The 57,671-nt window shown below is 62.9% G+C and carries 45 protein-coding genes and 1 tRNA gene (2 of these 46 cut by a window edge); 23 read left to right on the top strand and 23 right to left on the bottom strand.

What is annotated here, in order from left to right; translation table 11 throughout:
• Nucleotides 1-356, top strand: partial view of a phosphate/phosphite/phosphonate ABC transporter substrate-binding protein gene (locus Y88_RS01675; protein WP_008065626.1) — the final stretch only. The gene continues 448 nt to the left of window position 1, outside the view; only the last 356 of its 804 coding nucleotides appear in the window; the start codon falls outside the window, past its left edge; it ends in the stop codon at nucleotides 354-356.
• Nucleotides 357-398: 42 nt separating this feature from the next.
• Complete coding sequence (locus tag Y88_RS01670) at nucleotides 399-968, top strand: flavin reductase family protein (RefSeq protein WP_008065624.1); 570 nt, start codon at nucleotides 399-401, stop codon at nucleotides 966-968.
• Here Y88_RS01670 and Y88_RS01665 read toward each other — a convergent pair whose 3' ends face one another.
• Nucleotides 969-4,487, bottom strand: coding sequence for a PAS domain S-box protein (locus Y88_RS01665; RefSeq protein WP_008065622.1), 3,519 nt, complete (start codon nucleotides 4,485-4,487; stop codon nucleotides 969-971).
• Between the two features lie 70 nt (nucleotides 4,488-4,557).
• Complete coding sequence (locus Y88_RS01660; RefSeq protein ID WP_232280880.1) at nucleotides 4,558-6,000, bottom strand: sigma-54-dependent transcriptional regulator; 1,443 nt, start codon at nucleotides 5,998-6,000, stop codon at nucleotides 4,558-4,560.
• 130 nt (nucleotides 6,001-6,130) lie between these two features.
• On the opposite strand from Y88_RS01660, the gene Y88_RS01655 reads away from it, so the two are divergent.
• From Y88_RS01655 to Y88_RS01645, 3 genes are read left to right on the top strand one after another with little or no spacing between them, the layout of a single operon-like run.
• The gene (locus tag Y88_RS01655; RefSeq protein WP_008065618.1) at nucleotides 6,131-7,414 is read left to right on the top strand and encodes a polysaccharide biosynthesis/export family protein; all 1,284 of its coding nucleotides are present in this window, start codon (nucleotides 6,131-6,133) and stop codon (nucleotides 7,412-7,414) included.
• Nucleotides 7,411-8,829: a GumC family protein gene (locus tag Y88_RS01650; protein WP_008065610.1), complete on the top strand. Its 1,419-nt coding sequence runs from the start codon at nucleotides 7,411-7,413 to the stop codon at nucleotides 8,827-8,829. Before Y88_RS01655 ends, Y88_RS01650 begins: the two co-directional genes overlap by 4 nt.
• Nucleotides 8,784-10,082, top strand: coding sequence for an O-antigen ligase family protein (locus Y88_RS01645; protein ID WP_008065609.1), 1,299 nt, complete (start codon nucleotides 8,784-8,786; stop codon nucleotides 10,080-10,082). Before Y88_RS01650 ends, Y88_RS01645 begins: the two co-directional genes overlap by 46 nt.
• Here Y88_RS01645 and Y88_RS01640 read toward each other — a convergent pair.
• Genes Y88_RS01640 through Y88_RS01630 form a run of 3 tightly spaced genes read right to left on the bottom strand, consistent with a single transcriptional unit; the run spans nucleotide 10,054 to nucleotide 13,027 of the window.
• Nucleotides 10,054-11,076, bottom strand: coding sequence for a glycosyltransferase family 4 protein (locus tag Y88_RS01640; protein ID WP_008065608.1), 1,023 nt, complete (start codon nucleotides 11,074-11,076; stop codon nucleotides 10,054-10,056). The two genes, Y88_RS01645 and Y88_RS01640, sit on opposite strands and share 29 nt — an antisense overlap.
• Entirely contained in the window at nucleotides 11,073-12,095 is a 1,023-nt protein-coding gene (locus Y88_RS01635) for a glycosyltransferase family 2 protein (protein ID WP_081458623.1), read from the bottom strand. Before Y88_RS01635 ends, Y88_RS01640 begins: the two co-directional genes overlap by 4 nt.
• Nucleotides 12,096-12,106: 11 nt before the next feature.
• Nucleotides 12,107-13,027, bottom strand: coding sequence for a glycosyltransferase family 2 protein (locus Y88_RS01630; RefSeq protein ID WP_008065606.1), 921 nt, complete (start codon nucleotides 13,025-13,027; stop codon nucleotides 12,107-12,109).
• A gap of 283 nt (nucleotides 13,028-13,310) precedes the next feature.
• Between Y88_RS01630 and Y88_RS01625 the strand changes: the two genes are divergently transcribed.
• Together Y88_RS01625 and Y88_RS01620 are read left to right on the top strand one after the other, a co-directional pair.
• Nucleotides 13,311-14,714 carry a WecB/TagA/CpsF family glycosyltransferase gene (locus Y88_RS01625; protein ID WP_008065599.1) on the top strand — a complete coding sequence of 468 codons (1,404 nt, stop codon included), beginning with the start codon at nucleotides 13,311-13,313 and terminating at the stop codon, nucleotides 14,712-14,714.
• 75 nt (nucleotides 14,715-14,789) lie between these two features.
• Nucleotides 14,790-16,178, top strand: a complete 1,389-nt coding sequence (locus tag Y88_RS01620) for an oligosaccharide flippase family protein (RefSeq protein WP_232280879.1) — start codon at nucleotides 14,790-14,792, stop codon at nucleotides 16,176-16,178.
• Here Y88_RS01620 and Y88_RS01615 read toward each other — a convergent pair.
• Nucleotides 16,078-17,340 (bottom strand): NAD(P)/FAD-dependent oxidoreductase, encoded by a 1,263-nt coding sequence (locus Y88_RS01615; RefSeq protein ID WP_050805605.1) that lies wholly within the window; start codon nucleotides 17,338-17,340, stop codon nucleotides 16,078-16,080. The two genes, Y88_RS01620 and Y88_RS01615, sit on opposite strands and share 101 nt — an antisense overlap.
• A 330-nt stretch (nucleotides 17,341-17,670) precedes the next feature.
• Between Y88_RS01615 and Y88_RS01610 the strand changes: the two genes are divergently transcribed.
• Complete coding sequence (locus Y88_RS01610; protein ID WP_008065587.1) at nucleotides 17,671-18,594, top strand: dihydrodipicolinate synthase family protein; 924 nt, start codon at nucleotides 17,671-17,673, stop codon at nucleotides 18,592-18,594.
• 11 nt (nucleotides 18,595-18,605) lie between these two features.
• Entirely contained in the window at nucleotides 18,606-19,604 is a 999-nt protein-coding gene (locus Y88_RS01605; RefSeq protein WP_008065585.1) for a 4-hydroxyproline epimerase, read from the top strand.
• A gap of 74 nt (nucleotides 19,605-19,678) precedes the next feature.
• Here the strand turns inward: Y88_RS01605 and Y88_RS01600 are convergent, their stop codons facing one another.
• A complete protein-coding gene (locus Y88_RS01600; RefSeq protein WP_018075266.1) occupies nucleotides 19,679-20,326 on the bottom strand; it encodes a GntR family transcriptional regulator in 648 nt (215 codons plus the stop codon).
• A gap of 497 nt (nucleotides 20,327-20,823) precedes the next feature.
• Between Y88_RS01600 and Y88_RS01595 the strand changes: the two genes are divergently transcribed.
• The 7 genes from Y88_RS01595 to Y88_RS01565 all read left to right on the top strand — a co-directional run bounded on the left by Y88_RS01595 (nucleotide 20,824) and on the right by Y88_RS01565 (nucleotide 33,603).
• Nucleotides 20,824-23,154, top strand: a complete 2,331-nt coding sequence (locus Y88_RS01595; protein WP_232280878.1) for a TonB-dependent receptor — start codon at nucleotides 20,824-20,826, stop codon at nucleotides 23,152-23,154.
• Nucleotides 23,155-23,361: 207 nt separating this feature from the next.
• A complete protein-coding gene (locus Y88_RS01590; RefSeq protein ID WP_008065569.1) occupies nucleotides 23,362-24,915 on the top strand; it encodes an aldehyde dehydrogenase (NADP(+)) in 1,554 nt (517 codons plus the stop codon).
• A gap of 344 nt (nucleotides 24,916-25,259) precedes the next feature.
• Complete coding sequence (locus Y88_RS01585) at nucleotides 25,260-27,080, top strand: type I restriction-modification system subunit M (protein ID WP_026166775.1); 1,821 nt, start codon at nucleotides 25,260-25,262, stop codon at nucleotides 27,078-27,080.
• Nucleotides 27,077-28,468 carry a restriction endonuclease subunit S gene (locus tag Y88_RS01580; RefSeq protein ID WP_018075268.1) on the top strand — a complete coding sequence of 464 codons (1,392 nt, stop codon included), beginning with the start codon at nucleotides 27,077-27,079 and terminating at the stop codon, nucleotides 28,466-28,468. Before Y88_RS01585 ends, Y88_RS01580 begins: the two co-directional genes overlap by 4 nt.
• Nucleotides 28,465-29,385 carry a GIY-YIG nuclease family protein gene (locus Y88_RS01575; protein ID WP_008065563.1) on the top strand — a complete coding sequence of 307 codons (921 nt, stop codon included), beginning with the start codon at nucleotides 28,465-28,467 and terminating at the stop codon, nucleotides 29,383-29,385. Before Y88_RS01580 ends, Y88_RS01575 begins: the two co-directional genes overlap by 4 nt.
• Nucleotides 29,385-30,479 carry a DUF4268 domain-containing protein gene (locus Y88_RS01570; protein WP_008065562.1) on the top strand — a complete coding sequence of 365 codons (1,095 nt, stop codon included), beginning with the start codon at nucleotides 29,385-29,387 and terminating at the stop codon, nucleotides 30,477-30,479. Before Y88_RS01575 ends, Y88_RS01570 begins: the two co-directional genes overlap by 1 nt.
• Before the next feature lie 13 nt (nucleotides 30,480-30,492).
• Entirely contained in the window at nucleotides 30,493-33,603 is a 3,111-nt protein-coding gene (locus Y88_RS01565) for a type I restriction endonuclease subunit R (protein WP_008065560.1), read from the top strand.
• A gap of 314 nt (nucleotides 33,604-33,917) precedes the next feature.
• On the opposite strand, the gene Y88_RS01560 is transcribed toward Y88_RS01565, so the two are convergent.
• Nucleotides 33,918-34,008 (bottom strand) — tRNA-Ser (locus Y88_RS01560).
• A gap of 77 nt (nucleotides 34,009-34,085) precedes the next feature.
• Here Y88_RS01560 and Y88_RS01555 point away from each other — a divergent pair.
• On the top strand, nucleotides 34,086-35,051 hold the full coding sequence (locus Y88_RS01555) for a peptidylprolyl isomerase (protein ID WP_008065557.1): 966 nt from the start codon (nucleotides 34,086-34,088) through the stop codon (nucleotides 35,049-35,051).
• The gene (locus tag Y88_RS01550; RefSeq protein WP_008065556.1) at nucleotides 35,048-35,365 is read left to right on the top strand and encodes a DUF1905 domain-containing protein; all 318 of its coding nucleotides are present in this window, start codon (nucleotides 35,048-35,050) and stop codon (nucleotides 35,363-35,365) included. Before Y88_RS01555 ends, Y88_RS01550 begins: the two co-directional genes overlap by 4 nt.
• 23 nt (nucleotides 35,366-35,388) lie before the next feature.
• Here Y88_RS01550 and Y88_RS01545 read toward each other — a convergent pair whose 3' ends face one another.
• A complete protein-coding gene (locus Y88_RS01545) occupies nucleotides 35,389-37,482 on the bottom strand; it encodes a RelA/SpoT family protein (protein ID WP_008065555.1) in 2,094 nt (697 codons plus the stop codon).
• A gap of 117 nt (nucleotides 37,483-37,599) precedes the next feature.
• Here Y88_RS01545 and Y88_RS01540 point away from each other — a divergent pair, with 117 nt between their 5' ends.
• Complete coding sequence (locus Y88_RS01540) at nucleotides 37,600-38,835, top strand: glycosyltransferase family 87 protein (RefSeq protein WP_232280877.1); 1,236 nt, start codon at nucleotides 37,600-37,602, stop codon at nucleotides 38,833-38,835.
• Here the strand turns inward: Y88_RS01540 and Y88_RS01535 are convergent.
• Together Y88_RS01535 and hemF are read right to left on the bottom strand one after the other, a co-directional pair.
• Nucleotides 38,814-39,452 (bottom strand): GNAT family N-acetyltransferase, encoded by a 639-nt coding sequence (locus Y88_RS01535; RefSeq protein WP_008065552.1) that lies wholly within the window; start codon nucleotides 39,450-39,452, stop codon nucleotides 38,814-38,816. The genes Y88_RS01540 and Y88_RS01535 overlap by 22 nt on opposite strands.
• A gap of 11 nt (nucleotides 39,453-39,463) precedes the next feature.
• The gene (gene hemF, locus Y88_RS01530) at nucleotides 39,464-40,345 is read right to left on the bottom strand and encodes an oxygen-dependent coproporphyrinogen oxidase (RefSeq protein ID WP_008065551.1); all 882 of its coding nucleotides are present in this window, start codon (nucleotides 40,343-40,345) and stop codon (nucleotides 39,464-39,466) included.
• 61 nt (nucleotides 40,346-40,406) lie between these two features.
• On the opposite strand from hemF, the gene pdeM reads away from it, so the two are divergent.
• The 4 genes from pdeM to Y88_RS19470 all read left to right on the top strand — a co-directional run bounded on the left by pdeM (nucleotide 40,407) and on the right by Y88_RS19470 (nucleotide 44,220).
• Complete coding sequence (pdeM, locus tag Y88_RS01525) at nucleotides 40,407-41,126, top strand: ligase-associated DNA damage response endonuclease PdeM (protein ID WP_026166777.1); 720 nt, start codon at nucleotides 40,407-40,409, stop codon at nucleotides 41,124-41,126.
• Between the two features lie 180 nt (nucleotides 41,127-41,306).
• Complete coding sequence (infC, locus tag Y88_RS01520; RefSeq protein WP_026166778.1) at nucleotides 41,307-41,828, top strand: translation initiation factor IF-3; 522 nt, start codon at nucleotides 41,307-41,309, stop codon at nucleotides 41,826-41,828.
• Nucleotides 41,829-42,030: 202 nt separating this feature from the next.
• The gene (locus tag Y88_RS01515; protein WP_008065546.1) at nucleotides 42,031-43,170 is read left to right on the top strand and encodes a potassium channel family protein; all 1,140 of its coding nucleotides are present in this window, start codon (nucleotides 42,031-42,033) and stop codon (nucleotides 43,168-43,170) included.
• Between the two features lie 390 nt (nucleotides 43,171-43,560).
• Entirely contained in the window at nucleotides 43,561-44,220 is a 660-nt protein-coding gene (locus tag Y88_RS19470) for a class I SAM-dependent methyltransferase (RefSeq protein ID WP_232280876.1), read from the top strand.
• 48 nt (nucleotides 44,221-44,268) lie between these two features.
• Here Y88_RS19470 and sthA read toward each other — a convergent pair whose 3' ends face one another.
• The 12 genes from sthA to ccoN all read right to left on the bottom strand — a co-directional run.
• On the bottom strand, nucleotides 44,269-45,660 hold the full coding sequence (gene sthA, locus Y88_RS01505; RefSeq protein ID WP_008065542.1) for a Si-specific NAD(P)(+) transhydrogenase: 1,392 nt from the start codon (nucleotides 45,658-45,660) through the stop codon (nucleotides 44,269-44,271).
• Between the two features lie 180 nt (nucleotides 45,661-45,840).
• On the bottom strand, nucleotides 45,841-48,624 hold the full coding sequence (locus tag Y88_RS01500; protein WP_008065540.1) for a phosphoenolpyruvate carboxylase: 2,784 nt from the start codon (nucleotides 48,622-48,624) through the stop codon (nucleotides 45,841-45,843).
• Between the two features lie 99 nt (nucleotides 48,625-48,723).
• Entirely contained in the window at nucleotides 48,724-49,338 is a 615-nt protein-coding gene (eda, locus tag Y88_RS01495; protein ID WP_008065529.1) for a bifunctional 4-hydroxy-2-oxoglutarate aldolase/2-dehydro-3-deoxy-phosphogluconate aldolase, read from the bottom strand.
• 205 nt (nucleotides 49,339-49,543) lie between these two features.
• Complete coding sequence (gene hemN, locus Y88_RS01490) at nucleotides 49,544-50,875, bottom strand: oxygen-independent coproporphyrinogen III oxidase (protein ID WP_008065527.1); 1,332 nt, start codon at nucleotides 50,873-50,875, stop codon at nucleotides 49,544-49,546.
• A 108-nt stretch (nucleotides 50,876-50,983) separates the two neighbouring features.
• Nucleotides 50,984-51,181, bottom strand: coding sequence for a cbb3-type cytochrome oxidase assembly protein CcoS (gene ccoS, locus Y88_RS01485; protein ID WP_008065526.1), 198 nt, complete (start codon nucleotides 51,179-51,181; stop codon nucleotides 50,984-50,986).
• Nucleotides 51,178-53,388: a heavy metal translocating P-type ATPase gene (locus Y88_RS01480; RefSeq protein ID WP_008065525.1), complete on the bottom strand. Its 2,211-nt coding sequence runs from the start codon at nucleotides 53,386-53,388 to the stop codon at nucleotides 51,178-51,180. The genes ccoS and Y88_RS01480 overlap by 4 nt, the downstream gene beginning before the upstream one ends.
• Nucleotides 53,388-53,912, bottom strand: coding sequence for a FixH family protein (locus Y88_RS01475; RefSeq protein ID WP_008065524.1), 525 nt, complete (start codon nucleotides 53,910-53,912; stop codon nucleotides 53,388-53,390). Before Y88_RS01475 ends, Y88_RS01480 begins: the two co-directional genes overlap by 1 nt.
• Nucleotides 53,909-55,393, bottom strand: coding sequence for a cytochrome c oxidase accessory protein CcoG (gene ccoG / locus Y88_RS01470; protein WP_008065523.1), 1,485 nt, complete (start codon nucleotides 55,391-55,393; stop codon nucleotides 53,909-53,911). Before ccoG ends, Y88_RS01475 begins: the two co-directional genes overlap by 4 nt.
• A 67-nt stretch (nucleotides 55,394-55,460) precedes the next feature.
• Nucleotides 55,461-56,420 (bottom strand): cytochrome-c oxidase, cbb3-type subunit III, encoded by a 960-nt coding sequence (gene ccoP, locus Y88_RS01465; RefSeq protein WP_008065522.1) that lies wholly within the window; start codon nucleotides 56,418-56,420, stop codon nucleotides 55,461-55,463.
• A complete protein-coding gene (locus Y88_RS01460) occupies nucleotides 56,410-56,583 on the bottom strand; it encodes a cbb3-type cytochrome c oxidase subunit 3 (protein WP_008065521.1) in 174 nt (57 codons plus the stop codon). Before Y88_RS01460 ends, ccoP begins: the two co-directional genes overlap by 11 nt.
• The gene (gene ccoO / locus Y88_RS01455; RefSeq protein WP_008065519.1) at nucleotides 56,580-57,332 is read right to left on the bottom strand and encodes a cytochrome-c oxidase, cbb3-type subunit II; all 753 of its coding nucleotides are present in this window, start codon (nucleotides 57,330-57,332) and stop codon (nucleotides 56,580-56,582) included. The genes Y88_RS01460 and ccoO overlap by 4 nt, the downstream gene beginning before the upstream one ends.
• Nucleotides 57,333-57,362: 30 nt before the next feature.
• A protein-coding gene (gene ccoN / locus Y88_RS01450) for a cytochrome-c oxidase, cbb3-type subunit I (RefSeq protein WP_026166779.1) crosses the window boundary here: on the bottom strand, nucleotides 57,363-57,671 show its end. 1,350 nt of this gene lie beyond the right edge of the window; the window shows 309 of its 1,659 coding nt (coding positions 1,351-1,659); its start codon lies off the right edge, out of view; the stop codon is at nucleotides 57,363-57,365.

Genomic DNA, 57,671 nt, shown 5'->3' with positions numbered 1-57,671 from the left:
CCCACGCCCGCAGCCTTGCCGCCGTGATCGCGGGCAAGGCCGATGTCGCGTCGATCGATGCCGTGACGTTCGCACTGCTGCGCGACCGATTTCCGGGCGTCGACCGACGCGTGCGTATTCTTGCTCGCACACCTGTCACACCGGGGTTGCCGCTGGTGACGGCGTCCTCAACGCCCGCCGGCACCGTGGCGGCCTTGCGCCGCGCCCTTGGCGACCTGATTGACGATCCCGCGCTGGCCCCAACCTTGCGCGCCTTGCGCCTCACCGGTTTCGCAATCCTCGACCGCCGGGATTACGAGGCGGTCACCGATCTTGAAAAGTCCGCATTTCTCGCCGGTTATCCGACACTTTGCTGATCGCGTCGAAGCGCCTATCCTTAATGACACAAGGAGATCGCCATGGAGGAATTCCAGTTGGCCCCATTCCCGCTCGACAAGGCCTTCACGCTGATCGAACCGGGGCCGGTCGTGCTGCTCACCACCCACGACGGGCGACGCAACAACATCATGACCATTACCTGGACCATGGTGCTAGACTTTGCGGCCTCTTTCGCGATCACGACCGGCCCATGGAACCATTCCTTTGCCGCGCTCACCCAAACGCGCGAATGTGTCCTATCGATCCCAACCGTCGACATGATCGATACCGCAGTCGGCATCGGCACCTGTTCGGGCAGCGACATCGACAAGTTCACGCGTTTCGGCCTGACAGCGATCAAAGGCCGCCACATCCGTGCGCCTTTGATCCGCGAATGCCTTGCCAATATCGAATGCCGCCTCGTCGACACGATCGACCGGCACAGCATTCTTGTTCTCGAAGGTGTCGCGGCATGGATCGACCCGGCTCGCACCGAACGACGAATGATCCATGCCGTGGGCGACGGCACCTTCATCGCCGATGGCGAATGCATCGACCGCAAGACGATGATGCGCTCCAAGCTGCCCCCATCCGTCCTGCCCCCGCCGTGATCAACCCGAGAATTCCCGGACATGCTTCTCCAGCAGGCCTAGCGCATCGTCGAGCGCATGGATAACCACGCCAAGCACCTGGGGTGAGGCCGTGCCCTGCTCTTCCACTCTCTGTTCGACGAACCGGCAGGAAAGCGCGAGATCCTGCAGGCCAAAAGTGCCCGAAACCCCTTTCACCTGATGAATGACGCGGTCGCGTACGCCCGCATCGGGGTTCGCGCGCAAGGCCTTGGCCATGACGGTCAGGTCCGCCCGGGCGCTTTCGAGAACCTCTCCACGCATGGCCTCGGGGAAGGAATCGAGAAACCGCTCGAATTCCTCCGAGCCAGCAGCCTTGTCGCCACCGCACGAAGGTGTGGCGATCGCGCGGGCAATCGCATCGCGGATCGTCGCACGCGTGAACGGCTTGACGATCACGTCACCGCCCCCCGCCTCGACCAGTTCGCGTTGCTTGTCGGAATTGGAATAGGCGGTAAATCCCAGGATCGGGATACGTCCAAGACGCCCCGGCAGGCGCCGGATCAACCGGATCGTTTCCGCCCCGCTCAATCCCGGCATGGAACTGTCGATCAGGACCACGGCGAAGTCTTCTGCCTCATCCCCTTCGACGAGACGGGCAAGCGCATCGGCGCCGGAAATCGCCCCGGTCGTCCGGCATCCCGCGCCGTCGAGATGAACTTGCGCGGCAAGGCGCGTGGTCTCGGTATCGTCGGTCACAAGGACGCGAGTGCCTTCGGGAATGGAGAGGTCCGCCTCGACGGGGGCGACCACCTTGTCCCCTGTGTCTTCGACAGATTGCGCCGAAAGCGGGAGGCGGACCGTGAACGTGCTGCCGCGTGAAGGCACACTGTCCAGCGTCAACTCCCCGCCCATCGAGGTCACCAGACTGCGCACGATCGCCAGCCCCAGTCCGGTGCCGCCAAAGCGCCTGCTGGTGGTCGTATCAGCCTGGGCAAAAGGTTCGAATATCCGGTCGAGTGCATCAGCCGCGATCCCGATGCCGGTATCGCTGACGCAGACTTCATAGAATGCCCCGTCGAGTTGCTCGCAGGATGCACTGACCTTGCCCTGCGAGGTGAACTTGATGGCATTGCTCAACAGGTTGGAAACGATCTGGTGGAAACGCGCGGGATCGCCGACCACGTCGGGCATCGCCTCGGCATGGCATTCGAGCGCGATCCCCTTAGCTGCGGCCTGCCCCCGGAACAGGTCCACGGCCCCGGCCAGAGCCTCGCCAGGATTGAAAGCGACCAATTCGAGATCGAGTTTCCCTGCTTCTCCCTTGGCCTGATCCAGCACGTCGTCGAGAATGGACATGAGCGTCTTGGCATGGGCCTGTGTCGCGGAAATCAGCCTCGGAATATCGGGCTGCGGCCAGGGAATGTCGTTGCCGTACTGGGCCAGCAGCTCATAGGTCGCCAGTACGCCGGTCATCGGCGTGCGGATCTCGTGGCTCATCACCGCCAGATAGCGCGCGCGTTCCTCTGCTGCGGCTTCGGCCCGGTCGCGCGCGCGGGACAGTTCCTGCTGCACCTCCAATTCGACGGTAATATCCTGACACACTCCGAAAATTCCCGCGAGGTTCCCGTGCGCATCGATTTCGCCCTGCCCCTGCACTTCGACCGTCCGGATCTGTCCGTCGGGGCGGACGATCCGGGTGGCACGACGGAACGCGCGCCCGGTCCGCATGGCATCCTCGAACACGTCCCTGACCGAGGCGCGCTGCTCGGGGACGATCGTCGCGAAATAGGCTTCGATATTGGGCACCCGGTCCGGCATCAGACCGTGGATGTCCATAAAGCTGGGTGACCAGTCGCTGGCGCCGCCGACCAGATCGTAATGCCAATGGCCGAATTCGGCGAGATTTTCGGCAAGGCTCATCAACCGGTTGGTCTCGCGCAGGCGAGCGTTCTTTTCGAGGATCTCGGCCTCGGCCATTTGCCGCTCGGAAATGTCACGGATGGTGGCGACGAGCGGCCCCGGCGTTGCGCCTTCGCCCGACGCTCCGAACGAGGCCTCGACCCAGAGACGTTCGCCATCGGGCAAGACCCAGCGGAACCCGCAAGTCTCTCCATGCCGCCCCGAGGACGAGTCCGCGAACGTCTGGCGGACATGTTCGACATCATCCCCGTCGACAAACGAGAGGAGATCCCGTCCGACAAGATCACGCGCCGAACACCCGAGCATCCGCTCGGTCGCCGCCGAAGCATAGAGGATCACCCCCGAGGGACCAAAACTACAGATCACATCGCCGGAATTGTCGGCAAGCAGGCGCAACTCCCGCTCGCTCTGCGCCAGTCGCTGTTCCGACCGGCGCAGCTGAGTGACATCCATTACCGTGCCGATCCACCCCAGCAGACGACGTTGTTCATCGAGCCTTGGCGCAAAGCGGGTCTGGAACCAGCGTTGCCCGTCACCGTCACGGGCCAGAGCAAAGCTGACCTCGGCAAAGTCGGTCTCGCTGGTGCAGGATTCCAATGTCTGGTCGAGCGTTCTGGCCAGATCCTCGCCAAGATTCTCGCCGACTTTCTCGGTGCAAAGCTGTTCGGCGCTGCGCCCCGCGATCCTCGCCATCTCGGGGTTGGCATAGGTGATCGCGTGGTCGAGCCCGATCGTGACGATGCCGATCGGCGCCGACTGGGACAGTTCCCGGAAACGCCGCTCATTCGCTGACAAGGCATGAACAAGGCGATTGCGTTCCCCCAACACCGCAGCGATCGGAAGAACAGTCAGAGCGCAGCAGCCGATGAAGCCCTGAACCAGCATGATCCTGAGCGCGAGATCCCCGGTGTTCGCGGCGATCGGCCCGGATCCCCATCCGGTAAAGAGCGTGGCAACGAGCCAGACGATGACGGTCGACAGGCCTGCCCCCAGAAATCCGGCCCGGAACGTGAACAGGCAGATATAGGGTATGATCATGTAAAGCAGGGGATGAGGCTGGGCGAAGATAATGCCCCCCAGCACAAACAGCGCCACCGAATGGAAACCGATGTGGGCAAGGTCGGACCCGGCCATGCCGCCGATCAGCACGATCCTGTTATAGGCCGCCAGAATGAAGGGGACGAGAACGATCAGCCCCAGCGCATGGGACAAGTGCCACTCAGCCGCAGCCTCCAGCGTCGGGATGCCCCCCTGCCACCGTGTGTGAATGGTCCAAAGAATCGCCGAAATCATCGGAGCCGGACCGCCACAAGTCACGAGGAACTGGACGAGTTGCCGCAGATTACCGAGATCGGTCGCGAAAATCGCGCCCTGCTCGATCAGCGAAACCGCGACGAAGATCTCCAGCATGTTGACGGCCGCAAAGAACGCGGCGCCCTGCCAAGCCATACCCGACGTCAGGCCGCCGACCATGATTGCCAGCGCCCCCGTGACCGCGACCTCCATCCGGCGCTCGGTCGGACTAAGGAGCAGCGCCGCCAGCACTCCGGCATTAGCCACCCACAGCGCACCGGTCCGGGTATCGATCGCGGTGAGCTTCAGACTGGCCCAGCAGACAAAGGCCACGCCCGCGAACACCGTCGGCAACCATACCGCCCGCCTCCAAGGCGAGGAATGCGCAGAGCTGAACAGTCCATCCATGCTGTGCCTATCCCGCTTTCGATGGCGCCTCCCCGTCGGCCTTGCCTTCCCATCGTTCCCGCTTGCGATAGAGCGTGGAGGAATTCACGCCGAGTTTGCGGGCCGCCAGGGGAAGATTGCCGTCGGCATCCTTGATAGCCCGCTCGATCGCCAGCCGTTCGACTTCCTCGAGCGTGAGACCTGCGATGTCGAGCACGGCCCCGTTTTCCCTGACAGACGAGCCGGCGGACGGGTTGGCGAAGGGGTGATCCACCGGAGCGGGACGCCCGTCACGCATGCTCGCGGCCACTTGTCCGTGCGACTGCAAGGGGTAGACCGGCCCGGGATTGAGAACGACCGCGCGTCGCACCGCATTTTGCAGTTCCCGGACATTGCCGGGCCAGTCGTACTTCCGCAAAAAGGCAAGCGCGGCATCGTCGAAGCGTCCCGCGGGCTTCCCCTCTTCCTTCGTAAAACGCCGCAGGAACGCACGCGCGATCATTTCGACGTCGTCCCCCCGTTCGCGCAAGGGCGGAAGATGCAGGGGAATGACCGCCAGACGATAGAACAGGTCTTCGCGGAAGCGGCCTTCGACCACTTCCCGCATCGGGTCCCGGTTGGTGGCGCAAACGACTCTGACATCGACCGGCTGGGGCGTGCTCGCGCCGACCGGCTGGACAAGCCCCGTCTGCAAGAAGCGCAGGAGCTTGACCTGCAACTTGATGTCCATTTCGCAGATTTCGTCGAGGAACAGAGTGCCCCCGTCTGCCGACCGCGCCGCGCCCGCATGATTGTCGATGGCCCCGGTGAAGGCCCCCTTGCGATGGCCGAAGAGTTCCGATTCCAGCAAAGCTTCGGGAATGGCACCGCAATTGACCGCAATGAACGGCTTGTCCCGGCGAGGGCCTGACAAATGGATGGCCTCTGCCGCGACTTCCTTGCCGGTCCCGCTTTCCCCGGTGATGAACACCGTCGCGCGCGATTGCGCCACGCTTTCGATCGAGCGGTAGACCGCCCTCATGCAAGGCGATCCCCCGACGAAACCGTGAAAGGTATCGCGTTCGTTTTCGCGCCGGACCTGTTCCATGCTCCGCGCCAGCGCCATGTGGTCGATGGCATTGCGCACTGTCGTCAACAGGCGGTCGGACTTGATCGGTTTGACCAGAAAGTCATAGGCACCGAGCTTGGTCGCCTGAACCGCGCGGTCGATCGAGCCGTCGGAAGTGACGACGATGACTTTGGTCCGCTCGGTCATTCCGACCATCCCGGAGAGCAGTTCGAGACCATCGCAATCGGGCAGTTGCAAATCGAGAAGCACCGCGTCGAAAGTGCCGCCCGACATGATCAGGCCGCGCATGGCCGCACCGTTGTCGGCGACCTGTACTTCGTATCCGGCATGTTCGAGTTGTCGTGCGTAAACCAGCGCCAGCGATGGTGTATCCTCGACAACCAATATTCGGCCTGAGCCCATGTTCACACCGCTGCTGGACAGAATCCCCGAGAATCCGGGATATCCAAGAGCAGTATCTGCCTACAGAGTTAAAGGTTTGCTAAGTGTAATCCCATAAATACGAAGAAAATTCTTGTGGGTGTCCTGGATTATGAAGACAGTCGATACGCCCTCCGGGTCAAAGCGGGCTTTCTTTTCCTGGCAAAAGAACACGCCCAGGACCGCGACACTGATCGTCAGCATCCTTGCCTCCAGTCTCACCCTCAGCCTTGTCGGCTGCACCACCGGTTCGACTCCACGCAATGTCGCCAATGCACGATGGACGCATGAAGAGGCTCCGACCGTCATTCCCTCCGGACTTAGCGCCGACCGATGCCGTTTCAACGCGCCCCCGCCGCCCGAACTTGCCCCCGACCGCGAAACCCGGCGCGAGGATCTGGGCGGAAACCATCTCCTGATCAGCCCGGGAGATCGCCTGCGTATCATCCTGTCGGGAGATTCGAGCCTGGTCTCGGGCGTCTATGTCGTGGGTTCGGACGGGACCATCGGCTTGCCGGTGGTCGGCTCCATCCCACTCGAAGGTCTCGACGAGGCCAGTGCGCAGCGCGCCGTTCTCGCGACGCTCAGCCGCCAGCGCATTGCCCTGCCCGACGCATCCTTCCTCGACGTTCGCGTGATCGAAAGCACTGGCGTGTCGGTCGGCGTCAGCGGCGCAGTCTTCGATCCCGGCCTTGTCCGCGCCGGAGACCGCCAGGCCGAATCGCGGATCGGGCAAAAGGAAGGCGTGACCTTTGGCGACGCCAATCCGGGGCGTACCGTTTCGTCCGCATTGCGGGCAGCGGGCGGGCTGCGCCCGGATGCCGACGTCCGCAATGTCTATCTGCAACGACAGGGACGCTGGGTGCGGCTCGATTACCTTCCGCTCGCATCCGGGGCGGGCGGAAGCGACATGATCCTGCAATCGGGCGACCGCATCATCGTGCCCAGCACGGGATGTTTCGACACGCGCCTTGCCCGCCCGACTGCCGTCACGCCTCCGGGCATCCGGGTCTTCATGTCCAACCTGACGCGCCCGGCGGCCAGCAATGCGTCCTCGGCGATCGGCAAGGAAACGACCAGCCTGCCCTATGGCACACGCATGTTGCAGGGACTGGTCGGCATGAACTGCGTCGGCGGATCGGCGATCAATTCGCGACGCAGCGCGGTGCTGATCTCGCGCAATCCGATGAACGGGAAAAGCGTCGTGATCCGCCGCGCGATCGAACGCCTCGTGCGCGATGCCGATCGGGACGACTATGATCCCTATCTCATGCCCGGTGACGCCCTCGCCTGTTACGACAGCGCCCTTTCGAACTTTCAGGATGTCGTCTCGCTCGTCGGCTCTGCCGCCGGGGTGGCGACAACGGCCATCGTCGTCAATCAGGCGGTGCGATGACGACCGGCGCCCCCGCAACACCCTCTCCCCGGCGCCTGGTCCGGGCCTGGATCGTGGTTCGCGACGGCCTGCCCAGTTTCGGGCGGTATCGGCGCTATGTGACCTCGATGGCCTTGCCGGTGCTGGCGCTGTGGGTTCTGACCGCCATTTATCTGGTCGCCGCGCCGGTCAGCTATACGAGCAAGATGACGCTGATCCTGCCGGGCAGCGGCGTCGGCGGCAGTATCAACGTCGACCAGATCGGCCAGGCCTCGACCGTGACGTCATCGGCCTTTGCGAGTGCGACGCTCAGCCCGACCGTCAATTACAAGCGCCTGCTGATGACCGACATGACCGTGCGCCATGCCGCGGCCAGGCTCGGGATGAAGCCCTCGGCATTTCCCCAGCCTGACATCAAGCTCACCGACCAGACCAACCTGATCGAGGTATCGGTCAAGGGCCCAACGCCCAAGGCCGCGCACGACCGGCTCGAAGCCCTTCGCGACACCTTTCTCGAAAACCTCGAGCAACTGCGCGCCGACGAAGCGGCCAAGCGCGAGGAAGTGGACCGCTCGGCGATCGCCCGCCTGCAGCAAAAGGCCCATGAAACGCAGCAGCGCCTGCTCGATTTCCAGAGCCACAGCGGGCTTGTGTCCGAGGAACAGTTCCGCAATCGCATTGCCGCGCTCGACGCCCTGAAGGACCGCTACCGCCAGACGATCGCCGAACTTCGCCAGCAAAATGCGCAGACCGGTCGCCTCTCCCAGTCGCTGAACGCCGGGGTCGTCGACGCGCGGGTCGCCATGGTGCTCAAGGCCGACCAGCCGTTCCAGTCGCTGCTGGGACGCTATGCCCAGATCAACACCGGCCTTGCCGAAAAGGCCGCGACGCTGGGCGATCGCCACGGCCTTGTCCGCGAACTGTCCGCGCAGGACCGCGAATTGCGCGATCAGCTGGCCGCACGGGGCTCTGCCCTCACCGGCCTGTCGCGCGACCGCGTGCTGAAGCTCATCGATCTTTCAGTGAGCGACGGTCGCTCGGCGCTGATGCAAAATCTCGTCAGTTTCGACAGCCAGGCGAGCGGCACGCGCGCCGGGGCTGAGGAAATCGCGCGCCAGATCTCCGACCAGACCATGAAGTCCCGGCAACTGGTCGCCGAGGCCTCGCAACTGGCCGATCTCGACCGCGATCTCAAAGTGGCGGACGCCGTGCTGTCGTCGGCGCTTGCCCGGCTCGACACCAACAAGGCCGACCCCTTTGCGTCCTATCCGCTGGTCCAGACGCTCGAAGCCCCGTCCTTGCCCGAGCGCAAGACATCGCCTTCCCCACTCCTTGCCCTGGCCGGGGCCCTGGCAGGTACCGTCTTCATTTTCATAGGGTTCGGCCTCGTATGGATTCGCCAGCCGATCATCCAGATGATCTTGCGGAAGTTCTGATCTCCCGCACGATCCAGTGCACCTGGATCTTCTATGCGGTGGGCGCCCTCTACATGGTCGGCCCCGCGCTCGGGTGGACGCTGGCGGCGATGGCGGCCTGGCGCCTCTATATCGCTCCGGCCCTGCCCGTCGCACAGCGCCCGCAACCGGTGCCGATGGCGGTGAAACTGTGGCTTGGCGGCATGACCGGAATGCTGGTCGTCCTGATCGTCGGGCACAGTCTCAACACGCTGGGCGCGGCCCAGACGATCAAGTCGGCCACCGGCTGGGCCAAAGGCTGGGCGCTGCTCGGCCTCTACCCCTTTGCGGGAGCGGTCCTCGATATTCGGGCATCGGTCATCTATCGCGCGATCTGCCGCCTGGGACTGCAGACGATCTGCCTGATGCCACTCTTCATGATTGCGCCGCTCGCGGGACTGCCGGGGCTTCTCTACGTCTCGCCGCTCAGCGTGCTGGGGGGATCGGGGCCTGAATTCTTTGCCGTGACGCTTTACATCATCGACCCTGAAAACGGCGCGTCACGCTGGCAATTCTATGCACCGTGGGCCCCTGCTGCCGGGATGGTTGCAGTCGTCCACATGATCTGCGCGCTACAGGAACGGCGCCCCGGCTGGAAAGTCGTCGGACTGCTCGCCAACGTCATGATTTCCTATTTCTCGCAATCGCGCATGGCGATCCTTGCGACCGCGATCATCTGGCCGGTTGCCATTCTGGTGGCCCGGCTCAACCGCCCGCGCGTATGGTTCGCACTTGCCCCGATCGTTCTGGCGATCGGCGTGTTCGGCAACACGATCAACGACATGATCGACAAGGCCGTGCAGGATTTTCAGGGCGCGCGAGCCGACTCTTCCCGCGTCCGCGCCGCTCTTGGCCGCATCGCGGTACAGCGGTGGCGGGACGAGGCGCCATGGTTTGGCCACGGCATTGTCGAACGCGGCCCGCACATGGTCGAATTCATGCCCATCGGCAGCCACCACAGCTGGTATGGCCTGCTCTTCGTCAAGGGGCTGCTCGGCGTGATCTGCCTTGCCGTTCCCTTGATCGCATCGACCGCATCGATCGCCTTGCAATCGATGCGGTCGCGCGATGCTCGCACCGCGTTCGCCATGCTGCTGGTTCTCTTGTTCTACAGCTTTGGCGAGAACCTCGAAGTGCTCGGTTATCTGATCTGGCCCGGACTGCTGATCATCGGGATCGGCAGCCAGAGCCGGGATCGGATCTCGTCTATGCCGCCAGCACCTGCGGAAAGCTGACGGCGACGGCCTTCGCCTGTATAAGGTCGAGCCATGCCGCGACCCGTTCGCGACGGACATCGGCCATGGCCGCCCGGTTGCGCGCGCCGACCGCGACAAGATCGGATGCATCGATCCGGGCGATGGCCGCCGCCAGACCTTCGGGCGACGAGCAATCCGCGATCCAGTCAGGCGTGATCATCTGTTCTGGCATCCCGTCGACATCGGCGACCAGAACCGGACGTCCAGCCATCTTGGCTTCGGCAACGACCTGACCGAACGCCTCCCAGCGCGAGGGGACGACCACCACGTCGCACGCGTCGAGGAAAGCCGCGACATCGCCGACCCTGCCGAAGAAGCGAACGTTGGAAAGACCGGCAGCCTGATCGCGCAGGCGATCGTCCCACGGACCGAACCCGCCCAGATCAAGCTCATAATCCTGCGACGGCAACAGCGACATGGCGGCGATGAGGATGTCGAACCCCTTCTGTTCGGCAAAGCGGCCATAAGCGGCAAGACGCAGCGGGCGCCCTTTGCGCGGGGTCGGCAGCGGCAGTTCACGGCAACCCTGGCACCCGCCCCAAGGCTCGATGACGCGCGGGGCCACCGCCAGTCCAAGGAAGTCCTGCAACCAGGCCGCCTGTCCGTGCGAAACCGCAACCAGTTCATCACAACCCTTGCGCCACAGACGCAGCATCGTGCGGAACCGGCTAAGGTTCGGAACATGCAAGGCCGTCCACGCCCGGGTATAGCTGTGTTCGACATGCACGATCCGTGCGCCGGGATTGCGCAGGCGCAGCGATGCCAGAAAAGGCAGGGCATTCCAGCGCGGCGTGAAATGCATGAGGATGAGATCGGCATCGAAACGAGGGGCGATCCGCTGCGCCGGATCGATTTCAACCACCTGGCCGGTCATCACGGCTGCGAGTTCGGGTTCGGCAAAGACCGCAAGCCCGCGCGTCACGCCGCCGAACGAGAGGTCATCGAGAAGATGGACAGTGCGGAGCTTGGTCATGCCGCAACTCCCAGGCCCGTGTAAGGCGCGCGCAGGCGATCGATGATCGCGGTGGGCAGGAAACGGACCGCCAGGGCCCCCAACAGAGTCTGCGTGGTCTTCATCGGTTCGTGCGCGGCAATGCTCGGGCTGCTGCGCAGCGCCTGCCCCAGCAGGGCCAGCGCGAAAGGCCCGTCGCCCAGCTGGACCGCCCGACGCGAGAGATAGCGCAGCTGAAAGGCGCGCGCCTGCGGCAGGTAGCGATCCATGAAGTCCGGCGCATCGGCCGCCAGTCCTTCCATGGCTCGCCACCACGCTTCGTACTGCTGGGGGATGCGTGCCGACAGGCCGCCGCCGATGATGCGGTAATCGACCAGCAAGCCTTCGATCCCCTCGAACATGCAGTCATGCCGCAGCGCCATGCGCAGCCACATCTCGATGTCTTCCGACTGACGAAAGCTTTCGTCGAACCAGCACTGGCGACCAGCGTCCTCAGGATGGGCGAACCTGACGCGATCGAGTGCAGTGCGACGGATCACCGGGGCCGACCCGTTGCCGACCGGATTGCGCAGGAGAATGTCGGCGGGCGAGACCTGCGTCAGCTTGGGCCGCATGGCGACGCGCAGCGGATTGCCCTGCGCATCGATCAGCCGCGATCCCGAATAGCTGACATCGACGCGCGGATTGGCGTTGAGATGGATGACATGCATCATCAGCTTGGACGGAACCCAGCGATCGTCGGAATCGAGCAGAGCAACCAGATGACCGCGCGAAGCGGCAATGCCGGTGTTGCGTGCCCCTGCCAGCCCGCGATTGGCCTGCGTCACGATGCGGATGCGGGGATCGGAATAAGCACGGCAGATTTCCATGCTGCGATCGTTGCCGCCATCATCGACGATGATCAGCTCAAAGTCGCTGAACTGCTGGGCAAGGACGGAATCGATCGCTTCGCCGACATAGGCCTCGACATTGTAGACCGGCATGACGACGGAAACGATGGGTGACGGGGCGGCGATTTGCGTGAGGGAAGACGGGAACATGGCAAGACCTCTCAAGCGAAGATACGGGTGCGAACGACGGGGGGAAGCATGGGGGCGAGCAAGGCGCCGAGCGCCGTGCACAGTCCGCGACGGGGATCCGACAGGAACGCGCCGGCATCGAGATGCAGACCGCGCAGCGTGTATTTCAGAGCCTGTCCGGCGGCATTCGACAGGCGCAGCGCGCGGCGGGCCAGATAGCGACAATAGACCGCCTCGCACTGACGGGTGACTTCCGAAGAGGCATAGTCGCCCGCAAAGGCGCGCCAGCCGTCGTACATCTTTTCCAGATCGGACGAGAGCCCGCCGTCATTGGTGCGATAGGCAACGAGTTCTTCGTCGATGCCCATGATCCGCGCGCCGTTGAACACCATCCGCGCCAGCCATTCCTGATCCTCGGAATGGGTGAGGCTTTCGCGGAACGGACCGAAGCGGCGAAAGCTGTCCGCCCGCACGACCGCGTTCGACATCGTGCAGACCGGATTTTCACGCAGGACCTGCACGATTGACAAGAGCCCCTGCGGCACGCTCGAACGGGTCAGCGGCTCGTGGCCATCCTTGGCCATGAAAGCGATCTGCGCGAACGAAGCGTCGAGTTCCGGGCGAGCGGCATGGAGCGCATGGTGCGCCGCAAGCTTGCCCGGATGCCACCAGTCGTCAGCGTCGAGGAAGGCGATCAGGCGCCCTTTCGCAAAGGCAACGGCGCGATTGCGGGTCGCTGCCGCCCCTGCGTTGCGCTGGGACACGACCAGGATGCGGTCGTCGTTGTGGGCCAAGGCCTGGGCAAGGCCGAGAGTCTTGTCCGACGAACCGTCGTCGACCAGCAGGATCTCGACATCAGTGAAAGTCTGGGCCTGCACGCTGCGCACGCTGCGGATCAGCGTCATTTCGCAGTTGTAGCAGGGGATCACGACGGAAAAGGCGGGAGCGTACATGGTAAGCGGTCCTTGACGGAATGCCTTCCGACCAATTCAGGCCGGGTTGCCACACTCCCATCAAGTTCCGTGCCAACTACGTATTTCCGCCAATAATGCCGTTTACGTCTATTTCGCATTCCGCAAAATCACCTGCGTTCTGCAAAATCTTTTGCGTATCGCGCATGACTGGTTTTCATTCATACTTAATGAATGTTTAAAATCATTATTATTCATCACCACAAAGTTAATGGCACGGTCATTGCTACTCCTCGGTCACAACCATTTCTGTCGAGGCAGCACCATGTACATCGACCATACCGAAAACCTGAGCCGCACTTACAACGCTCGCCACGCATGTCTCCAAACGACCCGCCTGTTCGGCTTCAACCTCGTCCGCTCGACCCGTCCGAACATGGCCGACCTGCTGGTCAACGCAGCCCGCGACGGGCAGCGTCTTCATGTCAATTTCCTCAACGCCCATTGCGTGAACCTGGCCGCCAACGACGACCATTATCGCGCGATCCTCCAGGATTCGGACATGCTGCTGCCCGACGGCTCGGGCCTCGCGCTTGCCGCCCGCATGGCGCGCCAGCCGATGGGCGACAACCTGAACGGAACGGACCTGTTTCCCGATTTGTGCGAACGCGCATCGGTTCTGGGCGTGTCGATCTATCTGATCGGCGGACAGCCTGGCATTGCCGAAGCCGCCGCCCGCACGATGCAGGCGAAGTACCCCGCCTTGCGCATCGCCGGATACCGTGACGGCTTTTTCTCTCCCGACCAGACCGACGCGGTCGTCGATGCCATCAACGCCTCGGGCGCAGGCATGGTTTTCGTCGGCATGGGCGTCCCGCTTCAGGAAAAGTGGATCGCCCGCAATTCAGCCCGGCTCCACGCCCCGGTCCTGCTGGGTGTCGGCGGATTGTTCGATTACTATTCGGGCCGCATTCCCCGCGCCCCGATGGCGTTCCGCGCCGTCGGCTGCGAATGGGTGTGGCGCCTGATGATGGAACCGCGCCGCCTCGCCCGTCGCTACATTCTGGGCAACCTGCTGTTCATGGCCCGCGCGTGGTTCTATGCCGCATCGAACCATGGCGGGGGCTGGTCGACCAGCTCGCGCAAGCGGCTGCTGGACCTGTTCGGCGGTATTGCCGCGCTCATGCTGCTGCTGCCGCTGATGCTCTTTGTCGCCATTGCCATCGCCATCGAGACGCGCGGTCCGATCCTGTTCCGCCAGATCCGCATCGGCGAAAACGGCCGCCCCTTCGTCATGTGGAAATTCCGCAGCATGGTGGTCGATGCCCATGCGCGGCGCAGCGAGATCGCGGCTCTCAACGAACGCGATTCGATCTGCTTCAAAATCCGGCGCGACCCCCGCGTCACCCGCGTCGGCGCCTTCATCCGCCGCACGTCGATCGATGAACTGCCGCAGATCATCAACGTGCTCCGGGGCGAAATGTCGATCGTCGGCCCGCGTCCGGCCCTGCCCGAGGAAGTGCTCGCCTATCAGGGGCAGGCATGGAAGCGGCTCCACGGAAAGCCCGGCCTGACCTGCATCTGGCAGACCTCCGGCCGCGCCGAAATCCGCTTCGAGGAACAGGTCGAAATGGATCTCCACTATCTCCGCAACAGCTCCATCGCCCAGGATCTCGCCCTGATTGGACGGACCATCCCCGCCGTGATGAAAGCCAAGGGGGCTTATTGATCCCCCGAGGCCCGATGACCTTCCCGCATCGGGCCTGCCCCTCCTCCCGCCCCGCTGCCCCAGGAGTTCCCCCTCATGCTGCCCCGCCCGTTCCGTTCCGCTTCGTTCAGACCTGGCCCGCAGATGAAGCAACTGGCGCGGGGAATGGCCGCCTATGGCAGCGCCGAGATGGCCGGTCGGGTCATCCGGTTGGCAACCACCATCGTCATTGCCCGCCATCTCACCCCGACCATCGTCGGCGAGGCAGCTCTCGCCCTCACCGTCTTCGAACTGGTCCGCGTGCTCGAACGGGTCGGCACCGGCCAGCAGATCGTCATTGCCGAAGAGCGGGACCTCCCTTCCGTCTGCCACACCGTCCGTCAGGTCTACTGGGTCTGGACCCTGCTCCTCATGGTGCTGCAGGCCGGGATCGCCTTCGTTCTCGCTCACTATTTCGGCCATGGTGTCGCGGGAACGATGCTTGCGGCGCTGTGCCCGGTCTTCCTGTTCATGGCCGGTGGGCACGTCTCCTATTTCCTCGCCATGCGGGCGGGTAAAGTCGGCGCACTGGCGCGGGTGAACGCCGTCCAGACGATCTCGGACCAGCTCTTGACCATGGTCCTGATGCTGCTTTTTCCGGGGCCCTGGGCCATCGTCCTGCCCAAGGTTCTGGTTGCCCCGATCTGGCTCATCGCCTCGCTTCGCGCTCATCCCTATCACGCCGAACCGGGCGTGCGCGGCATGCCCTTGCGGCAGATCCTGGGATCGAGCGGCTCGATCCTGGCGGCCGATGTCCTGAGCGCCCTGCGCACGCAGGGGGACAACCTGATCGTCGCCACCATGCTTGGGACCACCATGCTCGGAACTTATTACTTCGCGTTCAATGCGGGGCTCGGCATCGTTTCCTCACTGGTCGGCGCCTTCGGCTCGGTCGCCTTTCCGATGCTGGCGCGCTCGGAAACCTTCGACGCGCGTCGCGCGGCTCTGGGCAAGCTCGGCATCGGCGCCGCTGCGATCTTCGGCCCGCTGGTGCTGATCCAGTCACTTGCCGCGCCCTATTACGTGCCGATCATCTTCGGCGCGCGGTGGACCGAGGCTGCCAGCCTGGTCTCGGTAATGTGCCTGGGCGGCCTTACGCTCGCAGCCAACCAGCTCGTTTCGGCGTGGCTGCGAGCGAACGGACAGATGGCAAAGGACGCAGCCAACAGCCTGCTCAACTGTGCGGCAACTCTCGGCGGCCTGACCTGCGGTGCGCTTTTCGGCAACCTCATGATGGCGGCGGCTGGCCTTGTCGGCGGCAGCTTCCTTGCCACCGCATGGATTCTCGCCCGCCACGCGCTACCTCTGATCGCCCGCCGCACCGGGCCTCCCCCGGCCCCGGCGATCAGCTCGTGCCCGACCTTTCAAAGCGCGCCAGATCGAAAGGCGACAGATCCAGCGATGGCCGCGTTCCCCGCACAAGATCCCGCACCAGCCCGGCCGTGACAGGGCCGAGCGTCAGGCCGAGATGCTGATGACCGAACGCATAGACGAGATTGGGCGCACGACGGCTCCGGCCGATCGCGGGCAAATAGTCGGGCAATGTCGGACGCGCGCCCATCCACTCGCGGTGATCGCGATCGAAGGGCAGGTTCAGCTCGGCGACATGGCGGCGCAAGGCATCCCAGCGGGAACGATCGGCAGGCCGCTCGACCGGCGCCAGTTCCAGAAAGCTCGACGCCCGCACCCCATCGGCAAAGCGCGTGACGATCATCGAGCGATCCTCGAATACCACCGGTGGCAGATGCTCCGGCCAGTGCGCCCCCGCCCCATGCAGATGATAGCCGCGCTCGGGCACCATCGGCACGACATGCCCCAGCCGCTCGGCCAAAGCGCGCGAGAAGATCCCGGCAGCCAGCACGACCGTGTCGAACGGCGCCTCGCCGAGGACCCGGACTTGCCCATCCCCGCCTCGCGCCAGCTCGACCGCACGCGGGCACCATGAGCCGCCCGCCGCATCGATGGCCGTGCGCAAGCCTTGGCGCAGGCGGGCATGACTGGAAATGCGGGCCGTGCCGAGACAACGGACCGCCCCGGCCAGACGGCTTCCTGTCAACGCGGTCAACGCGCGCAATTCGTCTTCGTCGGCAGGGCGATAGGCCGCTGTCGGCAGATCGGTGCTGCACGCCGCCCGCATCCCTCGTTCTGCAGTCCGGGCACTTTCCCAGACGATGAAATGCCCTTCGGCCCTGATCAGGTCGGGCTGGCCCAATCGTTGGGCCAACCGCTGCCACGCAGGCAGAGCATCCCCCATCAAGGTCGAGAGCGCCGCCTTGCCATGCGCAAAACGACGCGGAGAGGCCGCCCGGACAAGGCTCAGCCCGAACGGAAGCCATGTCCGCATCTCGGTCGGCGGCAAGGCCAGTGCGCCATTGCGCCCCCACAGGCGTGAAGGAAGCTCCGCCAGCGTTGCAAGCGAGGCCAGAGGCTCGACCTGCTCGACCGCGATGTGCCCGGCATTGCCCCACGACGCGGCGCAGCCCAGTACATCGGGATCGAAAACCGTGACGTCGCAACCCGCGTCGAGCAGCGCGAGCGCGATCGAACTGCCCAGAATGCCACCGCCGACAACCGCAACCCTGCCCCCGGCAGGCCGAACCTTGTCCATGCTTCACCGCACATGCTGAAAACGGGATTTCCCGAAGGACAGGAAACAACGCCCCCGGGCCGCGATCGCCGTTGGCACACCGCAGTGCCCCCGTGCATGGCGATGGCGGCATTCAGTGTCAAATATATTATATTATCTACCTGTGAGCACCCAAAGACTATCACTCCAGCCGCACCCCAGACTCTTCCGCCCCGTGCCCGGTGGCCGCATATCCTCTCACCGCCCCCACGATACCTATGGAAAGGCGCAATCCCGCCCTTGATCACAATCCCCCTTGCCTTCCCCAAAAGATCGTATACCAAAAATGCACGATCCAAGGAGACGATTCCGATGACTGCTTCCAAGACGCTGTGGAAGGGCGTCTATCCCGCCGCAACGACCCAATTCGCGACCGACCTGTCGATCGATTACGAAGCCACCCAGAAAGTCCAGTCGGCGCTGGTGGACGATGGCGTGAACGGCCTCATCCTGCTCGGCACCTGCGGCGAGAACAACTCGCTCGAAGCCGATGAAAAGCGCAAGGTTCTGGCCGCCGGCGTCGAAGCGGTGAACGGCCGCGTTCCGCTCGTTGCGGGCGTGTCCGAATTCACGACTGCACGCGCTATCGACTATGCCCGCGACGCCGAAAAGATCGGGGTCGACGCGCTGATGCTGCTGCCCGCAATGGTCTATGTGCCCAAGGCCGAGGAATTGCAGGCCCACTTCCGCGCCGTCGCCGAAGCAACCTCGCTGCCGATCATGCTCTACAACAATCCGCCCGCCTATCGCGTGAATGTGGACTTCGCGACGCTCGAGGCCATTCGCGACGTACCCAACATCGTCGCGATCAAGGAAAGCGCGCCCGACACCCGCCGCATCACCGACGTCATCAACCGCTTCGGCGATCGCTATACGGTCATGGCCGGTTTGGACGACGTGGCGCTCGAAGGCCTTCTGCTCGGCGCCTCGGGGTGGGTCTCGGGCCTGACCAGCGCGTTCCCCGAGGAATCGGTGCGTCTCGTCGCAGCGCTCGACGAAGGCAATCTCGAGGAAGCTCTGGCGATCTATCGCTGGTTCATGCCCCTCTTGCACCTCGACGCCGAACACGACCTCGTCCAGTCGATCAAGCTGGCCGAAGCGATCATGGGACGCGGCAGCGAACGCGTCCGCATGCCGCGCATGCCGCTCTCCGGCGAGCGCCGCAAGGAAGTGACCGCGTGGGTCGAGCAGTGCGCGGCAACGCGTCCTTGCGCCAAGACGCCCGTGGCAGCCTGACGGCCCCCGCGATGCGCCATCACTTCTTTTGCGTCGATGGCCACACGGCCGGTAACCCCGTTCGCCTCGTGGCGGGCGGGGCACCCCTGCTGAAAGGGGCCAGCATGATCGAGCGGCGCCAGGACTTCCTGGAACGCTTCGACTGGATCCGGACCGGACTGTGCTTCGAACCGCGCGGTCACGACATGATGTCGGGCGGTTTCCTCTACCCGCCGACCCGCGACGACACCGATTGCGGCATCCTGTTCATCGAAACCTCGGGCTGCCTGCCCATGTGCGGGCACGGCACCATTGGGCTGGTGACCTTCGGCCTCGAACACGGGCTGATCACGCCGCGCGAACCGGGCTTCCTCCGCATCGAAGTCCCCGCGGGCACTATCGAGATCGCCTATGGTACAGAAGGCGATCGCGTGCGCTGGGTCCGCATCCGCAATGTCCCCGCCTATGTCGCCGCGACCGACATCGCCATCGACGTGCCCGGCTTTGGCCCCCTTACCGTCGACGTTGCCTATGGCGGCAATTTCTACGCGATCATAGAACCCCAGGGGCCCTACACCGGGCTCGACGATCTGGGCGCGTCCCGCATTGTCGAACTGAGCCGGACGATCCGCGAAATCATGCAGACCCGGATCACACCGGTGCACCCGCTCGACAACCGAATCAAGGGCGTCACGCACGTCCTGTGGGCGGACAAGCCCAAAGGCGAAGGGGCCGACGGACGCAATGCGGTGTTCTATGGCGAACGCGCCATCGACCGCAGCCCTTGCGGCACAGGCACCTCGGCCCGCATGGCCCACCTCGTCCACAAGGGCGTGCTCAAGCCGGGCGATCGCTTTGTCCATGAAAGCTATATCGGCAGCCGTTTCATCGGCAAAGTCGAGGAACTGGTCGATCTCGATGGCACCCCCGCGATCCTGCCCTCGATCGAGGGCTCTGCGGTCGCGACCGGCTTCAACACCATCTGGATCGATCGCAACGACCCGTTCTGGGCCGGTTTCTCGGTGACCTGAACACCGGCCACGCCCCGATACGCATCGACACTTCAAAAAGGGGCGACACCATCGAGTGCCGCCCCTTTTTCCGTTCAGTCGATTTCGAGCTGTCGGCGCAAATCGGTCAAGGTCCCGATGATGTGCGCCTTCGTCAGTTCCTCCGCCCGCTTGCCGTTACGGGCAAGCCACGCCTTCAGCAGCACCGTGTGTTCAAGATGGGCACGGTCCCCGCGCCCTGCCGGTTCAAGATGCTTGTAGATATAGCGTTCCGCCATGATCTGCAGCCGCTCGATCATCTGCATCGTCAATTCCCGCCGACAGGGCCGCGTCAGCGCCAGATGGAATTCGCGATTGCGTGCAGCCACCAGTTCGAGGTGGTCGTTGGCCGCATCGTCGAGCGCCTCGAGCGCGGCGATCGCATGGGCCCGCTCTTCGTCATTGGCCGCAAGAGCCGCCATACCGACCGCAGTGGGCTCGAGCGCAAGACGCAGATCGTAGATCTCCTCGGCTTCATTGGCCGTCATCGGCCGAACGAAATACCCCCGGTTGGGATGGGAAATCAGCAGGCTCTCCTGCTCCAGTCGAGCAAGAGCCTCACGCAAGGGAATCTTGCTCACCCCCAGCTCGGATGCAAGCGCATCCTGCCGAATGGATTGCCCGCCTGTCAGTTCGCCCGAAACGATCTTTTCCCGGACGATGTTGAAAATCTGCTCGGACAGCGTGCGGACAACGAGACTCATTGCGAAATTGAACTCCCCCAAAGGTTTGCGAGCGACATTCAGGCGCGGCGCGCCCGCCACCTCGTCTAACTTTTATAGATGATATACGTTTTTAGGTTGCCATGCGCAACCTGCCTCCCAGGCAGCCGTCGACCGCCCCCGAAACCGCCGAAAACCGCCCGCATGACGCTCGATCGGATGTGATACGTGCCATTTCGTTGCGTAATATGGTGTATCCTATTTAGCGTGAATTTTTCGACACAAGCCCGCAAAACCCCTCACTCGACCCTCGCGGTATCAATATTTATCTTTATATTTCAATATTATAAGTCGTACTTAAGGAGGCCAAGAGATCATGTAATACAGCCGTCATTTAGGATACGATCCATATGGTCAACGTGCCCCATTTCCCGTACGATCACGAAAGCGACAAAGGGAGTCGCTGGCAAAATGAGGGGTAATCGATGGTCCGGATGAAGCGGACAAGCAGACAAACTTCCTACGCCGTCCTTGCGGCGTTGAGCTTGCTTCCCACCGTAGCAGCAGCCGAAACGGCAGCAGCTCCAGCAGCGGACCCGGCACAGGCGAGCCAGGCTCCGGCACCAGACGAAGGCGGCGTGACGATCACCGTGCTCGGCAAGAAAGCCGTTCACGCCACCAAGGTTCCCATCGGCCGTCCCCTGATCGACGACTTGCCCGCGGGTGCCAACCCGATGGCCGCGATCGCGATCTCTCCGGGCGTCAATTTCCAGTCGACCGACCCCCAGGGCATCAGCACCTGGAGCAACCAGATCTTCATCCATGGTTTCGATCAGCGCGCTGTCGGCATGACGCTGGACGAAATGCCGCTGGGTGAAATGACCTACCGCAACTACAATGGGCTCAGCCCGATGCAGGCACTGACGTCCGAAAACGTCGCCGGTGTCGACATGTTCCAGTCTGCGGGCGCGGAATCCGTCGCTGCAACGAACAACCTGGGCGGTGCACTCGCCTACACCAGCGTCGATCCGAGCCACCAGATGGGCGCCAGCGTCACCCAGGGCTTCGGCAGCTATTCGAACTTCCACACGTTCGTGCGGCTCGAAAGCGGCGACCTGAACGATACCGGCACGCGCTTCTACGTGTCCTACATGCGCAACACGCAGGACAAGTGGAAGGGCTACGGCGGCTCGTTCTATCAGCAGGTGAACGCCAAGCTGGTCCAGCCGATCGGTTCGGACAGCTCGCTGACCGCCTACTTCAACTGGAGCGACCTTCACGAGCTCGTCTATCAGGACATGTCGCCTGATATTCTCAACACGCTCGGCAAGAACGTCGACTACTACTACGACGGCAAGGCAAGCGGCTATATCGCCGGCTACAACGCCGCTCAGGGCAGCTATCCTGCCGGTTTCAGCAACCTTCAGGATCCGCTGGACGCCTCGTACTATGACGGTGCGTCGAACCAGAGCGACCTGATGGGCTACCTCAAGGCCGACATCGCGGTGACCGACCGCCTGCGCTGGGTCACGACCGCTTACGGTCACGGCGAAGAATCGCAGACGACCTGGACCTCGCCCTATTTCGGCTCGCCCAACGGTTCGCCGCTCAGCGAACTGGTGAAGGAACCCTCGATCCGTCGCTTTGGCGTGGTGTCGCGCATCACTTATGATGTCGCGCGCAACCACATCGGTCTCGGCGTCTGGTACGAAAACAACTATTATCGTTCGCCGATGAACGCCTATTCGCTGCCGACGGTCGTCGATGGCGTCATTCAGGGCGGTGTTCTCAATCCTCTGGATCAGTTCACCAATCCGTTCGCGCAGATCTTTAACCAGACCTACAAGACGAACACCTTCACCGCCTTCGTCCAGGACGACTACAAGCCGTTCAACAACCTGACGCTGCACTTCGGCTTCAAGTCGATCCTCAGCACCACCAGCGTCGGCGACGGCTACCTGAACACGAGCTATTACGGAAACATCGGGAACATCACCAGCGGCGTCAGCCTGACCACCGCCAAGGCATTCCTGCCGCACATCGGCATCGACTGGACGTTCGCGCATCACCACGAACTCTTCGTCGACATCTCCGAAAACGCCCGCACTTATGCCCAGTCGGGCTTCAAGCTGTCCTCTTCGCCGTTTGCAGTGACGCAGGCCGCGTTCGACCAGATGAAGGGCTCGATCAAGCCCGAAACCGACTGGACCTATGCGATCGGCTATCGTTACGGCGACAAGGTGCTCGACGCCTCGCTCTATGCCTACCGGACGAACTTCTCGAACCGGTTGCAGCAGATCACGTCGGGTTCGGCAATCAACCCGGTCTCGACCGTCGCCAACGTCGGCGGCGTGACCATGAACGGCGTCGAAGCGCTGCTGACCGTCCGTCCGGTCACGGGCCTCTCGGTCACGAACAGCATCAGCTACAACCACGGCGTCTATGACAACGACATCGTGGACAGCAACGGCGTTCACCCGATCAAGGGCAAGCAGATCGTCAACTACCCGCGCCTGATGTACAAGGCGCGCGTCGGTTATGACATCAAGCGTGTCAGCTTCTACGTCGATGAAAACTACACCGGCTGGCGCAACTACGACTACCAGGGCGAATATCGCGTCCCGGGTTACTGGATGACCAACATCGGCATTCAGTGGCACGTCCACAAGCCGTCGGACGGCGAAAACCTGGCCCACGCAATCAAGGGCCTGACGCTCTCGTTCAACCTGAACAACGTCACCAACAAGACCTACATCGCAACGATGGGCGAAACCGGAAACCCGATGAACGGGGCTTCGGCCTATACCTATCAGTCGATGATCCTGGGCATGCCGCGCTCGGCCTTCGGGACGATCAAGGCAGACTTCTGAGGAACCCCTTCCTCCAGGAACAGACCTGACAACGACGATCCCCGGTCGCCCACGCGGCCGGGGATCGTTCTGTCAGGTTGAGACAAAACACCACTATCCGGCTTGGCGAAGTTCCCCACGGGCAAGCGCCCCGCCCTGCGATCCTGTATCACGCCGGTCACGCTTGTGACGCATGGCACCCAAGACATCTTCCAAGGAGGCACGAATATGGACGGCTCATATCTGATCGGCGGACAGCGCAGGACATCCGCGCAGACCTTTCAGGGGATCGAGGCCGCCACGGGCCAGGCCTTGCCCGGCGATTTCGCAGTCACCACGCCCGAGGATCTCGCGCTGGCATGCACCCTGGCGGAACAGGCCTTCGACCATTTCCGCGAAACCGCGCCCGAAACGCGTGCGACCTTTCTGGAAACCATCGCCACCGCGCTCGAAAAGCGCAGCGAGGCGATCGTTGCCCGCGCCATGCTGGAAAGCGGCCTGCCCCAAGGCCGCCTGAACGGCGAACTGGGACGGACGACCGGCCAGTTGCGGCTGTTCGCCAGCGTCGTGCGCGAAGGCGACTGGGCCGGCGTCGTGATCGACAAGGCCCTGCCCGAACGCGCGCCACTGCCCCGCCCCGACTTGCGCAGCCGCCAGATCCCCGTGGGCCCGGTCGCCGTCTTCGGCGCGTCCAACTTCCCCCTGGCTTTCAGCGTGGCGGGCGGCGACACCGCTTCGGCCCTTGCCGCCGGATGCCCCGTCGTGGTCAAGGCACACCCCGCCCACCCCGGCACATCGCTTCTGGTCGGGCAAGCCATTGCCGAAGCCGTCGAGCAATGCAGCCTTCCCTCCGGCACGTTCAGCCTCATTCAGGAACCGGGTTACGCGATGGGCTCCGCGCTGGTCGCACACCCCGCGATCAAGGCCGTGGGCTTCACCGGCTCGCGCAGCGGCGGCCTTGCCCTGATGGCGGTGGCCGCAGCCCGCGCCGAACCCATCCCCGTCTATGCGGAAATGAGCAGCATCAACCCCGTCGTGCTGCTGCCTGCCGCCCTTGCCGCACGGGCGCCGGAACTGGGTCGCGCCTATGTGGCATCGCTCAGCCTCTTTGCCGGGCAATTCTGCACCAATCCCGGCATCCTGATCGCCCAGACCGGCCCCGACCTCGACCGCTTCCTCGCGGCTGCCTGTGAAGCATTGAACGCCGTACCCCCGCAAGTCATGCTCACCCCCGGCATCGCCAGCGCCTATGACCGCGGCATCGCCTCGCTGACCGAGAACGAAGGCGTGCAAGTGCTGGCCGCCGGAGCCGACGGCACGGCCACATGCGGAGGCGCACGCCTGCTCGTCACCGACGGCAACGACTTCCTTGCCGACCCGTCGCTCACCCACGAAGTCTTCGGCCCTTCGTCCCTGATCGTGCGCGTCCGCGACACTGCCCAGATCGCGCAGATCCTCGAAAGCCTGCAGGGCCAGCTCACCGCCACCCTGCATCTCGACGAGGCCGACTACCCGCTGGCAGCCAGCCTCCTGCCGATTCTGGAACGAAAGGCCGGTCGCATCCTCGCCAACGGCTGGCCCACCGGCGTCGAAGTCAGCCGCTCGATGGTCCACGGCGGCCCCTTCCCCGCCACCAGCGACCCGCGCACCACTTCCGTCGGCGCCATGGCCATCCACCGCTTCCTGCGCCCCGTCTGCTACCAGGCCATCCCCGACGCCATCCTCCCGCCCGCCCTCAAGGCCTCAAACCCCCAAAACCTCCCCCGCCGCGAATTCGACTGACCCCAATGCCCCGAAGCTCCCCCGGCTTCGGGGCCACACACGCACAAGCACCACCGCGCCGCTCGAACAATGGCGGCGAATGACGTGATGGAAAGTGTCGGAAAAACAGAGCGGTGGAGCGGAGCACAGTCAAAACACCGCAGATTTCCGAGGCTTTCCGACTTATCGGGCGTCTATCGCACCACGCTTCCCACCACATCGTTTGAGTAGCGACGTGAAGCTGTTCAAGTAAGCGAAGAACTCGCGGCTGCAACACATCAGCATATGGCGTGCACGCCACCGGCAAACATCGTTGAACTCCCACGGCTCATCGGGCACTACCCCTCCCAACGGAGGCCGATCCCTTGAACCACCAATCTCTTTCCAATTTCATCTGGTCCGTGGCGGACCTCCTTCGCGGTGATTACAGGCAGTCCGAATACGGCCGCGTCATCCTGCCCTTTACGGTTCTGCGCCGCCTCGACTGCGTTCTGGCGCCCACCAAGGACGCCGTGCTGAAAGAGGCCGAGGCTGGCCGCCCCGATCCCTTCCTGATCCGCGCGGCCGGCATGCAGTTCTTCAACCGCAGCCCGCTCGATCTCGCCAAGCTCATCGGCGATCAGGACAACATCGGCACAAACCTGCTGTCCTACATCCAAGGCTTCTCGGCCGAGGTGCGCGACATCTTCGAACAGTTCGAGTTCGCCGCCCAGATCGACCGGCTGGCAAAAAACGGCCTGCTTTATCAAGTCACAGAACGTTTTGCCGGCATCGACCTTCATCCCGCTCGCGTCGACAACGCCCAGATGGGCCTCGCTTTCGAAGAACTCATCCGCAAGTTCGCGGAAATCAGCAACGAGACGGCCGGTGAGCACTTCACCCCGCGCGAGGTCATCCGCCTCATGGTCAACCTGATCTTCGTCGAGGATGACGAGGTGCTGACCAAGCCCAGCGTCGTGCGCTCCATCTATGATCCCACGGCAGGCACCGGCGGCATGCTCTCTATCGCCGAGGAATATCTGCGCGAGCACAACCCCACCGCCCAGCTCACCATGTGGGGGCAGGAACTCAACCCCGAGTCCTACGCCATCTGCAAGGCCGACATGCTGATCAAGGGGCAGGACATCACCAAGATCGTGCAGGGCAATACCCTGTCCAACGACGGCCACCCCACCGCCCGCTTTGACTACATGCTCTCCAACCCGCCCTTTGGCGTGGAATGGAAGAAAGTGCAGAAAGAGGTGCAGGACGAGCACCTGCGGCAAGGCTTCAATGGTCGCTTTGGCCCCGGTCTGCCGCGTGTGTCGGATGGCTCCTTGCTGTTCCTCATGCACCTGCTCTCCAAAATGCGCCCATGGACCGAAGGCGGCTGCCGCTTTGGCATCGTCCTCAACGGCTCGCCGCTCTTCACCGGCGGCGCGGGCAGCGGCGAGAGCGAGATCCGCCGCTATGTGCTGGAAAACGATCTGGTCGAGGCGATCATCGCCCTGCCCACCGATATGTTCTACAACACCGGCATTGCCACCTATGTCTGGATCCTGTCGAACAAGAAGCCGCAGGCCCGCACCGGCAAGGTCCAACTGATCGACGCCAGCAGCTTTTGGCAAAAGATGCGCAAGTCCCTCGGCTCCAAGCGCAAGGAAATGGGCGAAGCGCATATCGAGGACGTGACGCGCCTGTTCGGCAGCTTTGTCGAGGCGCAACTGGCCACCGTGCTGGACGCCAGCGGCAAGGAGGTCTCGCGCCAAATCGTCATCGCGGGCGAGGCCGCGCCGGAGGCGCCCGAGGGCGGCAAGGTGAAACTCGCGCCCCTCTCACGCATCTTCCCCACGCAAGCCTTTGGCTATCGCACCATCACCGTTGAACGCCCCCTGCGCGACGAGGCGGGCAAGCCGGTGCTGGGCCAAAAGGGCAAGGCCAAGGGCAAGATGCAGCCCGACAGCGCCCTGCGCGACACCGAGAACGTACCTCTGTCCGAGGACATCGAGACCTATTTCGAGCGCGAGGTGAAGCCCCATGCGCCCGATGCGTGGATCGACGAGACCAAGACCAAGGTCGGCTACGAGATCCCCTTCAACCGCCATTTCTATGTCTTTGAGCCGCCCCGGCGGCTCTCCGAGATCGACGCCGAACTGGCAGGCGTGACCGCGCGCATTCAGGTGATGCTGGCGGAGTTGGCCGCGTGAGCTTCCCCCCTTATGCCGAATACAAGGACAGCGGCGTGGCATGGCTGGGCGCGGTGCCGCGGCATTGGGAGGTCGCGGCTATTAAATGGATGGTCGATGACAATCGACCAATCACTTACGGCATCGTGCAGGCAGGGCCAGATACGCCTAATGGCATACCATACGTTCGACCGGCAGACATGACAGCGGAAAACGGCGTAGCGGACATGTCAACAATTTTGCGCACCACGCCTGAAATCGCAGCTCCCTACCAGCGAAGCGTTATTCGAACTGGTGATCTGATTTGCTCCATTGGCCCAAGCTTCGGCAAGGTGATGGTTGTTCCTAATGAGCTGGATGGCGGGAACCTAACGCAGGGCACTGCACGTATTGCCCCAAAGTCAGGGATCGAGCGGAGATTCCTCTTTTGGTTATTGCGCTCACGCGAAAGCGTGGCGCAGTGGGAAAGCTCAATCGGCGGGGCGACGTTTCGCGCCCTCAATCTGGAACCATTGGCAAATACCCTTGGATGCCTTCCCCCCTTTGCCGAGCAGGAGGCGATTGCGGGGTTTCTGGATCGGGAGGTGGGCAAGATTGATCGCTTGGCGGCAGAGCAGGAGCGCTTGATCGCGCTCTTGAAGGAAAAGCGCCAAGCGGTCATCTCCCACGCCGTCACCAAAGGCCTCAACCCCAATGCCCCCCTGAAAGACAGCGGCATCGAATGGCTCTGCCAAATTCCAGCCCATTGGGAGGTGGTTCGCATCAAGCACGTCGTTGTAACGATCGAACAGGGCTGGAGCCCTCAGTGCGATGCGACGCCAGCTGATGGCCCAGAACAATGGGGTGTACTGAAGGTCGGCTGCGTGAATGGGGACCGTTTCAACGCCTCTGAAAATAAAGCGCTTCCCGACGACCTTGAGCCTCTACCAGAGTTGAGCTTGCGCGCAGGCGACCTTCTTATCTCGCGTGCCAACACGCGCGAACTGGTCGGAAGTGCAGCTCTGGTGGAGCAGGATCACGACCACTTGTTGCTCTGCGACAAGCTGTATCGCTTGCGCTTGCAGACATCGGTCGCGTCACCAGAGTTTCTGACACTATTCCTCCGCAGCAGCATGGTCAGGGGCCAAATTGAGATCGCGGCATCGGGTGCAAGCAGTTCCATGCTGAACATCGGGCAATCGGTCATTCTTGAAATGGCCCTACCGCTGCCCCCGCTGGGCGAACAGGGTGAAATTGCCACATGGATTTTGAAATGTCGCGAGCAAATCGAAGCTTTGATCAATGACGCCCAATCCGCCATCACCTTGCTGCAAGAACGCCGCGCCGCGCTGATCTCGGCCGCCGTCACCGGCAAGATCGACGTCCGCGCCGCCGCCGCCAACACCACCGTCGAAATGGAACCCGCATGACCCGCGCCGCTGGCCGCAGCCTGGAACTGTATTACATCGATGGTCGCCCCGACGGGATGCTGACCGCCGAGATGTTCAACTGGACGGGGCATGTCCTGATGACCCCGCGCACCCAGATCGCCGCCGCTTTGGCGCGGCCAGAGGCAAGCTATGCGGGCATCTACCTCTTGCTGGGCGAGCAGGAGGGCGAACCGCTGGCCTATATCGGCGAGGGCGAGGACATCTCGGCCCGCATCCGCAGCCATGACGTGAAAAAGGATTGGTGGACCAGCGCCATCCTGATCACGGCGGCGGCCAACAAACTGAACAAGGCCCATGTGCGCTATCTGGAAGCCCGCCTGATCGCCGAGGCAAAGAGCATCGGCCGCATGCCGCTGGAAAACAGCGTGGCGCCCGGCTTGCCGGGCCTGAGCGAGGCCGATCAGGGCAAGATGGAAGCCTTCCTTGAAAACCTGTTGGTGGTGTTGCCAGCCGTGCGCGTGGACATGTTTATCCAACGGGCAAGGTCTGCGCCCAAGCCTGCCGTGGCGGCGCCTGCGACCGTGTTGGCTGAGCCGGAGGCCCGGTTTGTGCTTGAGGCAAAGCGGGCGGGACTGGTGGCTCATGCCACGCTGCAAGGGGGTGAGTTCATCGTCGAGAAGGGATCCATGGCCCGCCTGAACTGGGAAGGCTCATGGATTACTGGATATGCCCAGTTGCACGCTGAGTTGAAACGTGCCGGTGTGATGGAAGAGGCGGATGGGCATTGCCTCTTCGCTCAGAGTTACGCCTTCCAAAGCCCCAGCGCGGCGGCTGCCGTAGTCGTGGGGCGGCAGGCCAATGGCACCACCGAATGGAAGCACGAGGCGACCGGCGTCACTTATCGCGATTGGGAGGCCAGCCGTATCGAAGCCGCGCAAGCAACGGAGCCTGCCTGATGCCCGTCTATGAGCTTCTCGATGGGCGCTTGGCTCCTGCGAACCAAACGCTGTTTCAGGCCGAGGGCCTGAAGGAGCGACAGGACATCCAGCGCATGCTGCGCGAGCAAATCGCGGTGCTGGGCGACGACCTGTTCGTGCTGGCCGAGGAATATGGCGGCTGGGTGGACAGCAACCGCCGCATCGACCTCCTCTGCCTCGACAGTGACGCCAATCTGGTCGTCGTCGAACTGAAGCGCGACGATGCAGGACACATGGAACTGCAGGCCCTGCGTTATGCCGCCATGGTGGCGCGCATGACCTTTGCCGAGGCGGTCGCTGCCCATGCCGAGTTTCGCCGTCGCAATGGCCTGGATGGCGATGGTGCAGAGGCCGCCATTCTCGCCTTCCTGCGCTGGCAAGAGGAGACGGAGGAGAATTTCGCGCAATCGGTTCGGATCGTGCTCGCCTCTGCCGATTTCGGAAAAGAGCTGACCACTGCCGTTTTGTGGCTGCGCGATCAGGGGATCGACATCACCTGCATCCGCCTCAGCCCCTGCAAGCTGTCGGACGGACGACTTCTGCTCGATGTGCAGCAGATCATTCCGTTACCAGAGGCGGCGACTTTCCAGACCCAGATCGGGTTGAAACGGCAAGCCGAGCGCAAGGATCTGAGCGAACGCCATGAGCGTCGGCAGGCCTTCTGGACAGAATTGATCGCGCAGCCCGACGCCGGGCGATACAAGGGCAAGCCCGCTCCTGTCGGTGGCTGGATTGGGGGCAAGACAGCCCTGCGCGGCATCAACCTCAATTTGGCGATCCGCAGAGCCGACTGCCAAGCAGAGGTCTACATCGACAAAGGCAGGGATGCTGAAGCGGAAAATAACGCCATCTTTGATCGGCTGTTCAGCCACCGGGCAGAGATTGAAGCGCAATTCGGCGGCCCGCTGCTATGGCAGCGGCTGGAAAACGCCCGCGCTTGCCGGATAGCCGCGCCATGTGAGGGAGGCTGGTTGGCTCCTGAAAGCCAATGGTCGGCAATGCAGCAATCGCTGCTAGCTACTGCCCAGCGGCTCCACGATGCGGTTATGCCCTTTCTCGATGCCCAGAATTGATTGGTAATCGCCCATGAGCCTGCACAAGGAAAACCGCTTCGAGGACGAAATCTGCGCCGAACTGGCAGCGGCGGGCTGGTTGTATGAAGCGGGCGCGGCAACGCGTTATGATCGCGCCAGGGCGATGTTTGCAGAAGACCTTCAAAGCTGGATTGCGGCAAGCCAGCCGCAGGTGTGGGAGGCGCTGGGCAAAGCCCATGGGGGCGCTGCACTGGATGTCTTGTGCGACCGCATCCGCAAGTCGCTGCAGGACCGTGGCACGCTCGATGTGCTGCGCTATGGCGTCGAGTTGATCGGGGTAAAGGGGTTGGTCAGCCTTGCCCAATTCGCGCCTGCCTCGGGCATGAACCCTGACATCGTAGCCCGCTATCAGGCCAACCGCCTGCGTGTGGTGCGGCAGGTCCGCTATTCCAAGGCCAACGAGAATTGCATCGACCTTGTGCTGTTCCTCAATGGCATTCCGGTTGCCACGGTGGAGTTGAAGACCGACTTCACCCAGTCGGTGGGCGATGCCATGGACCAATACAAGTTTGACCGCACGCCCAAGGGGGAGCCGCTGCTCAGCTTTGCCACCGGCGCCTTGGTCCATTTCGCGGTGAGCAATCGCGATGTGATGATGACCACAAAGCTCGAAGGCGGGCCAACCCGTTTTCTGCCCTTCAATCGTGGCAACAATGGTGGCGCGGGCAATCCAGCCGATGGCACGGGCCATTCCACCGCCTATCTCTGGCGCGAGATCTGGCAGCGCGATAGCTGGCTTGAGATCCTCGGCCGCTACATGATCGCCAAACGCGACAGGAAGAAGCAGATCAGCGGCATCATCTTCCCCCGCTATCACCAGTTGGACGCCACCCGAAAGCTGAGGGCGCAGATCCGCGCGGAGGGCGCCGGCGGCCGCTTCCTGATCCAGCACAGCGCAGGGTCGGGCAAGACCAACTCCATCGCATGGGCAGCCCACTTCCTTGCCGACCTGCATGACGCAGCTGACGCCAAGATCTTCTCCAGCGTCATCGTCGTGTCGGATCGCAACGTGATCGACGCCCAGTTGCAGGACGCCCTGTTCGAGTTCGAGCGCACCAAGGGCGTGGTTGCCACCGTTACCAGCGACAGCGGCAGCAAGAGCGCCGCGCTGGCCGAGGCGCTGGACAGCGGCAAGAAGATCATCGTCTGCACCATGCAGACCTTCCCCTTCGCTCTGGAGGCCGTGCGTGAGCGCGCCGCCACCGATGGCAAGAAGTTCGCCGTCATCGCGGACGAGGCCCACAGCAGCCAAGCGGGGGAGACTGCCGCAAAACTGAAGGCGGTGCTGACGCCCGAAGAGATCGACGAGATCACCGATGGCGGTGAAATCAGCAGCGAGGACCTGCTGACAGCCCAGATGGCGGCGCGCGCGGCCAAGGATGGCGTGACCTATGTGGCCTTTACCGCCACGCCCAAGACCAAGACGATGGAATTGTTCGGCCGCCGCCCCAATCCCGACATGGCGGCCAGCGAGACGAACAAGCCCGTGCCCTTCCATGTCTATTCCATGCGACAGGCCATCGAGGAGGGCTTCATCCTCGACGTGCTGAAGAACTACACGCCCTACAAGCTGGCCTTCAAACTGGCCAATAATGGCGAGGAGTGGGACGAGCGCGAGGTCGAGAAGAGCGCCGCGATGAAGGGGATCATGCGCTGGGTGCGCCTGCATCCCTACAACATCGCGCAAAAGGTGCAGATCGTCGTCGAGCATTTCCGCGAAAACGTGGGGCCGCTGCTGGATGGCAAAGCCAAGGCCATGGTGGTGCTGGCCAGCCGCATCGAGGCGGTGCGCTGGCAGCAGGCGATTGACCGCTACATCAAGTCACAGGGCTATCGCATGGCGACGATGGTGGCCTTCTCGGGCGAGGTGGATAATCCAGAGGGTGATGATGACGAACCGCTGACGGAAACCAGCGCCAAGCTGAACCCGACGCTGAAGGGGCGTGACATCCGCGAGGCCTTCACCGATGAAGACGCCAAGATCCTGCTGGTGGCCAACAAGTTCCAGACCGGCTTTGACCAGCCCTTGCTGTGCGGCATGTATGTCGACCGGCGGCTGGCGGGCATTCAGGCGGTTCAGACTCTTTCGCGCCTCAATCGTGCCTATCCGGGCAAGGACACGACCTATATCCTCGATTTCGTGAACAGTTCCGAAGAGGTGCTGGAGGCCTTCCGCACCTACTACGACACAGCCGAGATCGCGGCTACCACAGATCCGAACCTCATCTTCGACCTGCGCGCCAAACTCGATGCCTCGGGCCACTATGACAACCATGAGGTTGATCGACTGGTTCGGGTTGAACTCGACCCGAGCGCCACACAGGGCCAACTGCATGGCGCGTTGGAACCAGTCGCCCAGCGCCTGCTCATCCAATACAAGGACGCCTTTTCGCGCTGGAAGGACGCGCTGGCCAACGACAAGCCCAAGGCGGCCAACGATGCCAAGGACGAAGTCAACGTCCTGTTGCTGTTCAAGAACGACATGCAGGCTTTCGTGAGCCTCTACATGTTCCTGTCGCAGATCATCGACTTTCACAGCACCGAGATCGAAAAGCGCTTCATGTTCTATAAGCGCCTGATCCCGTTGCTGGAGTTCGGCCGTGAGCGCGACGGCGTGGATCTGTCAGGCGTACGTCTGACGCACCACACGCTAAAGGACCTGGGAAAGCGCAACATCAGCGTGACAGGCGGTGAGAAGACGCCACTGGCCCCCATCACAGGTCCGGGCAGCGGCGCTGTGCAGGACAAAGAAAAGGCCTTGCTGGCCGAGATCATCGCCAAGGTGAACGACCTGTTCGAAGGCGACCTGACAGATGGGGACCAACTCATCTATGTAAACAATGTCATCAAGGGGAAATTGCTGGAGTCGGAGGTGTTGCGCGTTCAGGCGCGGAACAATTCCAAATCCCAGTTTGCCGCTTCACCTGCATTGGCCAATGAAATCATGAATGCGGTCATGGATGCCCTGACTGCCCATGGAGCCATGAGTACACAGGCACTCAATAGCTCATTGGTTAGAGATGGGCTTAAGGACATTCTCCTCGGCCCGGGACAACTGTACGAGGCCCTTCGGGAGCAACCTGCAGACGGGAACCAAGTCTAGCCGCCAGAACTCTATCAAGGTGGTGCGTTACCTGCGATTGGGCCCCCGCGGGATGCCCCCCGCACCCATGGAATGGCTGGAAAACCAACGGGAGAGTTCTTGCTGCCTCTACCGGTCAGTATCTGGAATCGGGTACTGTGGGCATGCCGCCGTGGGCACGGTCGAAACCCCATATCAGAAAAGCTACCCCCACCTTTACCCCCAATTGCGTGGTATCAGTTGGATATCCAAGGTTGTGATTGGGCGAGAATGACCTGCCAACACCTCAAAATATTGCACTTTAGCAAGGTGTTGCATCACTTGGCGATGGTAAATGGCGGAGCGGGAGGGATTCGAACCCTCGATACGCTTTTGACGTATACTCACTTTCCAGGCGAGCGCCTTCGACCACTCGGCCACCGCTCCGCATGCACTGGAAGAGGCAGCGCCCTAGCGGGAAGGTGGGGGTTTCGCAAGGGCATGTGCACTGGCATGGTGGGGGTATGAGCATTTTTTCGCATCGTTCGTGGCGCGTGGCGCTTTTGTCGGTCGGTTTGAGCGCCTTGGTGGGGTTTTCGGGAGAGACCTTTGCGGCCACGAAGGGGACTGACGGGCCGTTGACGCCGCCCGACATCGTAGCGAGTGCCGCGGCCGGGGAATGGGTGGCGATCGCGCCGTCTGATCTTCTGGTCATGGATCTGGCACCCGATACAGCGGGACATGCACGGCGCGTGGTGATCCAGTTGTTGCCTGCGCCCTTTGCGCAAGGCTGGATCGGCAATATCCGCAAGCTCGCCGCCGCGCACTGGTGGGACGGGATGAGCATCAACCGGCTGCAGGACAATTACGTCGTGCAATGGGGTGATCCCGAAGGCGATGACAAGGCCAAGGCGAAGCCCGTGCCCTCCGGTCTTTTGGAAAACAGCGAGGGCGCCTACGTCACGCCGCGCTTTGCCCTGCCTGCCGGAATCGAATCCGCTCCGTCGTTCGGGGCCGATGCCTATGCCCCCGAAACGCGGATCATCGGCGGCTGGCCGATGGGGCTCGACAAGGATCATGCATGGCCGCTCCATTGCTATGGCATGGTCGGCGTCGGCCGCGACAATCCGCCCGACACAGGCAGCGGCGCCGAACTCTATGCCGTCATCGGGCAGGCTCCACGTCAGCTTGACCGCAACATCGCCCTTGTCGGCCGCGTGATCGAGGGGATCGAGTGGCTTTCCAGCCTTCCGCGCGGGACTGGTCCGATCGGGTTCTATGCAACACCAGGCGAACGGGTTCCGATTCTGTCGATCCGCAACGGCACCGACGTGACCGGCCTTCCGACCTATCAGGCGCTTGCCACCACCGGCCCGACGTTTGCCCGCTATGCCGACGCCCGGGCCAATCGCCGCGACCGCTTTTTCGTGAAACCTGCTGGCGGCGTCGATGCCTGCAACGTGCCGGTTCCGATCCGACGCGCGCCATGACCGGAGAAGTCCACCATTTCACCACGCCGCTCTGGCGCTGGCAGAATGAAAGCCAGGGGAGCTGGCACTTCATCACTGTGCCCTCCCCCGTCGATGAAGCGCTGTCCGCCCATGCATTGATGCAACGGCTGGAACTGGGGCGCAGACGGGGCTTCGGCGCGATCAAGGTGCGCATCCAAATCGGCGAAAGCCAATGGGATACGTCCGCCTTCCCCTTGCGCGACACCGGCTGGGCCATTCCGGTGAGCGCCAAGATCCGCAAGGCCGAAGCCCTGTCCGAGGGCGACATGGTTGACGTTACCCTCGGGTTTTAGGCCAGACACTTTTCAGGCAGGGATCATATCCGATCGGCCTGCGCGATCGCGTCACTGGCCCGCAATGCGCTGATGATGCGGGTCAGGTGGGCAAGGTCGCGCACTTCCAGGTCGATGACATAGGTGTGGAACGGATTTTCGCGCTGCGTCATTTCCAGATTGACGACATTGGCGTGGTTCTTGGCAAAGATCCCCGCCATTTCCGCCAGAGTGCCGGGGCGGTTGTAAAGCTCGGCACGCAGGCGACCGATCGCGCCGTCCGTGCGCGCATCCCATGACAGGTCGATCCAGTCCGCGTCGACGCCGTTCGCCAGTTCGAGACAATCGATCGAGTGAACCTCCACCCCCATGCCGGGGCGACGCAGACCGACGATGCGGTCGCCCGGAACCGGGTGGCAGCATTCGGCCAGCTTGAACGCCATGCCCGGCGTCAACCCGCGCACCGCGATCGCGCGCTTCTGCTTGGGCCAATCCTCGGCTTCGGGCATGTGCGCGGCACTGCCCGGCATGAGTGCCTCCATGACCTGCCGATCATCGAGCCGTGCTTGTCCGATGGCGACCATGAGGTCTTCCTCGCTGCCCAGCTTCAACCGCTTGACCGCTTCGGCCAGAGCCTTTTTGCCGATGTTCGAAGGCAGGCGCTCAACGATCTCGTCATAGAGCTTGCGCCCGATTGCGGCGATCTCGGCGCGTTCCTTTTGGCGCACGGCGCGACGGATCGCTGCGCGTGCCTTGCCCGTCACGGCAAAGGACAACCACGAAAGCTGCGGCTCGGACGTCCGGCTCTTGATGATTTCGACCACGTCGCCATTGACGAGCGGCGTGCGCAAGGGAACGTGACGCCCGTTGATCTTCGCCCCGACGGCCGCCGCCCCCAGATCAGTATGAACGGCAAAGGCAAAGTCGATCGGCGTCGCCCCCTTGGGCAGCTGAAACAGCGAACCCTTGGGTGTGAAAGCGAAGATGCGATCCTGGTACATCGCCATCTTCGTGTTTTCGAGCAGTTCTTCGGCATCGCTGCTGGCGTCGAGAATTTCGATAAGGTCGCGCAGCCAGCCGACTTGCGCGTCGGGTTGCGTGCCCCCCTGCTTGTAGGCCCAATGCGCAGCCAGACCGTATTCGTTGGTTTGGTGCATTTCCCGTGTCTTGATCTGAACTTCGACGCGCATCGCATTGGAATAGATCAATGAAGTATGCAGGCTGCGATAGCCGTTCATCTTCGGCGTGGAGATATAGTCCTTGAACCGCCCGGGGATCATCTGCCAGGTCTGGTGCAGGACACCCAGCGCCGCATAGCAGTCCTCGACCGTATCGGTCAGCACGCGGAACGCCATGATATCGGTGATCTGTTCGAACGAGACATGCCGCTCGGCCATCTTCTTCCAGATCGAATAGGGGTGCTTTTCGCGGCCTGCGACTTCGATGCTCAGGCCTGCTCCGGCAAGCGCCTGCTTGAACGCCAGCGCGATGGTATCGACTTCGCCCTCGCCCTCGGTCCGGATCGCTTCGAGCCGTCCGGTGATCGTCGCATAGGCTTCCGGCTCGAGTTGCTGGAACGAGAGCATCTGCATCTCGCGCATGTATTCGTACATGCCGACCCGCTGGGCGAGCGGGGCATAGATTTCCATCGTCTCGCGCGCGATGCGCCGACGCTTGTCCTCGCTGCGGATGAAATGCAGCGTCCGCATGTTGTGCAACCGGTCCGCGAGCTTGACCAGGAGGACGCGCAAGTCCTCGCTCATCGCCAGCAGGAACTTGCGCAGGTTTTCCGCCGCGCGCTCGCTTTCCGTCATCGTCTCGATCTTGGAAAGCTTGGTTACCCCGTCGACCAGCCGGGCGACATTGGCGCCGAACAGGCGTTCGATTTCCTCGGTCGTTGCCAGCGTGTCCTCGACCGTGTCGTGGAGCAGCGCGGTCATGATGGTTTCCTGATCGAGCTTGAGCTCGGTCATCAACCCGGCGACTTCTACCGGATGGGAAAAATAGGGGTCGCCGCTCGCCCGTTTCTGCGTCCCGTGTTTCTGCACGGTATAGACATAGGCGCGGTTGAGCATCGCCTCATCCGCATCGGGGGCATAAGAGAGAACACGTTCGACAAGTTCGTACTGGCGCAGCATGATGGCCCCAAGATGGGCCGAGCGCCTTGCCGAGAGCAAGGGAAAAGGCGCCCGGCGAATACCTTTCCTTCATTATTTCATGGTTAACCCTCGGTCATGTTCGGGCGGACAACAGGCATGGCACGCCATCGGGCGGACGACCTCGGCGATGGGGACAAAACCGCGTCCTCCTCGCCCACCACAGGCCTGATCGCGGCACTGCGAGCCAATGCATGGCCCGACCGCCCCCGTTCGCGGGTCTTCGCGGTCTTCGTCCTCCTGGCTTACCTTCCCATGCTGGCCCGCGTCTTCGGCGAAGCGACCGGCCGCGTGGGCAGCGACTTTCTCGCCTTCTGGGGCGCGGGGCGACTGGTGCTGCGGGGGACGCCGTGGCGTGCCTATGACCTTGTCGCCGAACATGCAGCCCAGATGGCAAGCCACACCGGACAGATGGTCGCCTATGTCAATCCGCCGCCTTACCTTTTCCTGACCGCGCCGCTCGGCTTTTTGTCCTATCCGTCGGCATGGCTCGCATGGGCTGCCGCGGGTTGGGTCGTGTGGTTTCTCGTCTGCCGGCAGCTCCTGCCCAAAGACCCGCTGGTCGTCCTCGCTTTCCCCGGCGCCTATCTCGCCGCAAGCCATGCGCAGAACGGTTTTGTCACCGGCGCCCTGCTGGTGGGCGGTGTGCTCGCCCTCGCCCGATCCGAAATGCTGGCCGGGGCTCTGTTCGGCGCTCTTGTCATCAAGCCGCACCTTGCCCTGCTGGTTCCGCTCTGGCTCTTGGCCGGACGGCGGTGGCGCGCACTGGGAGCCGGAGCAGCTTCCGCCCTGATGCTCTGCGGCCTTTCTCTCGCGGTCTTCGGCCCGGGAACATGGGCGGCATGGCCCGACAGCTTCCGGGTCAGCGAAGTGCTGATGGCCCAGACGGGCGGGGAGTTCTTCCTGCGCATGGCAACACCCTATGCTGCGCTGCGCGTTCTGGCCGGACCGGGCCTTGTCCCGATGGTCGGGCAGGCCGCGATCACGCTGGCCTGCGCCGGGCTGCTCTGGCGCGTGACCCGGCGCCGTGGGGCCGATGCCGGGACCGGCGCCCTCATGCTGGCAACGACGGCAATCGCCTCACCCTATCTGTTCAGTTACGACTTTCCGTTCCTGATCCAGCCGGTCGCATGGGTGCTCACCGATGCCCGGATGCGTGGTTGGCGCCCGTTCGAAAAGATCGCGCTGGTCCTCTTGTGGTTCGCTCCATTGGCGACGCGCGCGGCGGCCCTGCCCCTGCATCTCAACCTGATGCCCGTGGCAGGCGCCGCACTTGTCGCGGTAGTCGCCTCCCGTCTGGGAGGCCCGTCGGATCAGTCCACGATCAACGGGTGAAGCGCCCCCATGTCCGCGGGCAACAGGCCGGCGGCACGCGGATCGCGGAACACTTCGACAAAGCGCGCCTTGGGCTCGAAGCCTTGCGCGCGGTAAAAGGCCACTGCGCGCGGATCGTCGAGCGTGCAGGTATGGACCCAGACCCGCTCGATCCCGTCCCGCCATGCCCGCTGCAATGCCCGCCGCATCAACCATTTGCCAAAGCCGTTGCCTGTCGCCTTGGGGACGAACCCGAAAAAGGCGATTTCACAGGCACCTTCGGTACGGAAATCGAGTTCGAGCATGCCGATTTCGACACGCGCGCGGTCGATCACCGCATAAAGCTCGACAGCCGGATCGTGAATGATCGCCTCAAGCGCCGCATCCTCGAGCGCGAGGCGCGACCACCACAGCCACGGCGCACCGATGCGGCGATAGAGCAAGCGATAGCGTTCGGCTTCACAGTCGGTCCAACGCACCATCTGCAAAGGCACGTCGGGCTCGGGTTGTAACCGCCGCACATATTCGGGCGGCTCACGCATTTCGAGCGCGGTGACGACCGCAGCCAGATCGCCGGGCGCGACCGCATGGAAACCGTGCGCCAGAGACGCGTTGGCCGGATCATGGGAAATCGCCATATCGCTCCCTTTCAGGCCCAGATCGCTTCGGGCGGCAGGCTCATCAGGATCGCGTCGATATTGCCGCCGGTCTTGAGCCCGAACAGCGTGCCGCGATCGTAGACCAGATTGAATTCGGCATAACGCCCGCGCCAGACGAGTTGCTGGTGCTTTTCCGCTTCGGTGAACGGCATCCCCATGCGGCGACGGACCAGACGGGGGAACACGTCGAGAAAGGCTTCACCGACATCGCGGGTAAAGGCGAAGTTGGCTTCGAACCCGTCCATGTCCGGGCATTCGAGATGATCGTAGAAAATCCCCCCGACCCCGCGGTGGACACGGCGATGGGGAATATAGAAATAGTCGTCGGCCCACGCCTTGAACCGGGGATAATAGCCCTCGTCATGCGCGTCGCAGGCAGCCTTGAACGCGGCATGGAACTCGGCGGTATCCTCGTCATAGGGGATCGGCGGATTGAGATCGCCGCCGCCGCCGAACCACGCCTTGCGCGTGGTCAGGAACCGGGTGTTCATATGCACGGCCGGGACATGCGGATTGGCCATGTGCGCGACCAGGCTGATGCCGGTGGCGGTAAAGGTCGGGTTTTCCGGATCCGCTCCATTGATGGTCCGGGCGAATTCGGGGCTGAACACCCCGCCGACGGTCGAGACATTGACTCCGACTTTCTCGAAGACCTTGCCTTTCATCAGGCCCTGTACCCCGCCGCCGCCGTTTTCGACGGGTTCCCCGGCATGCTCGCGATTCCACGGCGTATAGGTAAAGCACGCATCGCTGCCTGCTTCGCGTTCGATCGCTTCGAATGCGGCGCAGATGCGATCGCGCAGGGATTCGAACCAGACCCGCGCACGCGCGGTCGCGTCGGTCCAGTCAGCTTGAGGGATCGTCTCGGTCATCCTGTCCTCGATGTTTCGGCCCGGCCTTGCCAAGCTTGGCGCCCTGCGGCAAGGGCAAGCGATGGTTCCCGTTCCGTTCGCATCATTTTCCTTTCGCGGGCACGAATTGGCCCTCGGCACCGGGAACGAAACTGCGCGTGCCGTCTATTGGACAGAAGAACAGGCCCTCCTGGTCGCCGACCTCCATCTCGAAAAGGCGAGCCACTTTGCCCGCCATGGACAGATGCTTCCCCCCTATGACAGCCGGGAAACGCTGGAACGGCTGGCCCATGCCCTCCGCTTGACGGGAGCGCGGCGGGTCTTTTGCCTCGGGGACAATTTCCACGATGCGGCGGGGCCTGCGCGACTCGACCCACATACCGCCGGGATGCTCGCCACGCTCACTCGGGCGACCGACTGGGTGTGGATAACCGGGAATCACGATGAAAAGGGTGTGCACGATCCGGCTGCCCCGACGATCCCGGGCACCCATGTCGAGGAACTCGACCTTGCGGGCATGGTCCTGCGCCACGAAGCGCGTGCGGGAGAGACTCGGGGAGAACTCTCGGGGCACTTCCATCCCCGCCTGCGCATCGTGCAAAGAGGTCGTGCGATCCGGCGCCCTTGCGTCGTTGCCAGCGATACCCGCTTGATTCTCCCGGCTTTCGGGACCTTGACCGGGGGACTCGACGCGGCCGATCCGGCGATCCTTGCCGCCATGCACCCCGCCCGCAGCATCGACGCACTGGTCCCGGCAGGCACGCGCGTAGCCCGTTTTCCCGTTTGGAAAGAGACCGCCTGAGCAGGTACGAGCCGAAAAATTCGGGATATTTTCACCCCGCCGTGCGATCGGAGCATCCAATTGCACCGAGTTTCTCTTGGCCCTTTAACTGTCGCCGCGATATGATATGAGCGTGCGATCAATTTGCCGCCTATAAGTTCCACAACAGGAGACCTGAAAATAGCTCCCCCACCCCGGCGCATGATGGCGCCCCCAGTCAAGAGCGGGCCTCGCTACAACCACATGATCAACACGCCCAAGGTGCGTGTGATCGATGAGGAAGGCGAAAACCTCGGCATCATGTATACTCGCGAAGCGATCGAGCAGGCCGCAGAGGTCGGACTCGACCTCGTCGAGGTATCGCCCAATGCCGATCCGCCGGTGTGCAAGTTCCTCGACGTCGGCAAGTACCGATACGAGGCGCAGAAAAAGGCCAATGCCGCACGCAAGACCCAACGGACGCAGGAGATCAAGGAGATCAAGATGCGTCCGAACATCGACGACCACGACTATGACGTGAAGCTGCGCAACGTGCACCGCTTCATTGAAGAAGGCGACAAGGTGAAAGTCACCCTGCGCTTCCGTGGTCGCGAACTCTCGCACCAGCAGTTGGGGATGAACCTCCTGCGCCGCGTGCAGGACGATGTCGCGGAAATCGCGAAGGTCGAAGCGTTCCCACGCATGGAAGGCCGCCAGATGCTGATGGTGCTCTCCCCCAAGTAAGCACTTTCGGCCCTTGGGCCAGACCGATCGAAAAGGGGCGGAACCGGACTGGTGACGCCCCTTTTTTCTTGGGGCCCACGGCGGTCATGCCTCTCCCCATACGGTTAAAATCGCCTGCGAAATCGCCCTGAGGGGAGAATGACGCCTCGACGCTGGACAAGCGACAGGCCCTGCGCCACACCCGGCGTCGGACGGGGATTTCATGGCAAGCCAACCACCAACGCAGGAACCAAAGTATCCGAGTGCGGCCTATGTCGGTTCGACACAGGGAACCGGCGGCGTTCTTGCCTCGCCGATCAAGCTTCTGTCCGGCACCGTCGTCTATGTGACGATCGTTTTCATCGCCTCCACGATCGGATATGTCATTGCCGGCTGGCCGCTCAGCGACGCGGCCTACATGGTGCTGCTGACCATCTATTCGGTCGGCTATGGCGAAGTCCGGCCGATCGACACGACTTTCCTGCGCGTGTGGACCACCATGACGATCGTGCTCGGATGTACCGGCATGATCGTGCTGACCGGTGCCTTGGTGCAGGTATTCACGCTTTTCCAGTTCCGTCGCCTTCTGGGACTTGATCGTATGCAGACCGAAATCGAACGGCTCGACACCCATGCCATCGTTTGCGGCTTTGGCCGCATCGGCGTGCAGCTCGCCAAGGCGCTGACCGATGCGCGCCACCCCTTCCTCATCATCGAACGCGATCCGGGCAAGGCGGACGAAGCGCGCGCGGCAGGCTTCCTCACTCTGGTCGGCGAAGCGACGCACGAAGAAACGTTGAAAGCTGCCGGCATCGAGCGGGCGCGCGTCCTGGCGACCGTTCTTCCCGACGATGCCGCCAATGTCTTCATCACGCTCTCGGCCCGCAATCTCAATCCGAAGGTGCAGATCATCGCGCGTGGCGAAGCGCCCTCGACCGAAAGCAAACTGTTCCATGCCGGCGCCGACAAAGTCGTGCTGCCCACGCACATCGGCGCGGAACGGATTACCGAATTGATCCTTTTCCCCGCGACCGAAAGCGTTCTGGGCGACACGCTCGAAATCGGTGCGGTCAAACGCAACCTCAACGACTTCGGCCTCGATCTCGAAGTCGTGACGGCCGGTGAACGCGGCGCCCTGACCGGCCTTACCGTCGGCGAGGCGGAGCGGCGCGGGAACGGCGCTTTCTTCATCGTCCAGATCGACCGCGAAGGCGGTCAGTCGATCCAGCATCCCGGCGAAGACGTGCGGATCGAGGCCGGGGACCTGATCCTGCTGGTCGTGCGCGGCAGCCGCCTTTCTGCGGGTGCCATCTTCAACGCGCCGCAGCGGCCGGTCCGCCACGGGCGCATGTTCATTGGCTAACCCACCTTAAGCCGCCAATACATCTGATGACCCTTGCGGGAAACTGCGCGGAGACGATCCGCGCGGCATGGCAATGCGATTCCCGCAGCAGACGCAGTCGGCGAGAAGCAAGGCTGGCGCCCCCTGGAAGCGCGGACCACGTGCCGGCCTTCCTGCCGGGAAAGCCAGTCGAACCAGCGATCAACACGATTGCATGCGCTGAACCCGCGCATAGTCCCATAACCATTTGTATAAAAACAAATATCGTGTTTGAAATCGAAAAAGAAATGAAAATTGACAGCAATTAAAACTCGTGTTAATCAGTCAATTACATTCCGAATAATATTATGAAATAATATTATAACCTTACCTTACGGTCGCACTGGAATGAATGCAGCGTGAGGTGCAGTCATGGTTTTTGTGCAATACGGATGCGGTTTCTCCGCCGGAGAAGGTTGGCTTAATTTCGATGCTTCACCGACTCTATGGATCGAAAGAATTCCGGCAATCGGAAATCTGATCTCATCCATTTTTTCGGGAAACTCCGCCCGTTTTCCTGATAGCGTAAAATTTGGAGATATCAGGAAAGGCCCCCTTGTTGCGCCAGGGACTGCCAGAGGAGCCTATGCATCGCATGTCCTTGAGCATTTGAGTCTCAACGACTTCAGAACCGCGATCACCAATACCTATACCATGCTTGCCCCCGGAGGGGTCTTTCGCCTCATCGTCCCCGATCTTCTTGGGCGGGCAAAAAAATACATCGGCGATGCCGATCACGATTCGTCAGCCGCTCCTGATTTCCTGCGCTCTTGCCTTCTCGGGAAGGAGACCCGCGCGCAGAGCGCAAAGGGAGCGATCCGCGAATTCATGGGCAATTCCGCCCATCTGTGGATGTGGGATGAAAAGTCAATTTTCAGCGAACTCGAAAAGGTCGGGTTCGTCGATATCCGAAGGTGCACTTTCGGGGATTCAGGCATCAACATGTTCAATGCCGTGGAAGAAAAAAGCAGATTCCACGATGAAACCTGGGACATTGACGAATGCGCCATAGAGGCACGCAAGCCTCTATAGGCATTCGTGAAATCCGGTGTTTCATGGATAGATAGATGCTGATCCCCGTTATTTCGGCATCCGGTTCCAGGCATCGAGCGCGGCGATCTTGTACGCTTCGGCGAGAGTCGGGAAATTGAAGGTGTTCTCGATAAAGAAATCGAGCGTGCCTTTGAGATTGAGCACCGCCTGACCGATGTGAACCAGTTCGGTCGCCCCTTCGCCCATGATATGCGCACCAAGCAGGCGACGGGTCTTGAGCGAGAAGATCAGCTTCATGACACCCGAATTGAGGCCCATGATATGCCCGCGCGAGGTTTCGCGAAGACGGGCGATCCCCACTTCATAGTGGATGCCGCGCGACTTCACTTCCTCTTCGGTCATGCCGACGGTCGAGATTTCCGGCACCGAATAGATCCCATAGGGGAAATAGTGCGGCGCTGGCGGCAACGGCAGGTCGAAAGCATGACAGGCCGCGATTCGCCCCTGTTCCATCGACGTGGAGGCAAGGCTGGGGAAGCCGATGACGTCACCGGCGGCATAGATATGCGGCACGGCGGTCTGGCAGGTGGCCGGATCAACTGCGATCCGCCCGCGTTTGTCGACCGAAAGACCACACTTTTCAAGATCGAGCGTTGCCGTCGCGCCCGAGCGCCCGGCCGCATAGAGCAGCATTTCGGTCCGGATCGAGCGCCCGTCGGCCAGAGTCGTCGTGACCCAGCCGTCTTCGCCCTTTTCGACTTTCTCGACAGCGACACCCATGCGAACGACCATGCCGCGATCGCGCAATTCATGGATGAATTCGTCGATGATCTCGCGGTCGATGAATTCCAGAAAACGGTCTCGCGGTTCGACCAGCGTGACCGGCACGTCGAGCGCGGAAAAGATCGTCGCATATTCGATGCCGATGACCCCGGCTCCGACGACGGTCAGGCTGCGTGGGACACGCGGCATTTCGACGACGCGATCGCTGTCGATCACGCTGACATCGTCAAAGGGAATGTTGGCCGGGCGGTGCGGAACGGTCCCGACGGCGATCAGGATCCGCTCGCCCTCGACATTGACTTCGCTGCCGTCGGCGCGAAGCACGATAAGTTCATTGGGGCCGCCGAAGCGAGCCACGCCGGTCATCGTCTGGATCTGGTTGCGGTGGAACTGGTGCTCCAGCACGTTCACTTCGTGCTCGAGCGTCTTGGCAAGGCGGATGGACAAGTCCCCGCCGTCGATGTCCTGCTTGACGCGATAGGAATCGCCATAGAACCCCCGCTCGCGCCAGCCGGAAAGATTGAGAGCGGTTTCGCGCAAGGTCTTGGACGGAATGGTACCGGTATGCACCGACACGCCGCCCACTCTTTGCCGTCCCTCGATCACCAGAACCCGCTTGCCGAGCTTGGCGGCCTGCACTGCCGCGCGGCGCCCGGCCGGACCACTGCCGATGACGACGAGATCGTATTTTTCCATGCCGCTCCTCAAAAGGCCGCAGACCGCCTCGATACGGGGCGGCAGGTTCCTGTCACGACATTCTCACCCGTCGGTCGGCCGTTTCTGACTGATGCAGCCGTATCGGGGTGATCCTTTATCGGTCACCCCGGACAGCGCAAGCACCTTTCGTCCCGCCTCGTGCGATCCCGCAGGGCAGGTTTAACCGTGTGCGCCAAAGTGATTGGCGATGGCCACCGCAATCCGCAGGTTCAATGCGTGGGATCGATCGATCGGATCGATGAAGCGCGCGCGGATCGCGCTGTAATCCTCCGCATCGCGGTCCGGGTAATCGGTCGGCTCGTCGAGTTGGAAATCGCCGATGCGGGGTTCGATCACCGGATAGGCGCGCCGCAATTGCGCCAGCGCATCATCGACCCGCAGGGACAGCACCATTTCCAGCACGTCTTCGCGGCTGACATCGTTGGCGCGCGAGAACACCGGAACTTCGACCGCGCGAAGGAACATGTGCATGAGCAGCGTCAGGCGCACCGCTTGCAACAGGCCGATCGTCCGCCGCTGTTCATCGGCCAGCGGATCGCGATCGGTGGCAAGCCCCGGCAACATCGCCATGAGCCGGTGCAGCTTCATCCAGTCGACCCGCAGGCGCGAAGCCAGACGACGGAACACCCCTGCCCTGTCGTCCTTGGTCAGATATTCTGCCAGCCCGACGCAACCGTGTTCAAGCTGGGTCTCAGTGCCGCGATAGGGACGGCTGGCCCAATAGGCCGAATTGAACAGTTCTCCGAACGCGCCCACTGTCTTGATCGAGGCAAGCCCGTTGGCTGTGCGCAGCAGGCGGACGAGTTGCCGTCCGCGTTCCGAATGGGCCAGAAGTTCGGCGATCGCCTCGATCTCGTCCCCCGCAGCCGTCCCGGCCCCGGCGATCACGTTCACTGCATAGCCGATCTGTTGCAGGATCGCGTTGTGCGGGATCGCGCGGATCTGCCGCAAGCTCATCGACCGGTCGGCATTGATGTCCGACTGACGCCGCGACACGCGACTGCCGGTGCTCTTGAGCATGCCGAGGCCAAAGGCCGTGACCGCGCGCGAATACGTCGCGCTTTGCAGATGCTCGCGCTGCACGCGCCGGATCGAGCGGTAGAAATCGAGGCTGAGATCGGTCCGGTCGTAGAACGGATCGTTCTGGTATTCGCCGCCAAGCTGCGCCTCGGCTTCGGCAATCCGGGTCAGCGTCGCCAAGGCCAGGTCGTCATTGCGGAAAAAGAGATAGCCGTCCCCGCCCTGAAAACTGGCTTCGGGTTCGATGGTGATTTCCGCACGGGCGAACCGATGACGCGCCCAGCGGCTGAGCGGCCAGGTCAGACGATCGACGAAGCCCGAGGGATGGGCCCCACGCCCCATGCTCTCGCCATGGGTGTTGAAAATCAGCGCCGCGACATCGGTCAGCCCGTGATTGCGCATGGCATCGGCCAGCCGCCCCTGCAGACGCTCGATCGCCAGCGCCGCCGGGATCTGCCCGAGGAAGCGCCCGGCATCCGAAAAGCCCGTCTGGATCGACACGCGCCCGCGCACTCGCGCATATTCGCGATAGGCAGGCTCGGCGAGCAAGGCTTCGAGGAAACGTCCGCCATGTTCGAGCGCCGTCTCGGTCTCGAACAGCGGGGACACGTCGACCTTGTCCTCGACACCGAACAGGCGCGCGAAATAGAGCGCGGCCAGCACCGTCTGCGGCTGTTCGCATTCGGCGATCAGCATGCGGATCGGCGCGTCGGCGTCGACGTGATGCAGGATCTGCGCCATGACGAGGAACTGCCGCATCGCGGTCGACGTCTCGATGGCAAGCGCCCCGAAATTGACGCGCAGGGGCTTTGCCTCTGCCAGCACTTCGCGAAGGCGCGACAAGGCACCGCGACTGCCCAAATCGAGCGTATCGTCGGGATCGATCCGGCGGCGCAAGGCGTTGTGAAGCTGGGACGAGTTCACCCGGAAGTGAATCCAGCCCATGCCCAGTCCATCGGCGCGCATGGCCGAAGCGAGCGTCGCATAGGCAATCGCCGCGTCTCCCGTCGCCGCATGGGCATCATCGTCGAGCGCGGCAATGATCGGCTTGAGGCTCAGCAGCTTTGCCGGATCATCTGCCGTCAGGCGGTTAGCGACCGCCGAGAGCACTTCGGGATCGGTCAGGGGTTGGGACAGCAACTCGGCCATCGCCGCAGCCTGATCCCGCCCGGCGACGAGAGTTTCGAGAACGCCGTGCGACGGATTGATCGCCGCCAGCCGATCGACATACGTCCCGAGCCGACGAACTTTTTCCCGCAGACGGAAGAGGATCGAGGTCGACCAACTGATGTCAGTCCGCCCATCCATGTCATAGCCGACCCAGGTGGCGAAACGGAACGGCAGCGGGCGGAAATCGAGCCAGCGCCCCGGCCAGCGCGACCTCGCATGGCCCAGCAGCTTTGCCGAAATCAGGTCGCGTGCGGCAGCGGCGCGTTCGATCGCATCGAGCGCCTCGCCATGTTCAAATTCCAGAGTGATCTTCGGCCCCGAACCCGAAACCGAGCAGACCGTCGCTGCCATCGGATCGTCGGCCAATGCAGCATCGGCAACCGCATCAGCATCGCCCGGTGTCAGCAGGAACGTCGGATGCGCGGTAAAAACGGCGTGAAGCAGCGGCCGTTCCCAACGCTTGCGGAATTCCGAAAAGCCGTCCTCTTCGTTGAGAAGAGCGGTAATCCGGGCAAGGTTATCCTCTGGATCGGTCGGCGCGACCAACCGCCGAAGCCGCGCGGCCCGGCTTTGCAAAGCCTCGCATTCGAGTTCGGCGACCAGCCGCTCGATATCGTCGAGATCGAGCGAACCTCCTTCCAGCAGCCGCGACAGATCGTGGCTCAACTGGAACACCGGATTGAACAGCGGCGTTTCGGCCGTCCGTTCGTGGAGACGCTGCAACCTCTCCCGCAAGGCTCCAACCGTCTTCATCGCCTGCTTCTCCCCGTTTGCCGAACGTCCCTTGCGGGATTGTCCGCGCCTGCCGCCCGAATCCGGACGGGATCCCCTCTTTGCCACAATGCCCCTACGTCAGCGAGCCAATGTCGCCGCTGCCCGCGCAGCCGCCTCGATCGCGACGACATCGGGCTCCCCCTTGGCTACCAGCCAGCTGCCTCCCACGCACAGCACGGGATCGAAGGCCAGCCAGTCACTTGCACTTGCCTGGGTAACGCCGCCTGTCGGGCAGAATTTCGCGGTGTGGAACGGCCCCGCCAGTGCCTTGAGCGCGGGAAGCCCGCCGGACGTTGCCGCCGGGAAGAACTTGAAATGCGAAAGGCCAAGATCGAGCCCCAGCATGATGTCGGCGGCATTGGCCGTCCCCGGAAGGAAGGGAATGCCCGAGGCAATCGCCGCTTCGCCAAGGCGCGGCGTCAGGCCGGGGGAAACGATGAATTCGGCACCCGCATCGATCGACGCCTTGAGCTCGTCGGGATTGGTAACGGTCCCGGCGCCGACGATGGCCCCTTCAACACCCTTCATAGCGCGGATGGCTTCGAGCCCTGCAGGCGTGCGCAAAGTGACTTCCAGAACGCGCAAGCCCCCGGCAACAAGCGCAGTCGCCACCGGAACGGCATGCTCCACATCCTCGATCACCAATACCGGGATGACCGGAGCGGTACGCATGATGGTTTCGATGGGCTTCATGGCTCTGTTCCTGCGATTACGATCGCGGGAAACTAGCCTGCAACGCTCTCTTGTGCAGCCGTCACCCTATGTGCCGCATACTTATTTCCTGCTCGAAATCCCCGACATCGATCATGATTTCGCCGCGGGCAGGAAGGGAAAGGCCTGCAACGGGTCATCCCGTTGCAGGCTCTCATGAGGTCTTCCGATCAGGAACGATCGATGCTCAGACCGCCGAGCTGAATTGCCGCGATACCTGGCGATAGGCGTCGAACACTGCCGCGATCGAGCGTGCATAAGGTTCACTGCCGCGTTCAAGAACCAGCCGATCCCCGTCCCAGCGGATCAGTCCGCGTTCCCGGAACGGTTCGAGCCGATCAAAGGCCGCACGGGCAAGATCGGCATCGACCTGTGCTTCACCCTGGCAGAGCAAGGCCTCGATCAGACGCGCCCGCCGACGGTCCTCCCCTGTTCGGATCAAGCCACGGCGCCCGGACAATTGCCCCGCGCCTACCAGCATGCGGTAACGCCCGGCGTTCTTCTCGTTCTGGACCAGACTACCGCCCAGTTCGCTGATCGAGCTGGCACCAAGGCCGATCAGGACCGGCGCGGTGTCATCGGTAAAGCCCTGGAAGTTCCGCCGCAGGCTTCCGCTGACGGCCGCTTGTGCGAGGCCGTCCCCGGGAAGTGCGAAGTGATCAAAGCCGACCGGCTGATAGCCCGCATTGACGAGGCGCGTGTACCCTTCGGCCGCCATGCGGAAACGCTGCCGCTGATCGGGCAATTGCGACGCGTCGATCCGCTGCTGACGCGGCAGGAGATGCGGGACATGCGCGTAACCGAACAAGGCGATGCGATCGGCCCCCATGGCCGTCGCCTGATCCAGCGTGTCGGCCAGAATGGCATCGTCCTGAAACGGCAAGCCGTACATCAGGTCGAAATTGATCGATTCGACCCCCGCCTTGCGCAACCCTTCGACACCTTGCGCGATCGTTTCGCGCGGCTGGATCCGCCCGATCGCTTCCTGCACGCGCGGGTCGAAGGTCTGCACGCCCATGCTTGCCTTGATCACGCCGATCCCGCGGATGGCCATGAGCCAGGCCGGTGTCAGGCTGCGCGGATCAAGTTCGATCGAAAAGACCGGGTCGATAACCCGAAAATTGACCAGCAGCGCATCGACGAGACGAACGAAATCGGTCGGCGAGATCGCATTGGGGCTTCCCCCGCCAAAAGCAATCCGCGTCACCCGCACCTGGGGACCGAGCATCCCGGCAACCAGTTCGATTTCCTCGTGCAGCGCATCGAGATAGGCCGCAAGCCGGTGCGTGCGATTGGCCGCCCCCGTGTTGCAACCACAGTACCAGCAGATGTCCTTGCAATAAGGAATATGCAGGTACAGCGAAACGTCGCCGGAAAGACCGGCAAGCGTCTCCCGCTGGTTGGCGGAGAAATCGCCGTCACCGAATTCTGCGGCAGTCGGATAGCTCGTGTACCGAGGTACGGGCTGGGCCAGCAGTTCGGGGTAATAGATCCAGTCTGCGAAATGTTCAGGCGACATCCGGTTTACCCCCTTCGCCCCTGAAACTATCCGCGTATCGGCTCCCCGACATTGCGCTATGGCAAAACTTTCGAGAGAGAAGAGATACTAACCGAGGGTGGATGAGGTTCATGCGCCCTTGCCTCCACCACGATGTTCACCCTTCTTGTCGAGATCGATCTCGGGACCATCGTCATCGATCAGGATGCGCGCCGCCGCACCGTCGAGATCGTTGAACTGTCCGCGCTTCAACGCCCAGAAGAACGATGCCAGCCCGAACAGGCCCATGCCGAGCGCGATGGGAATGAGAAAGGCGATCGAGGTCATGCCGCCTTCCCCTTCTGCGCACGATCCCTGGGGCCCCGCGCCAGGCGCAACGAATTGCCGATGACCAGCAAGGACGAGGTGCTCATCGCAGCGGCTGCAAAAAGCGGCGTGACGAGCCCGGCAACGGCCAGCGGAACGGCAAGAAGGTTATATCCGATCGCCATCACGAAATTCTGCCGGACCACCCGCATCGTGCTCCGCGCAACCGCGACCGCACGAGGCAGCGCGAGCAGCGAATCCCCGGTAAAGACGAAATCCGCCGCCTGCAGCCCAACGTCGCTTGCCGTACCCGGCGCGATCGAGGCATTGGCCGCAGCAAGCGCGGGCCCGTCATTGAGCCCGTCGCCGACCATCAGCACGCGTTGCCCTGCGCCCTGAAGCCGGGTGATCGCTTCCTGCTTGTCGGCCGGAAGCGCCGCGCCCTGCGCCGTCAGGCCGGTCTCGCGCGCGACTTCGGCGACAGCGCCGATGCTGTCCCCGGACAGGATCGAACATTCGATCCCCATCGCCTGCAATCCATCAAGTGCCTGACGGTAATCCGGGCGCAGACGATCGGCGAAACGAACAAGGCGGACCGGGGCGTTGCCGATGGAGAGCGCGGTTGCCATGCCTTCGCCACCGCGCGGCCGTCCGAGCGAAACCGGAACGCCGTTCCAGCGGCCTTCAAGCCCGCGCCCGCTGACTTCGACAACATCGGTCAGGTCTGCGGCATGGACCCCGCGTGCGGCGAGCGCGCGGGCGAGCCCCAGCGACAGGGGATGGCGGCTGTGACTGGCAAGACCGAGCGCAACGGCGGCGGTCTCATCATCGAATGCGGCAATGCTCGCCGGATCGGGAACCGGCCGCCCCATCGTCAGCGTCCCGGTCTTGTCGAGGAGCGCGCGATTGACGTCGGCGAGCCGTTCGAGTGCCGAACCGTCCTTCACCAGAATGCCGCGCTTCAGCAGAGCCCCGGCCGCAACGACCTGAGCCACGGGAACCGCAAGGCCAAGAGCACAAGGACAAGTGATGATGAGGACCGAAATGGCAATGACCAGCGACTTGTAGATCCCGGCGCCTGCCAGCATCCATCCGGCAAAGCTCAGGCCCGCCAGCGTGTGCACCACCGGGGCATAGAGCCGCGAGGCGCGATCGGCGATCCGCACATAGGTCGATCGTCCCTGCCCCGCCGCTTCCATAAGGCGTGCGATCTCGGCCAGCGCGGTATTGGTCCCGGTCGCGGTCGCCCGCACATCGACCGGATTTTCAAGATTGAGCGTCCCGGCAAGCACGAAAGCCGCAGCCGGAGACACGCTCCCCACCATGTCGTCGCCGGCGATCTCGTCCGGCACCATATGGGCACCAAGATGCACCGGCGCACTTTCACCGGTCAGCAGCGACTGGTCGAACCGGCTGCGCCCGGCAACGATCACGCCATCGGCGGCAAGGCGTTCGCCCGCCGCGACGCGCATGACCATGCCCGGACGCAAGCCGTCCGAAGCCACCCAGCCGGTGGTTCCGTCGCTCGCCACGATCATCGCTCCGCCCGGCGCCTGCCGCAGCAGTGCGTCCACACCCGCCCGGGCCCGGTCGCGCATCATCGCATCCAGAGCCCGTCCCGCGAGAAGGAACAGGAGCAGCATGAGCGTTCCGTCGAACCAGGCTTCGGCGCCGCCGGTGACCGTCTCGTAAAACGAAAGGCACGTCGCCAGCAGCACGCCGATCGAGATCGGAACGTCCATGTTGGTAGTGAAATGGCGCAGAGCCCGCACCGCCGAGGAAAAGAACGGCCGACCGGAATAGAGAATGGCCGGAACGCCGATCCCGGCCGACAGCCAGTGGAACAGCGTCCGCGTCGAACCGTCCGCCCCCGACCAGACCGACACCGACAGCAGCATCACGTTCATGCAGGCAAAGGCCGCAACCGCCAGCGGTCCGAGCAGCGGCTTTACCGCCGAGGCGACTTCCTCACCCTGATACCGAGGCTGCGCCTCGTAACCGACGAGCGCGAGGGCAGCAATAAAATCGGGCACCGAAACCGAAGGCCCGTGAACCACTTCGACCTGGCGCGCGGTCAGATTGACCCGCGCGCTTTCCACGCCGTCGAGCTTGCAGAGCGCGCCTTCAACTTTGGAAATGCATGCTGCGCAATGCATGGCGGGCACCGCCAACATGCTGTGTGCCAGATCGCCGCCGGTCCCGTCCGTTCCCTGAGCGACGCTTGCCATCAGGACCCCGTCCCGCCCGCAAGCTCGCTGACCGTGCGCCAGCGATGGCCGTCGGCAACGACATCAACATGAACCTGCCAACGTCCCGGATTGAGCGGCGCGACGTAAGTACCCGGACGCTGTTCGGTGAACGTCAAGTCGCGATCGGCTTCGAGGCCGAGCGGATGCATGACATGGGCAGTCACTTTTGCCCCGCCGAGCGGCTTGCCGTGGCTGTCGATCACCGACACTTCGAGCTGCTTGCCGTTCTGGTGGATACCCGCGTTCCAGCCGAGGTCACGTTCGGCCTTCGCCTCATCGAGCCAGCTGTTGAAATGCTGGCTGGCGACATAGGAATTCTCGACCACTTCGCCGCCGAACGTCGAAATGGCAAAGCGCGCCATCACCACGTTGACCGCGATGACGATGCCGAAAAAGACCACCAGAATGGTCAGCATGTGCCATCCGGTGAAACGGAACCCCCGGCGCGCGCCGGGAGTCTGTTCTGCTTGGCGGCTCTGCTGGGCCAGAGTCTCGCGTGTCATTGGCCGTTTCCTTCAGCCGTTGTGAACGTGGTGCGGGATTCGTCATGCCCGCCTTCCTGATCGTTCGCCTTAAGATCGAACAAAACAGCTGCCGGCTGCGTGCCCTTGGGCGCCTCGACATAGATGCGCAGGCGCCGGGTTGTGTCGGCCGCGACGGTCATCGGCAGATCGCCGCGAGCAGCCGAGGCTTCCATGTCGTCCGAATAGATCTTGGCTCCCGGAACCCCGGAAAATCCGAGCACCACCGGGCGCGGACGATCCTCCATGTTGCGAACCTTGATCGTGAAGGCGTTGCGGATTGATCCGTTGGAAAGCTGCACATATTCAGGGTTGCGATCCTTCGCGACGCTGAGCGCCAGACGGCTGCGCGTACCCAGCATGAACAGCAGACCGACGCCGATCGCGGCCCAGGCGCTGAAATAGATCAGAGTGCGCGGACGGAAGATCGTCTTGAGAATGGGTGTATCAGCTTCACCGTGCGATTCGCGTTCGGCATCTTCCAAGGTGCAATAATCGATCAGCCCACGCGGACGCCCGATCTGGGCCATGGCGCTGTCGCATGCGTCGATGCACAGGCCGCAGGTGATGCAGGCAAGCTGTGCGCCGTGGCGAATGTCGATGCCGGTCGGGCAGACCGCCTCGCACTGTTTGCAGTCGATGCAGTCACCGAGCGGCGGAAGCCCTTCCTCGACGCGCTTTTGCGACGCCTTGAGCGAGCCGCGCGGTTCGCCGCGCCAATGCTTGTAGGTGACGATCAGCGATTTTTCGTCGAGCATGGCACCCTGGATACGGGGCCAGGGGCACATGTAGATGCACACCTGCTCGCGCATGAAACCGCCCAGCGCGAAAGTCGTGAAAGTCAGGACGCCGACCGTCGCATAAGCGATGCCCGGTGCGGTCCCGTTCCAGAAGGCGTGATGCAGCGAGGGTGCATCGTCGAAATAGAAGATCCACGCGCCGCCGGTCATGAACGCGATCAGCAGATAGATCGACCACTTGAGCGCCCGCTTGCCGATCTTCTCGGCATTCCACGGGGCGTTCTGCAATTTCATCTGGGCATTGCGGTCACCGTCGATGAGGCGATCGACATGCTGGTAAAGGTCGGTCCAGACCGTCTGCGGGCAGGCATAGCCACACCACGCACGCCCGACGACCGATGTCACGAGGAACAGTCCGATCCCCGCCATGATCAGCAAGCCCGCTACGAAATAGAATTCCTGCGGCCAGATCTCGATGGCGAACATATAGAAGCGCCGATGCGCCAGATCGATGAGAACCGCCTGATGCGGGGCAAACGGCCCGCGATCCCACCGCAGCCAGGGCGTGCCCCAATAAACGATCAGGCAGAACGCCATGACCGCCCATTTGAAGCGGCGAAATGCACCGTCAATCTTGCGCGGAAAAACCGGAACGCGCTTTGCATAGAGCTGCTTCGTTTCCGGTTCTGCTCGAGCACCCAGTTTGGGATCGGGCGCGTTCATCGGACTTCCCTTTCATACTGTATTGCCGGCCGGCACGGTGCCGGCCGGCAATATCGACGGTCAGTCGTTACTGACCGGCAGCAGGCGCAGCAGGCGCCGCCGCTTCGGCTGCCGGAGCAGCCGGGGTTGCTTCACCACCGCCCAGCGAGTGAACATAGGCGGCAAGCATCTTGACCGTGACCGGGTCGAGACGCTGTCCCCACGCCGGCATGACGCCATAGCGGGCATTGGTCACGGTTTCGGTCAAGGTGGCGCGATCGCCACCATAGAGCCAGATCGCGTCGGTCAGCTTGGGCGCACCGACGTTACGGCCACCTTCACCGTTGGCACCGTGGCAGACGGCGCAGTTCTGGGCAAAGATCGCCGAACCGCGGTTCGAGGATGCCGAGGGCTTTTCCTGGCCGCTGATGACACGGACATGGCTGACGACGTCCTGAACCTGTGCCGGGGTCAGAATGCCGTCACGACCGAACGAAGGCATCTGGCTCATGCGAGTGGCATCGTCACCCGGATAGCGGATCCCGTGTTCGAGCGTCTGGTGAATGGTGGCGATGTCGCCGCCCCACAACCAGTCGTCGTCGTTGAGGTTCGGATAGCCCTTGCCACCGGCCGCCCCCGACCCGTGGCACTGCACGCAGTTGACCTTGAACGCGGCACGACCGCCTTCGATCGCCGCGCGCAGCAGCTTGGGATCCTTGGCCAGATCCTCGACCGAAGTGGCCGCGATCGCCGCGCGGACAGCCGCACGGCTCTGGTCGGCCGCCGTCGTTTCAGCGGCAAGCGTCCCGCGGCTGGTCCAGCCGAGCATGCCCGGCGTCGCCGAATGCCGCCCCGGCAAAGCCGGATAGGCAATCACATAGCCGATCGCAAACAGGATGCAGACATAGAACAGCATCAGCCACCAGCGCGGCAGCGGATTGTCGAGTTCCTCGATCCCGTCCCATTCATGGCCAACGGTATGGACGCCGGTGGCCTCGTCGAGGCGCCCGCCGTGGTCGGCGCCGCCTTCATCATGATTATTCGCCATCGTTATCATCCTCGAAGATCGAGTTGGCGGCTTCCCGTGCCTCTCCCCGTGCACCCGGCCGGAACGGCCAGAGGCACAGGACGAGGAACACCACGCTCATCGCCGCCAGCCCCCAGCTGTCGACGAACGAGCGCATCGCGTCATAAGTCGCGCCCGGGTTCACCGTCCCTTCTCCTTGGCGAGCACTTCCTGGGCCGCCGGCGCGTTCACGTCGACGAGAGTTCCCAGCATCTGCAGGTAAGCGACCAGCGCATCCATTTCGGTGACCTTCTTGGGGTCGCCGTCAAAGTCGCGGGCCTGCGCCTTGGGATAGCGCGCCTTAAGGTCGGTGGCATCCGCATCCGGATTGGCCTGGGCCTTCAGGTCGTCGTTCGCCTTGGCGATATCGTCCTTGGTATAGGGAACCCCGGTCCGATAGAGCGTCTGCAGTTCCGCGCTCATGTCCCCGGCATTGAGCTCACGCTCGGCCAGGAACTGATAGGTCGGCATGATCGAGTCCGGAACGACCGAACGCGGGTCCTTCAGATGCTGGACATGCCAGGCATCCGAATACTTGCCGCCCACGCGGGCAAGGTCGGGACCGGTGCGCTTCGAACCCCACTGGAACGGGTGGTCGTACATCGATTCGGCGGCAAGGCTGTAGTGGCCATAGCGTTCGACCTCGTCACGGAACGGACGGATCATCTGGCTGTGGCACAGATAGCAACCTTCGCGGATATAGATGTCGCGCCCGGCCTGTTCGAGCGGAGTGTAGGGACGCATGCCCTCCACCTTCTCGATCGTGTTGTCGATCCAGAACAGGGGGGCAATCTCGACGATCCCGCCAATGGTCACGACGGCAAAGGCAAGGATGGCAAGGAGCGTGATATTCCGCTCCACCATCTTGTGCCGCTCGAGAAATGAAAGTGCCATTATATTTGCTCCTTCACCTGTGGCCCGGGATCACAGGGCAGCGGCCGGCTTGAGCGGCACGTCCTTGGCGGGGTCGAAGGCAGTCTCGTTGAGCGGCGCTTCGTCACGCAGCTTGTGGCCGAGGATGGTGCGGGTGATGTTGTAGGTCATGATCGACGCGCCGCTCAGATAGAGCAGACCGCCAAATGCACGCGCCACATACATCGGGTGCAGCGCCTTCACCGTTTCGACGAAGGAGTTCACCAGATAGCCGTCCGGGCCGTATTCACGCCACATCAGGCCCTGGGTAACCCCGGCGACCCACATCGAGGCGGCGTAGAAAACGATGCCCAGCGTCGC

This window comes from Novosphingobium nitrogenifigens DSM 19370 (assembly GCF_000192575.1).
Lineage (GTDB): Bacteria > Pseudomonadota > Alphaproteobacteria > Sphingomonadales > Sphingomonadaceae > Novosphingobium > Novosphingobium nitrogenifigens.
Note: the sequence above shows the minus strand (reverse complement) of the source record. Positions and strands in the feature narration are given on the sequence as shown.

What these genes read in the sequence shown, in the direction of transcription:
- Y88_RS01670 (WP_008065624.1), top strand. Translation starts at nt 399, where the DNA reads ATGGAGGAATTCCAGTTGGCCCCATTCCCGCTCGACAAGGCCTTCACG.
- Y88_RS01660 (WP_232280880.1), bottom strand. Translation starts at nt 6,000, where the DNA reads ATGGGCTCAGGCCGAATATTGGTTGTCGAGGATACACCATCGCTGGCG.
- Y88_RS01655 (WP_008065618.1), top strand. Translation starts at nt 6,131, where the DNA reads ATGAAGACAGTCGATACGCCCTCCGGGTCAAAGCGGGCTTTCTTTTCC.
- Y88_RS01650 (WP_008065610.1), top strand. Translation starts at nt 7,411, where the DNA reads ATGACGACCGGCGCCCCCGCAACACCCTCTCCCCGGCGCCTGGTCCGG.
- Y88_RS01645 (WP_008065609.1), top strand. Translation starts at nt 8,784, where the DNA reads ATGGATTCGCCAGCCGATCATCCAGATGATCTTGCGGAAGTTCTGATC.
- Y88_RS01640 (WP_008065608.1), bottom strand. Translation starts at nt 11,076, where the DNA reads ATGACCAAGCTCCGCACTGTCCATCTTCTCGATGACCTCTCGTTCGGC.
- Y88_RS01635 (WP_081458623.1), bottom strand. Translation starts at nt 12,095, where the DNA reads ATGTTCCCGTCTTCCCTCACGCAAATCGCCGCCCCGTCACCCATCGTT.
- Y88_RS01630 (WP_008065606.1), bottom strand. Translation starts at nt 13,027, where the DNA reads ATGTACGCTCCCGCCTTTTCCGTCGTGATCCCCTGCTACAACTGCGAA.
- Y88_RS01625 (WP_008065599.1), top strand. Translation starts at nt 13,311, where the DNA reads ATGTACATCGACCATACCGAAAACCTGAGCCGCACTTACAACGCTCGC.
- Y88_RS01620 (WP_232280879.1), top strand. Translation starts at nt 14,790, where the DNA reads ATGCTGCCCCGCCCGTTCCGTTCCGCTTCGTTCAGACCTGGCCCGCAG.
- Y88_RS01615 (WP_050805605.1), bottom strand. Translation starts at nt 17,340, where the DNA reads ATGGACAAGGTTCGGCCTGCCGGGGGCAGGGTTGCGGTTGTCGGCGGT.
- Y88_RS01610 (WP_008065587.1), top strand. Translation starts at nt 17,671, where the DNA reads ATGACTGCTTCCAAGACGCTGTGGAAGGGCGTCTATCCCGCCGCAACG.
- Y88_RS01605 (WP_008065585.1), top strand. Translation starts at nt 18,606, where the DNA reads ATGCGCCATCACTTCTTTTGCGTCGATGGCCACACGGCCGGTAACCCC.
- Y88_RS01600 (WP_018075266.1), bottom strand. Translation starts at nt 20,326, where the DNA reads ATGAGTCTCGTTGTCCGCACGCTGTCCGAGCAGATTTTCAACATCGTC.
- Y88_RS01590 (WP_008065569.1), top strand. Translation starts at nt 23,362, where the DNA reads ATGGACGGCTCATATCTGATCGGCGGACAGCGCAGGACATCCGCGCAG.
- Y88_RS01575 (WP_008065563.1), top strand. Translation starts at nt 28,465, where the DNA reads ATGACCCGCGCCGCTGGCCGCAGCCTGGAACTGTATTACATCGATGGT.
- Y88_RS01570 (WP_008065562.1), top strand. Translation starts at nt 29,385, where the DNA reads ATGCCCGTCTATGAGCTTCTCGATGGGCGCTTGGCTCCTGCGAACCAA.
- Y88_RS01565 (WP_008065560.1), top strand. Translation starts at nt 30,493, where the DNA reads ATGAGCCTGCACAAGGAAAACCGCTTCGAGGACGAAATCTGCGCCGAA.
- Y88_RS01555 (WP_008065557.1), top strand. Translation starts at nt 34,086, where the DNA reads ATGAGCATTTTTTCGCATCGTTCGTGGCGCGTGGCGCTTTTGTCGGTC.
- Y88_RS01550 (WP_008065556.1), top strand. Translation starts at nt 35,048, where the DNA reads ATGACCGGAGAAGTCCACCATTTCACCACGCCGCTCTGGCGCTGGCAG.
- Y88_RS01545 (WP_008065555.1), bottom strand. Translation starts at nt 37,482, where the DNA reads ATGCTGCGCCAGTACGAACTTGTCGAACGTGTTCTCTCTTATGCCCCC.
- Y88_RS01540 (WP_232280877.1), top strand. Translation starts at nt 37,600, where the DNA reads ATGGCACGCCATCGGGCGGACGACCTCGGCGATGGGGACAAAACCGCG.
- Y88_RS01535 (WP_008065552.1), bottom strand. Translation starts at nt 39,452, where the DNA reads ATGGCGATTTCCCATGATCCGGCCAACGCGTCTCTGGCGCACGGTTTC.
- hemF (WP_008065551.1), bottom strand. Translation starts at nt 40,345, where the DNA reads ATGACCGAGACGATCCCTCAAGCTGACTGGACCGACGCGACCGCGCGT.
- pdeM (WP_026166777.1), top strand. Translation starts at nt 40,407, where the DNA reads ATGGTTCCCGTTCCGTTCGCATCATTTTCCTTTCGCGGGCACGAATTG.
- infC (WP_026166778.1), top strand. Translation starts at nt 41,307, where the DNA reads ATGATGGCGCCCCCAGTCAAGAGCGGGCCTCGCTACAACCACATGATC.
- Y88_RS01515 (WP_008065546.1), top strand. Translation starts at nt 42,031, where the DNA reads ATGGCAAGCCAACCACCAACGCAGGAACCAAAGTATCCGAGTGCGGCC.
- Y88_RS19470 (WP_232280876.1), top strand. Translation starts at nt 43,561, where the DNA reads ATGGTTTTTGTGCAATACGGATGCGGTTTCTCCGCCGGAGAAGGTTGG.
- sthA (WP_008065542.1), bottom strand. Translation starts at nt 45,660, where the DNA reads ATGGAAAAATACGATCTCGTCGTCATCGGCAGTGGTCCGGCCGGGCGC.
- Y88_RS01500 (WP_008065540.1), bottom strand. Translation starts at nt 48,624, where the DNA reads ATGAAGACGGTTGGAGCCTTGCGGGAGAGGTTGCAGCGTCTCCACGAA.
- eda (WP_008065529.1), bottom strand. Translation starts at nt 49,338, where the DNA reads ATGAAGCCCATCGAAACCATCATGCGTACCGCTCCGGTCATCCCGGTA.
- hemN (WP_008065527.1), bottom strand. Translation starts at nt 50,875, where the DNA reads ATGTCGCCTGAACATTTCGCAGACTGGATCTATTACCCCGAACTGCTG.
- ccoS (WP_008065526.1), bottom strand. Translation starts at nt 51,181, where the DNA reads ATGACCTCGATCGCCTTTCTCATTCCCATCGCGCTCGGCATGGGCCTG.
- Y88_RS01480 (WP_008065525.1), bottom strand. Translation starts at nt 53,388, where the DNA reads ATGGCAAGCGTCGCTCAGGGAACGGACGGGACCGGCGGCGATCTGGCA.
- Y88_RS01475 (WP_008065524.1), bottom strand. Translation starts at nt 53,912, where the DNA reads ATGACACGCGAGACTCTGGCCCAGCAGAGCCGCCAAGCAGAACAGACT.
- ccoG (WP_008065523.1), bottom strand. Translation starts at nt 55,393, where the DNA reads ATGAACGCGCCCGATCCCAAACTGGGTGCTCGAGCAGAACCGGAAACG.
- ccoP (WP_008065522.1), bottom strand. Translation starts at nt 56,420, where the DNA reads ATGGCGAATAATCATGATGAAGGCGGCGCCGACCACGGCGGGCGCCTC.
- ccoO (WP_008065519.1), bottom strand. Translation starts at nt 57,332, where the DNA reads ATGGCACTTTCATTTCTCGAGCGGCACAAGATGGTGGAGCGGAATATC.